The 57,183-nt window shown below is 74.1% G+C and carries 48 protein-coding genes and 1 pseudogene (1 of these 49 only partly in view); 27 read left to right on the top strand and 22 right to left on the bottom strand.

The features are described from left to right. The 7 genes and pseudogenes from ACFUVW_RS00710 to ACFUVW_RS00740 form a co-directional block, all read right to left on the bottom strand. A pseudogene (locus tag ACFUVW_RS00710) lies at positions 1-182 on the bottom strand (NAD-dependent succinate-semialdehyde dehydrogenase); the annotation flags it as partial. Continuing rightward, a complete protein-coding gene (locus tag ACFUVW_RS00715) occupies positions 179-1,006 on the bottom strand; it encodes an aldolase/citrate lyase family protein (protein ID WP_430569424.1) in 828 nt (275 codons plus the stop codon). The pseudogene ACFUVW_RS00710 and the gene ACFUVW_RS00715, both read right to left, overlap by 4 nt. Beyond that, a complete protein-coding gene (locus tag ACFUVW_RS00720; protein ID WP_430569425.1) occupies positions 991-1,803 on the bottom strand; it encodes a fumarylacetoacetate hydrolase family protein in 813 nt (270 codons plus the stop codon). Before ACFUVW_RS00720 ends, ACFUVW_RS00715 begins: the two co-directional genes overlap by 16 nt. Next, entirely contained in the window at positions 1,800-2,954 is a 1,155-nt protein-coding gene (hpaD, locus tag ACFUVW_RS00725) for a 3,4-dihydroxyphenylacetate 2,3-dioxygenase (protein ID WP_430569426.1), read from the bottom strand. Before hpaD ends, ACFUVW_RS00720 begins: the two co-directional genes overlap by 4 nt. A 15-nt stretch (positions 2,955-2,969) precedes the next feature. Further along, positions 2,970-4,475 (bottom strand): 5-carboxymethyl-2-hydroxymuconate semialdehyde dehydrogenase, encoded by a 1,506-nt coding sequence (gene hpaE, locus ACFUVW_RS00730; RefSeq protein WP_430569427.1) that lies wholly within the window; start codon positions 4,473-4,475, stop codon positions 2,970-2,972. Further along, positions 4,475-5,149: a GntR family transcriptional regulator gene (locus ACFUVW_RS00735; protein WP_430569477.1), complete on the bottom strand. Its 675-nt coding sequence runs from the start codon at positions 5,147-5,149 to the stop codon at positions 4,475-4,477. Before ACFUVW_RS00735 ends, hpaE begins: the two co-directional genes overlap by 1 nt. A gap of 41 nt (positions 5,150-5,190) precedes the next feature. Beyond that, positions 5,191-6,660, bottom strand: coding sequence for a fumarylacetoacetate hydrolase family protein (locus ACFUVW_RS00740; RefSeq protein ID WP_430569428.1), 1,470 nt, complete (start codon positions 6,658-6,660; stop codon positions 5,191-5,193). 102 nt (positions 6,661-6,762) lie between these two features. Between ACFUVW_RS00740 and ACFUVW_RS00745 the strand changes: the two genes are divergently transcribed. Beyond that, positions 6,763-8,145, top strand: a complete 1,383-nt coding sequence (locus ACFUVW_RS00745; protein WP_430569429.1) for an MFS transporter — start codon at positions 6,763-6,765, stop codon at positions 8,143-8,145. A gap of 3 nt (positions 8,146-8,148) precedes the next feature. Here the strand turns inward: ACFUVW_RS00745 and ACFUVW_RS00750 are convergent, their stop codons facing one another. After that, positions 8,149-8,568, bottom strand: a complete 420-nt coding sequence (locus tag ACFUVW_RS00750) for an HtaA domain-containing protein (protein WP_430569430.1) — start codon at positions 8,566-8,568, stop codon at positions 8,149-8,151. Beyond that, positions 8,565-9,491: a LysR family transcriptional regulator gene (locus ACFUVW_RS00755; protein WP_430569431.1), complete on the bottom strand. Its 927-nt coding sequence runs from the start codon at positions 9,489-9,491 to the stop codon at positions 8,565-8,567. The genes ACFUVW_RS00750 and ACFUVW_RS00755 overlap by 4 nt, the downstream gene beginning before the upstream one ends. Before the next feature lie 120 nt (positions 9,492-9,611). On the opposite strand from ACFUVW_RS00755, the gene ACFUVW_RS00760 reads away from it, so the two are divergent. Further along, on the top strand, positions 9,612-12,614 hold the full coding sequence (locus ACFUVW_RS00760) for a cytochrome P450 (protein ID WP_430569432.1): 3,003 nt from the start codon (positions 9,612-9,614) through the stop codon (positions 12,612-12,614). 36 nt (positions 12,615-12,650) lie between these two features. Here ACFUVW_RS00760 and ACFUVW_RS00765 read toward each other — a convergent pair whose 3' ends face one another. Beyond that, a complete protein-coding gene (locus ACFUVW_RS00765; RefSeq protein ID WP_430569433.1) occupies positions 12,651-13,520 on the bottom strand; it encodes a hypothetical protein in 870 nt (289 codons plus the stop codon). A 222-nt stretch (positions 13,521-13,742) separates the two neighbouring features. Between ACFUVW_RS00765 and ACFUVW_RS00770 the strand changes: the two genes are divergently transcribed. After that, positions 13,743-15,170 carry an aldehyde dehydrogenase family protein gene (locus ACFUVW_RS00770; RefSeq protein WP_430569434.1) on the top strand — a complete coding sequence of 476 codons (1,428 nt, stop codon included), beginning with the start codon at positions 13,743-13,745 and terminating at the stop codon, positions 15,168-15,170. A 111-nt stretch (positions 15,171-15,281) separates the two neighbouring features. Here the strand turns inward: ACFUVW_RS00770 and ACFUVW_RS00775 are convergent, their stop codons facing one another. Continuing rightward, the gene (locus tag ACFUVW_RS00775) at positions 15,282-16,736 is read right to left on the bottom strand and encodes an APC family permease (RefSeq protein ID WP_430569435.1); all 1,455 of its coding nucleotides are present in this window, start codon (positions 16,734-16,736) and stop codon (positions 15,282-15,284) included. A gap of 212 nt (positions 16,737-16,948) precedes the next feature. Between ACFUVW_RS00775 and ACFUVW_RS00780 the strand changes: the two genes are divergently transcribed. Together ACFUVW_RS00780 and ACFUVW_RS00785 are read left to right on the top strand one after the other, a co-directional pair. Continuing rightward, entirely contained in the window at positions 16,949-17,695 is a 747-nt protein-coding gene (locus tag ACFUVW_RS00780; RefSeq protein ID WP_430569436.1) for an SDR family NAD(P)-dependent oxidoreductase, read from the top strand. A 43-nt stretch (positions 17,696-17,738) separates the two neighbouring features. After that, positions 17,739-18,557, top strand: coding sequence for an SDR family NAD(P)-dependent oxidoreductase (locus tag ACFUVW_RS00785; RefSeq protein WP_430569437.1), 819 nt, complete (start codon positions 17,739-17,741; stop codon positions 18,555-18,557). 13 nt (positions 18,558-18,570) lie between these two features. On the opposite strand, the gene ACFUVW_RS00790 is transcribed toward ACFUVW_RS00785, so the two are convergent. Beyond that, entirely contained in the window at positions 18,571-19,275 is a 705-nt protein-coding gene (locus ACFUVW_RS00790) for an IclR family transcriptional regulator (RefSeq protein WP_430569438.1), read from the bottom strand. 130 nt (positions 19,276-19,405) lie between these two features. On the opposite strand from ACFUVW_RS00790, the gene ACFUVW_RS00795 reads away from it, so the two are divergent. The 4 genes from ACFUVW_RS00795 to ACFUVW_RS00810 all read left to right on the top strand — a co-directional run bounded on the left by ACFUVW_RS00795 (position 19,406) and on the right by ACFUVW_RS00810 (position 23,210). Then, positions 19,406-21,298, top strand: coding sequence for an FAD-dependent monooxygenase (locus ACFUVW_RS00795; protein ID WP_430569439.1), 1,893 nt, complete (start codon positions 19,406-19,408; stop codon positions 21,296-21,298). A gap of 26 nt (positions 21,299-21,324) precedes the next feature. Beyond that, the gene (locus ACFUVW_RS00800) at positions 21,325-21,828 is read left to right on the top strand and encodes a GNAT family N-acetyltransferase (RefSeq protein WP_430569440.1); all 504 of its coding nucleotides are present in this window, start codon (positions 21,325-21,327) and stop codon (positions 21,826-21,828) included. Further along, positions 21,825-22,553: an alpha/beta fold hydrolase gene (locus ACFUVW_RS00805; protein ID WP_430569441.1), complete on the top strand. Its 729-nt coding sequence runs from the start codon at positions 21,825-21,827 to the stop codon at positions 22,551-22,553. The genes ACFUVW_RS00800 and ACFUVW_RS00805 overlap by 4 nt, the downstream gene beginning before the upstream one ends. Positions 22,554-22,643: 90 nt before the next feature. Continuing rightward, positions 22,644-23,210 (top strand): dihydrofolate reductase family protein, encoded by a 567-nt coding sequence (locus ACFUVW_RS00810; protein ID WP_430569442.1) that lies wholly within the window; start codon positions 22,644-22,646, stop codon positions 23,208-23,210. Between the two features lie 16 nt (positions 23,211-23,226). Here ACFUVW_RS00810 and ACFUVW_RS00815 read toward each other — a convergent pair whose 3' ends face one another. The 4 genes from ACFUVW_RS00815 to ACFUVW_RS00830 form a co-directional block, all read right to left on the bottom strand. Further along, complete coding sequence (locus tag ACFUVW_RS00815) at positions 23,227-23,838, bottom strand: nitroreductase family protein (protein WP_430569443.1); 612 nt, start codon at positions 23,836-23,838, stop codon at positions 23,227-23,229. A 517-nt stretch (positions 23,839-24,355) separates the two neighbouring features. After that, positions 24,356-25,846 (bottom strand): DUF222 domain-containing protein, encoded by a 1,491-nt coding sequence (locus ACFUVW_RS00820; RefSeq protein WP_430569444.1) that lies wholly within the window; start codon positions 25,844-25,846, stop codon positions 24,356-24,358. 106 nt (positions 25,847-25,952) lie between these two features. Continuing rightward, entirely contained in the window at positions 25,953-26,177 is a 225-nt protein-coding gene (locus ACFUVW_RS00825; RefSeq protein ID WP_430569445.1) for a hypothetical protein, read from the bottom strand. 41 nt (positions 26,178-26,218) lie between these two features. After that, the gene (locus ACFUVW_RS00830) at positions 26,219-27,883 is read right to left on the bottom strand and encodes a thiamine pyrophosphate-binding protein (protein WP_430569446.1); all 1,665 of its coding nucleotides are present in this window, start codon (positions 27,881-27,883) and stop codon (positions 26,219-26,221) included. Between the two features lie 243 nt (positions 27,884-28,126). Between ACFUVW_RS00830 and ACFUVW_RS00835 the strand changes: the two genes are divergently transcribed. From ACFUVW_RS00835 to ACFUVW_RS00850, 4 genes are all read left to right on the top strand, one after another. Then, a complete protein-coding gene (locus tag ACFUVW_RS00835) occupies positions 28,127-28,477 on the top strand; it encodes an ArsR/SmtB family transcription factor (RefSeq protein WP_430569447.1) in 351 nt (116 codons plus the stop codon). Then, positions 28,431-28,961 carry an SRPBCC domain-containing protein gene (locus ACFUVW_RS00840; RefSeq protein WP_430569448.1) on the top strand — a complete coding sequence of 177 codons (531 nt, stop codon included), beginning with the start codon at positions 28,431-28,433 and terminating at the stop codon, positions 28,959-28,961. Before ACFUVW_RS00835 ends, ACFUVW_RS00840 begins: the two co-directional genes overlap by 47 nt. 99 nt (positions 28,962-29,060) lie before the next feature. Further along, positions 29,061-30,278, top strand: a complete 1,218-nt coding sequence (locus tag ACFUVW_RS00845) for an MFS transporter (RefSeq protein WP_430569449.1) — start codon at positions 29,061-29,063, stop codon at positions 30,276-30,278. A gap of 79 nt (positions 30,279-30,357) precedes the next feature. Further along, entirely contained in the window at positions 30,358-31,524 is a 1,167-nt protein-coding gene (locus ACFUVW_RS00850; RefSeq protein ID WP_430569450.1) for a hypothetical protein, read from the top strand. Between the two features lie 12 nt (positions 31,525-31,536). Here the strand turns inward: ACFUVW_RS00850 and ACFUVW_RS00855 are convergent, their stop codons facing one another. From ACFUVW_RS00855 to ACFUVW_RS00870, 4 genes are read right to left on the bottom strand one after another with little or no spacing between them, the layout of a single operon-like run. Continuing rightward, positions 31,537-33,213, bottom strand: a complete 1,677-nt coding sequence (locus ACFUVW_RS00855; RefSeq protein ID WP_430569451.1) for an amidohydrolase — start codon at positions 33,211-33,213, stop codon at positions 31,537-31,539. Then, positions 33,210-34,025 carry a MoaF C-terminal domain-containing protein gene (locus tag ACFUVW_RS00860; protein WP_430569452.1) on the bottom strand — a complete coding sequence of 272 codons (816 nt, stop codon included), beginning with the start codon at positions 34,023-34,025 and terminating at the stop codon, positions 33,210-33,212. The genes ACFUVW_RS00855 and ACFUVW_RS00860 overlap by 4 nt, the downstream gene beginning before the upstream one ends. 59 nt (positions 34,026-34,084) lie before the next feature. Then, entirely contained in the window at positions 34,085-34,648 is a 564-nt protein-coding gene (locus ACFUVW_RS00865) for a hypothetical protein (RefSeq protein WP_430569453.1), read from the bottom strand. A 2-nt stretch (positions 34,649-34,650) separates the two neighbouring features. Next, entirely contained in the window at positions 34,651-36,663 is a 2,013-nt protein-coding gene (locus ACFUVW_RS00870) for a primary-amine oxidase (RefSeq protein WP_430569454.1), read from the bottom strand. Positions 36,664-36,897: 234 nt separating this feature from the next. Between ACFUVW_RS00870 and ACFUVW_RS00875 the strand changes: the two genes are divergently transcribed. Then, on the top strand, positions 36,898-38,049 hold the full coding sequence (locus ACFUVW_RS00875; RefSeq protein WP_430569455.1) for an MBL fold metallo-hydrolase: 1,152 nt from the start codon (positions 36,898-36,900) through the stop codon (positions 38,047-38,049). A 30-nt stretch (positions 38,050-38,079) separates the two neighbouring features. Here the strand turns inward: ACFUVW_RS00875 and ACFUVW_RS00880 are convergent, their stop codons facing one another. Continuing rightward, a complete protein-coding gene (locus ACFUVW_RS00880; protein WP_430569456.1) occupies positions 38,080-39,012 on the bottom strand; it encodes a helix-turn-helix domain-containing protein in 933 nt (310 codons plus the stop codon). 134 nt (positions 39,013-39,146) lie between these two features. Continuing rightward, the gene (locus tag ACFUVW_RS00885; RefSeq protein ID WP_430569457.1) at positions 39,147-40,466 is read right to left on the bottom strand and encodes an alpha-L-fucosidase; all 1,320 of its coding nucleotides are present in this window, start codon (positions 40,464-40,466) and stop codon (positions 39,147-39,149) included. A gap of 161 nt (positions 40,467-40,627) precedes the next feature. Here ACFUVW_RS00885 and ACFUVW_RS00890 point away from each other — a divergent pair, with 161 nt between their 5' ends. The 13 genes from ACFUVW_RS00890 to ACFUVW_RS00950 all read left to right on the top strand — a co-directional run. Continuing rightward, positions 40,628-41,536, top strand: a complete 909-nt coding sequence (locus ACFUVW_RS00890; protein WP_430569458.1) for an amidohydrolase family protein — start codon at positions 40,628-40,630, stop codon at positions 41,534-41,536. Next, positions 41,533-42,315 carry an SDR family NAD(P)-dependent oxidoreductase gene (locus tag ACFUVW_RS00895; protein ID WP_430569459.1) on the top strand — a complete coding sequence of 261 codons (783 nt, stop codon included), beginning with the start codon at positions 41,533-41,535 and terminating at the stop codon, positions 42,313-42,315. The genes ACFUVW_RS00890 and ACFUVW_RS00895 overlap by 4 nt, the downstream gene beginning before the upstream one ends. Further along, entirely contained in the window at positions 42,312-43,331 is a 1,020-nt protein-coding gene (locus ACFUVW_RS00900) for an aldo/keto reductase (protein ID WP_430569460.1), read from the top strand. Before ACFUVW_RS00895 ends, ACFUVW_RS00900 begins: the two co-directional genes overlap by 4 nt. 86 nt (positions 43,332-43,417) lie before the next feature. Then, positions 43,418-44,296, top strand: a complete 879-nt coding sequence (locus ACFUVW_RS00905) for a fumarylacetoacetate hydrolase family protein (protein WP_430569461.1) — start codon at positions 43,418-43,420, stop codon at positions 44,294-44,296. A 1-nt stretch (position 44,297) separates the two neighbouring features. Then, positions 44,298-44,747 carry an RbsD/FucU domain-containing protein gene (locus ACFUVW_RS00910; RefSeq protein ID WP_430569462.1) on the top strand — a complete coding sequence of 150 codons (450 nt, stop codon included), beginning with the start codon at positions 44,298-44,300 and terminating at the stop codon, positions 44,745-44,747. A gap of 310 nt (positions 44,748-45,057) precedes the next feature. Then, positions 45,058-46,233, top strand: coding sequence for an ROK family protein (locus ACFUVW_RS00915; RefSeq protein WP_430569463.1), 1,176 nt, complete (start codon positions 45,058-45,060; stop codon positions 46,231-46,233). A gap of 179 nt (positions 46,234-46,412) precedes the next feature. Further along, on the top strand, positions 46,413-47,828 hold the full coding sequence (locus ACFUVW_RS00920) for an extracellular solute-binding protein (RefSeq protein WP_430569464.1): 1,416 nt from the start codon (positions 46,413-46,415) through the stop codon (positions 47,826-47,828). A gap of 3 nt (positions 47,829-47,831) precedes the next feature. Next, positions 47,832-48,821 carry a carbohydrate ABC transporter permease gene (locus ACFUVW_RS00925; RefSeq protein ID WP_430569465.1) on the top strand — a complete coding sequence of 330 codons (990 nt, stop codon included), beginning with the start codon at positions 47,832-47,834 and terminating at the stop codon, positions 48,819-48,821. Next, positions 48,821-49,663 carry a carbohydrate ABC transporter permease gene (locus ACFUVW_RS00930; protein ID WP_430569466.1) on the top strand — a complete coding sequence of 281 codons (843 nt, stop codon included), beginning with the start codon at positions 48,821-48,823 and terminating at the stop codon, positions 49,661-49,663. The genes ACFUVW_RS00925 and ACFUVW_RS00930 overlap by 1 nt, the downstream gene beginning before the upstream one ends. Further along, on the top strand, positions 49,660-50,970 hold the full coding sequence (locus tag ACFUVW_RS00935; RefSeq protein ID WP_430569467.1) for an alpha-L-fucosidase: 1,311 nt from the start codon (positions 49,660-49,662) through the stop codon (positions 50,968-50,970). The genes ACFUVW_RS00930 and ACFUVW_RS00935 overlap by 4 nt, the downstream gene beginning before the upstream one ends. Positions 50,971-50,974: 4 nt before the next feature. Beyond that, on the top strand, positions 50,975-53,494 hold the full coding sequence (locus ACFUVW_RS00940; protein ID WP_430569468.1) for a glycoside hydrolase family 2 protein: 2,520 nt from the start codon (positions 50,975-50,977) through the stop codon (positions 53,492-53,494). Further along, positions 53,491-55,812: a glycoside hydrolase family 3 protein gene (locus ACFUVW_RS00945; RefSeq protein WP_430569478.1), complete on the top strand. Its 2,322-nt coding sequence runs from the start codon at positions 53,491-53,493 to the stop codon at positions 55,810-55,812. Before ACFUVW_RS00940 ends, ACFUVW_RS00945 begins: the two co-directional genes overlap by 4 nt. Beyond that, on the top strand, positions 55,796-57,183 hold the 5' end (the start) of the coding sequence (locus tag ACFUVW_RS00950; protein WP_430569469.1) for an alpha-mannosidase. Its footprint extends 1,762 nt past the window's final position; 1,388 of the gene's 3,150 nt are visible here — the first part of the coding sequence; its start codon is at positions 55,796-55,798; the stop codon falls past the right edge of the window. The genes ACFUVW_RS00945 and ACFUVW_RS00950 overlap by 17 nt, the downstream gene beginning before the upstream one ends.

A 57,183-nucleotide genomic window follows, 5' to 3' on the forward strand; every position in this document is an offset into this window, starting at 1 on the left:
GACGCGACAAGCGTCAGGGTCTCGCCGCTGGCCGGGTTCTCGACGGCGAACGTGCCGCCGTCGGACGCGTCGCGCCAGGCGCCGCCGACCAGCAGGCCGGTGGGCGTGGTGCCCAGCAGCTCGGCCGCGCGTTCGCGAGGGCTCGTGGTGCTGGTCGGAGTGGCCGGAGTGGTCGTCGTCATCGGGTTCCACCGTCCTTCGGCTGTGCGGTCGTCGTGCGGGAGGCGACGCGCGCGGCGAGCTGCTCGGAGCCGCGCGCGATCAGGGTGACGTCGGCGCCGACGACGACGTAGGCCGCCCCGGCGTCGAGGTAGCGGTCGGCCATGGCCGGGTCGAACGCGTTGACACCGGCCGGAGTCCCCACGGAGCGGCACGCGGCGATCGCGCCGAGCACGGCGTCGACGACCTCGGGGTGGTCCTGCTGGCCGAGGTGGCCGAGCGACGCGGCGAGGTCCGCGGGGCCGATGAGCACGGCGCCGACGCCGTCCGTGCCGGCGATGGCGGCGGCGTCGTCGATCGCGGCGCGCGTCTCGAGCTGCACGACGAGCGTGATGCCGTCGTCCGCGCCGCCGAGGTAGCCGGGCACGCGCGCCCACCGTGACGAACGGGCGAGCGCGCTGCCCACGCCGCGCACGCCGGCGGGCGGGTACCGGACCGCGCGGACGGCGGCCTCGGCCTCGGCGGCGGAGTCGACCATGGGCACCAGGACGTTCGTGGCCCCCAGGTCGAGCACGCGCTTGAGGCCCACCGGGTCGCCGGATGGCACGCGCACGAGCGTCGCGACCGGGTACGCGGCGGTGGCCTGGAGCTGCGCGAGGACCGTGGTGAGGTCGTTCGGCCCGTGCTCGCCGTCGACCAGCACGACGTCGAGCCCGCTACCGGCGAGCAGCTCCGCCGCCACGGGGCTGCCCATCGACGACCAGGCGCCGACGAGGGGGCGGCCCTCGTCCGCGGCCTCGGTGAGCATCGCGGCCAGCGAGCGGTCGGTGGTCAGACGAAGCGGCATGTCACGGCCCCCAAGGTCCCGTAGTCGGCGTGCACGGTGTCGCCGGGGTGCACCCACGTGGGGCGGGTGAACGACCCGGACAGGACGGTCTCGCCGGCGGCGAGCGAGTCGCCGTGCGCGGCCAGCTTGTTCGCGAGCCAGGCGACGCCGGCGGCGGGGTGGCCCAGCACGCCCGCGGCCACGCCCGTCTCCTCGATCGTCTCGTTCCGGTACAGCAGGGCGGACACCCACCGCAGGTCGACGTCGTCGACCCGCACGGGCCGCCCGCCCACCACCATGGCACCCATGGCGGCGTTGTCGCTGATGGTGTCGACGATGGTGCGCCCGGGCATCTCGACGCGGGCGTCGAGGATCTCCAGCGCGGGCACCACGCGGTCGGTGGCGCGCAGCACGTCGGTCACGGTGATGCCGGGGCCCTTCAGCGGGGCGCCGAGGACGAACGCGAGCTCCACCTCCACCCGCACGTTGGAGTCAGCGGCGTGCTCCACGACGCTGCCGGACTCCAGCACCATGTCGTCGAAGATGACGCCGTAGTCCGGCTCGGTGATGCCGGTCGCGGCCTGCATGGCCTTGGACGTCAGCCCGATCTTGTGCCCGACGACGCGGCGCCCGGCCGCGACGCCGCGGTCACGCCACGTGCGCTGCACGGCGTACGCGTCCGCGACCGTCATCCCCTCGTGCCGCGCGGTGAGCAGCGGCACGGGGGTGCGGGTGCGGTCGGCCTCGGCGAGCTCGTCGGCGATGGCGACGACGGCCGCGTCGTCGAGCGTGCGCTCGCCGTCCGGCGTCGTGCTCACAGGGTCGCCCCCAGCTTGAAGCCCTGCACGCCACCGCCGTCGACGTCGTCCCGGCGGGTGTAGGAGAAGCCGTCGGCGCCGACGGTCACCTCCATCTCGGAGTCGTCCGTGCGGGCGACGACGGGCTGCGGGACGCCGTCGAGGTCCAGCACGAGGGACGCCTCGGTGTACCAGCTGGGGACGACGGGGTTGCCCCACCAGTCGCGGCGCTGGTTGTCGTGCACGTCCCACGTGACGACCGGGTTGTCCGGGTCACCGGTGTAGTAGTCCTGCGTGTAGATCTCGACGCGGTGCCCGTCGGGGTCGCGCAGGTACAGGTAGAACGCGTTGGAGACGCCGTGGCGGCCCGGGCCGCGCTCGATGGCGTCGGAGCGGCGCAGCGCGCCGAGCTTGTCGCAGATGGCGAGGATGTTGTGCTTCTCGTGCGTCGCGAACGCCACGTGGTGCATGCGCGGGCCGTCGCCGCCGGTCATGGCGGTGTCGTGCACGGTCGGCTTGCGGCGCATCCAGGCGGCGTAGACGGTGCCGGCGTCGTCCTGGATGTCCTCGGTGACGCGGAAGCCCAGGTCCTGCATGAACTTCACGGCCCGCGGCACGTCGGGTGTGACCTGGTTGAAGTGGTCCAGGCGCACCAGCTCGCCGGGGGTGTGCAGGTCGTAGCGCCACGACAGCCGCTCGACGTGCTCGGTCTGGTAGAAGAACTCGTACGGGAAGCCGAGCGGGTCGATCACCCGGACCGAGTCGCCGATGCCCTTGGTGAAGCCCTCCGGGGCGCGGCGCACCTCGCAGCCGAGCTCCGTGTAGAAGGCGACGGCCTTCTCGAGGTCCTCCGGCGTGCGCACGCGGTAGGAGAACGCGGCGACCGCGGCGACGTCGCCCTGGCGCAGCACCAGGTTGTGGTGGATGAACTCCTCGGTGGAGCGCAGGTAGATGCTCTTCTCGTCCTCCTCGGTGACGTACAGGCCGAGCACGTCCACGTAGAACTCGCGGGAGGCGGCGAGGTCCGTGACGACGAGCTCCATGTACGCGCAGCGCAGGATGTCGGGTGCGGGGCTCGACGGCGTGGCGATCGGGTTGTCCGAGTGGATCGGCGCCTCCTGGGAGACGTAGAAGCCCGAGGAGGTGAGGGTGCGGTCGTTCAGGTGGGTCATCTCTGGCGTCCTTGCTCAGTTCTTGCCGAACGTGGGGTTGTGGACCTTGCCGAGCGTGATGTGCACGGCCTGCTGGTCGGTGTAGAAGTCGATGGAGCGGTACCCGCCCTCGTGGCCCAGGCCGGACGCCTTGACGCCGCCGAACGGGGTGCGCAGGTCGCGCACGTTGTTCGAGTTCAGCCAGACCATCCCGGCCTCGACGGCCTGGGAGAAGTTGTGGGCGCGCTTGAGGTCGTTGGTCCAGATGTAGGCCGCGAGCCCGTACTTCACGCCGTTGGCGAGCTCGAGCGCCTCGGCCTCGGTGTCGAAGGGCGTGATCGCGACGACGGGGCCGAAGATCTCCTCCTGGAAGATCCGGGCGTCGGGCTTCACGTCCGCGAAGACGGTGGGGGCCACGAAGTTGCCCGTCTCGAAGCCCTCCGGGCGGCCGCCGCCGGCCACGAGGCGCCCCTCGGTCTTGCCGAGCTCGACGTAGCTCATGACCTTCTCGAAGTGCTCCGGGTGCACGAGGGCGCCCACCTCGGTGTCCTTCTCGTGCGGGTATCCGACGCGCACGCGCTTCGCCTGGGCGGCGTACCGCTCGACGAACTCGTCGTAGACGGCACGCTCCACGAGGATGCGCGAGCCGGCCGTGCAGCGCTCGCCGTTGAGGGAGAAGACGCCGAAGATCGTCGCGTCGATCGCGGCGTCGAGGTCGGCGTCGGCGAAGACGACGGCGGGCGACTTGCCGCCCAGCTCCATCGACAGGCCCTTGAGGTACGGGGCGGCGTTGCCGAAGATCAGCTGGCCGGTGCTGCTCTCGCCGGTGAAGGAGATGAGCGGCACGTCGGGGTGCTTGACCAGCGCGTCGCCGGCCTCCTCGCCCAGGCCGTTGACGAGGTTGAACACGCCCTGGGGCAGCCCGGCCTCCTCGAAGATCCCGGCCCACAGCGACGCGGACAGCGGCGTGAACTCGGCGGGCTTGAGCACCACGGTGTTGCCGGTGGCGAGCGCGGGGGCGAGCTTCCACGACTCGAGCATGAACGGCGTGTTCCACGGCGTGATGAGGCCGGCGACGCCGATCGGCTTGCGGTTGACGTAGTTGATCTGGCGGCCGGGCACCTTGTAGGTGTCGTCGGCCTGCGCCACGATCAGGTCCGCGAAGAAGCGGAAGTTCTCGGCCGCGCGGCGGGCCTGGCCCAGGGCCTGGGTGATCGGCAGGCCGGAGTCGAAGGACTCCAGCTCGGCGAGGCGCGCGTCGCGCGACTCCACGAGGTCGGCGATCTTGTGCAGCACCCGCGAGCGCTCGCGGGGCAGCATCTTCGGCCACGGGCCCTCCGTGAACGCGCGGCGCGCGGCGGCGACGGCGGCGTCGACATCGGCCTTCTTGCCCGCGGCGGCCTGGAGGTAGGTCTCGTTCGAGACCGGGTCCAGCACGTCGAAGGTGGCGCCGTCGAGGGAGTCGACGAAGCGGCCGTCGATGTAGTGCCGGATCGCGGCGGGCAGGTCGGCGGGGCGATGGGTCTGGGTCTGCTCGGTCATCACTTCTCCGAAGGGTGGGGACGGTGGGACGCCTGGCGGGCGAGGACGGCGTCGAGGGTGTTGGTGCGGTGGCGGCGGGCGGCGAGCTCGACGTCGAGCGCCTCCGTGCGCCCCGCCTGCAGCCCGCCGATCAGGTCGAGGATCCCGTCGTGCTCGGCGACGGACTCCCGCGCCCGGCCGGGCACGAACGAGAACGACGAGTCGCGCAGCACGGTCATGCGCCGCCAGCCGCGGTGGACGAGGTCGAGCACGTGCGGGTTGGGGCACGGCTCGAACAGCACCGCGTGGAACTCGAGGTTGAGCTCGGTGAAGCGGTGCGGGTCGAAGTCGGCGAGGCAGTCGCGCATCCGCTCGTTGACCGCCCGCGCGGCGTCGAGCTGCGTGGCGGACAGGTGCGGGGCCGACAGCGCGGTGGCGAAGCCCTCGACCAGCGCCAGCGTCTCCATCGTGTGCTGGTACTCGGTCTCCTTGAGCAGCGCGACCTGGGCGCCGACGTTGCGCTCGAACGTCACCAGCCCCTCCGCCTCGAGGCGGCGGATCGCCTCGCGCACGGGCACCACGGACATGTCGAGCTCGCCCGCGAGCTGCGCCAGCACGAGGCGGTAGCCGGGCACGAAGCGCCCGTCCTCGATCCGCTCGCGCAGGTACGCGTACGCGCGCTGGGACTTGCTCATGGTGCCGTCGGCCGAGCCGGTCGGGGCACCGGCGGTGACGCTCACGACGCGCCCCCGGCGGTCTCCCGCTCGTACCGCGCACGCCACTCGGCGTTCATGGGGAACAGCCCGTCGACGGGCGCGCCGGCGGCGACCTGCTGCGCGACCCACGCGTCGGCGGCCTCCTGGGCCTCGGCCTCGGCGAGCACCTCCTCGACGAGCGCGGGCGGGATGACGAGGACGCCGTCGCCGTCGCCCACGACGACGTCGCCCGGCTGCACCGCGGCGCCGCCGCAGGCGACCGTCACGTCGGTCTCCCACGGCACGTGCTTGCGGCCGAGGACGGACGGGTGCGGGCCCTGCGAGAAGACGGGGATGCCGATCTCGGCGACGGCGTCGGCGTCGCGCACGCCGCCGTCGGTGACGATCGCGGCCGCGCCGCGCACGTGGGCGCGCAGGGCGAGGACGTCGCCCACGGTGCCGGTGCCGCGCTCGCCGCGGGCCTCGACGACGATCACCTCGCCGGGCTCGACGGCGTCGAACGCGCGCTTCTGCGCGTTGAAGCCGCCGCCGTGGGAGGCGAACAGGTCGGGGCGGAAGGGGATGAGCCGCAGCGTGCGGGCGGTGCCGACGAACCGGTCGCCGGGGTGGTTGCCGTGCACGCCCTCGACGAAGACGTCGGTGTAGCCGCGCTTGCGCAGCGCCGCCGACAGGGTGGCCACGGCGACGCCGGCGAACCGCTCGCGCATCGCGTCCGTGAGCGTGAAGGCCGGCTCGGGCGCGGGGACCGGCGTGCCCCAGGCCTCGGCCCGCTGCTTCTCGTCCACCGCCGGCTTCGACCCGAAGTCGCCGAACGCGCGCGTGCCGGCGGTGACGGTGGTGACGAGCCGGCCGCTGGACAGCGGTTCCGAGGCACGCGCGCCGGGTGCCTCGGGGGCGTCCACCTCGACCTCGACGACCTGCCCCGGCCCGACGACCGACGACCCTGCCGGTGTCCCGGTGAGGATCACGTCGCCCGGCTCGAGCGTGAGGTGCTGGGACAGGTCCGCGACGAGGCGGCCGAAGTCGAACAGCAGCGTGCCGGTGGAGTCGTCCTGCACGAGCTCGCCGTCCACCCAGGTGCGCACGCGCAGGCCCGCGGGGTCGATTTCGGACGCGGGGATCCAGCGCGGACCGAGCGGCGTGTAGCCGTCGCCGCCCTTGTTGCGGAGGTTGGAGCCCTTGTCGGCGGCGCGCAGGTCGTAGAGGCCGAAGTCGTTGGCCGCGGTGACGGCGTCGACGTGCGACCAGCCGTCGGCGGGGGAGACCCAGCGCGCGGCGGTCCCGATGCGGATCGCGACCTCGCCCTCGAAGGCCAGGAGCTCGGTGCCGAGCGGGCGCTCGATGGTGCCGCCCGTCGCGGCGAGCGACGAGCCGGGCTTGAGGAAGTAGGACGGCTGGCTCGGCGTCCGGCCCCGCTGCGCTGCGCGGGACGGATAGTTCAGGTGGACGGCGATGATCTTGCCGGGCTTGGGCTGGTCGTCGGTGACCACGGGCACCCCACTGTCAGGTCGAGGGCTGTCATGTCGTATCTCGGATGATATACGATTCCTGCCACTGCACCACCCGCGGACTGACAGAGAGGTCTTCCGGACATGACCACCGGCACCGCCGCCGTCCCCAGCGACACCGAACGTCGCGAGCTCCGACGCGTCGCCTTCGCGACCGTCATCGGCACCACCATCGAGTGGTACGACTTCTTCCTCTACGCCAACGCCGCCGGCCTCGTGTTCGGCGCGCTGTTCTTCGAGCCGGCCGGCCCTGCCGCGGCGACGCTCCTGTCGTTCGCCACGGTGGGGATCAGCTTCCTCTTCCGCCCGCTCGGCGCGTTCCTCGCCGGCCACTACGGCGACAAGATCGGCCGCAAGGCGATGCTGGTCGTGACGCTGATCCTCATGGGCGTGGCGACCACCCTCATCGGCCTCCTGCCCACCTACGCGCAGATCGGTATCGCCGCGCCGATCCTGCTGGTCGTGCTGCGCGTGCTGCAGGGTCTGTCGACCGGCGGCGAGTGGGGCGGCGCGGTCCTCATGGCCGTCGAGCACGCCCCGGCCGGCCGGCGCGGGCGCATGGGCGCGTTCCCGCAGATGGGCGTGCCCCTGGGCATGCTGCTCGCCTCCGGCGTCCTCGCCCTCATGACCGGCGTCATCTCCCCGGGAGACGCGTTCGTCGAGTGGGGCTGGCGCATCCCGTTCCTGCTGAGCTTCGTGCTGGTCGTCGTCGGCATGGTGGTGCGCCGCAAGGTCGAGGAGAGCCCGGTCTTCACCGAGCTCGCGGTCAAGCGCGAGCGCAGCCGGATGCCGATCGTCGAGCTGTTCCGGAAGCACTGGCTGCTCGTGATCCTTGCCGCGCTCACCTTCGCGGGCAACAACGCGGCCGGGTACATGACGACCGGCGGGTTCCTGCAGAACTACGCCACGACGCCGATCGCCGAGGGCGGGCACGTGGGGATGGACCGCACGCCCGTGCTGCTGGCGGTAGCGGGCTCCGCGGCGGTGTGGCTGCTCTTCACCTGGCTGGGCGCGAGCCTGTCCGACCGGATCGGGCGGCGGAACACCTACATCGCGGGCTGGATCGTCTTCCTCATCACGGTGTGGTTCCTGTTCCCGCTGGTGGAGACCGGAAGCGCGTGGCTGTTCTTCGTCGGCATCGCGCTGTTCACCATCGGCAACGGCTTCACGTACGGCCCCCAGGCCGCGTACTTCACGGAGCTGTTCCCCGCGTCCATCCGGTACTCCGGCGTCTCCATCGCGTACGCGATCGGTGCCGTCCTCGGCGGGGCGTTCGCACCGCTGATCTCGGCGTGGCTCGTCCAGGCCACCGGTACGAGCCGGGCCGTCGCCTGGTACATGGCGGGCATCATGACGCTCGCGTTCGCGGCGACGCTCCTGCTGCGCGACCGCACGGACATCCCGCTCGGCCCGGACGCCGAGGAGGCACAGTCCGAGAGCCCGATCTACGGGGTCACGCGAGCCTGACCGTCAGGGCTCGACGCGCGGGTCGTCCAGCTGCGTGCCCTCGACGTACGGGCCGAAGAACAGGTCGGCGCCGTCGGCGGTCAGCCGGGTCCTCGTGGCCCGGCGGCCGCCGTCGGCGTCCGGCGCGAGCGCCTCGAGGGTGGCGAACCGCAGCCGCCCGCCGGGCACCCCGTCGTCGCGGACCGTGAGGTCCCAGCCGTCCGCAGTCTCCACGAGGCGCGGGTCGGCGAGCACGACGCGCATCATCCCGCCGTGCCCGGTGAAGGTCACCGACCCGCGGAAGGCCAGCGGCTCGTCGGCCGGGGGGAACCTGAAGCCCGCAGCGGTCGCCTCGACGCCGTCTGCCGTCTCGACGCGACCGTCGGGCATGGCCTGCGTGTACTGGACCAGGGAGGCCTTGACGCCCCAGACCATGGCGCTCATACGGTCTGCGGGGCGGGCCAGCGGATCGACCGTGCGAAGTCCACGAGCGCCCGGACCCGGGCGGGCGGCTGCTGCGTCGCGGACCAGATCACGTCGATGCCGACGGGCGGCACGGCCGGAGTGATCTCCTTCATCGCGACAGGGTAGCCCTCGTAGCTCGCGGGGTTCGCGGGCCGCTGGACGAGGATCCCGTAGCCCAGCCCGCGCCCGACGAGCGTGCGCACGGCCTCGTAGCTCGTCGTGCGGTGCCGGATGCGCGGCACCAGCCCGCGGGCCGTGAACAGCGACAACGTGTGCTCGCTGGACGGCGGGGCGTCCAGCAGGATCAGGTCGCGCTCGACGACGTCCTCGAGCCGGACGGCGGGCACCGCGGCGAGCGTGTCGTCGCCGGCGACGAGGACGTGCGCGGGCAGCTCGAACAACTTCTCCCGCCGCGGGTGCCCAGGAACGAGCGTGTCGTAGACGAACGCGACGTCGACCTCCCCGGTCTCGATGCGGCCCTCGAGCTGGTCGTGCGTGGCCTCGAGGATCTGGAGGTCGACGCGGGGGTGCGCCTCGCCGAAGTCGTGCAGCAGGGGCGGCAGCACGGTCGGGGCGAGCGTCGGGTAGCACCCGATGGTGATCGGGCCGACGAGCTCGTCGCCGTCGCCCCGCATCGACAGGGCGAGCTCACGCGCCGACGCCAGCAGCGGGCGGGCGCTTGCGACGACGTGCGCTCCGGTGCCGGTGAGCGTGAGCCCGTGCGCGCGCCGTCGCACGGTGAGCCGGCTGCCGAGCACGCGCTCGAGCTCGGTGATCGCGTCCGAGAGGGCGGACGGCGAGACGTGCAGCCGCGCCGCGGCAGCGGCAATGGTGCCCTCGTCGGCGGCCGTCACCAGGTACGACAGCTGGCGGAGCGTGAAGTCGGGGGAGTCGTCGACCATGCTTCCTCGGATCAATCGAAGTTGTTACGCTGATCAAACCGCTTTTCTCGGGGTGTGAGCCGCTCCTATGGTCGGCGAGGCGCCACCGCCGGCGCCACCCCTGACCACGAGGAAGTCGTCATGGCAGCTCCCGCCCCCGCGGCCCCCGGCCGCCCCGCCCCCGTCGCCGACTGGGTCACCATCCCCGACCTGTTCCGCGACCCGTTCCCGATCTTCGAGCGGCTGCGCGCCGAGGGCGGCGTGCACTGGGTGCCGCAGGTGGGTCGCTACCTCGTGTCGTCGTACGAGGCGGTGCACGCCACCGAGATGGACCAGGAGACCTTCTCGGCGAACGAGGAGGGTTCGCTGCAGATCCGCGCGATGGGGCACTCGATGCTCCGGCGCGACGACCCGGAGCACTACGCCGAGCGCAAGGCGTGGCAGCCGGTGCTGCGCCCGGGCGCCGTGAAGCGCACGTGGACCGGCGTGTTCGAGCGCAACGCCGCCCGATACCTCGACGAGATGGTCGCCAAGGGTCCCGGTGCCGACCTGATCTGGGACTTCGCCGCGCCGTACGCGGCGGAGAACCTGCGCGAGATCCTCGGCCTCTACAACGCCACCCAGGAGGACATGCAGCGCTGGTCGCAGACCCTCATCAACGCGACCGGCAACTACGCCGACGACCCCGAGGTGTGGACCGCGGGGGAGCGCTCCTTCGACGAGGTCGACGACGCGCTCGACGAGATGATGCGCTGGCACGCCGACCACCCCGACCACAGCCTGCTGTCGTCGCTGCTGCGCATCCCGGACTACGAGATGCCGTTGGAGCGGGTGCGCGCCAACATCAAGATGACCATCGGCGGCGGGCTCAACGAGCCGCGCGACGCCCTCGGCGTCGCGGCCTGGGCGCTGCTGACCCATCCCGAGCAGCGCGCCGCCGTCGAGGCCGACCCTGCCCTGTGGCCGGCCGTCTTCGACGAGACGCTGCGCTGGGTGGCACCCATCGGCCTGTACTCGCGCCAGACGACGCGCGACGTCGACCTCGCCGGCGTGAGCCTGCCCGCCGGTGCGCGTCTGGGCATCTGCCCGCTGTCCGCCAACCGGGACGAGACGGTCTGGGCCGACGCCGCGGCCTTCGACGTGCGCCGCGAGGTCAAGCCGCACCTGGCGTTCAGCAAGGGCGTGCACGTGTGCCTCGGCGCCTGGGTGGCGCGCGCCGAGGTGGCGGCCGTGGGCCTGCCGCGCCTCTTCGAGCGGCTGCGCGGCCTCGACCTGGTCCCCGAGGACCCGGCCGAGATCGGCGGCTGGGTGTTCCGCGGGATGACGCGCATGCCGGTGCGGTGGGACGCGCAGGCCCCGCCCGAGCGGACGGGACCGGCGGCGTCGGCGTCGTCGGAGCACGTGGCGGGCGCGCCCGAGCCGCGCGGCCGTATCGCGATCGTCGGGGCCGGACCGGCAGGGTGCTTCACCGCCCAGGCGCTGCGCCGCACGCTGCCCGGCTGCACCCTCGACGTGCTCGACGACCTGCCGGTGCCGTACGGGCTGGTGCGGTACGGGGTGGCCGCCGACCACCAGGGGACGAAGTCGGTCGCGCGCCAGTTCGACCGGCTGTTCGCCGACCCGGCCGTCTCGTTCCACGGCAACACGCGCCTCGGCACGCATGTGAGCCTGGACGAGCTGCGCGGCGCCTACGACGCCGTCGTCCTGGCCACGGGTGTGCACGGCGACGCTCCCCTCCCCGTCCCGGGCGCGGGCCACCCCCGCGTGCACGGCGCGGGCCGGATCACGCGGCTCCTCAACGGCCACCCCGACGAGTCGGGAGTGCCCGAGCTGGGCGAGGAGGTCGTCGTCGTCGGGCACGGCAACGTCGCGATGGACGTGGTGCGGCTGGTGGCCCGCCGCGCCGAGGACCTCGACGGGACGGATGTCGACGACGTGACCCGCGAACACCTCGTCGGGAACGTCCGCGTGGTGCACGTCGTGGGCCGCGGCACGCCGGAGGCCGCGCGGTTCGACCCGGTCATGGTGCGCGAGATCGCCGGGATGACGGGAGTGACGCACCGCGTGCACGGTGCGGACCTCGGCGCGGTCCCTCCGGGCAAGGACGCCCGCCTCGACGCGGTGCGCGACCTGGCCGCCGCGGGGGAGGACGACGGTGCGCGCGTGCGGGTCGAATGGTGGTTCGGCCTCGCGCCGGAACGCATCGAGGGGACCGCCGACGGCCGCCTCGCCGTCCGGTTCCGCAGCCCGGCGGACGCCGTGACCCTGCGCGCCGACGACGTCGTGACGGCGGTCGGGTTCGCGGCCGACGCGGGGAGTCCCGTGGCGCCCGGCGCCTACGAGGACGGGCGCGTCGAGACCGGGCTGTACGTCGCGGGGTGGCTGCGGACCGGCCCCCGCGGGACCATCCCGGACCAGCGGACCCATGCTCGTGCGCTCGCGGCCACGATCGCCGAGGACCTGCGGGTCGCCCGCCACGCGGGCACGCGCCCGGGCCTGGCGCGGCACGGTGACGCGACCGACTTCGACGGGTGGCGCCGCATCGACCTGCGCGAGCGGCTCGGCGCCGCCCCCGGGCGGGACCGGGCGAAGCTGCGCACGCGCGCGGAGCTGCTCGCCGCGGCGCGCGACGTCGACCTCGAGCTGCCCGCGCAGGAGGCTGCGGACGCAGCCCGCGTCGGCGCCGCCGGCCCTGTCACGGTGCTGTTCGGCACGGAGTCTGGCGGCGCGGAGATGGTCGCCGACGACCTGCGCCGTGCGCTGGCCGACGAGGCCGAGGTGCGCGACCTCGCGGACACGCGACCCGAGGACCTCGATCCCGCGCGGGTCCACGTCGTCGTGTGCGCCACCTACGGGGACGGGGAGGTGCCCACCTCGGCACGCCCCTTCCACCGGGCGCTCGTCGAGCGTCGCCCCGACCTGTCCGGGCTGCGCTACGCCGTCTTCGGGATGGGGGACCGCAGCTACACCCGGACGTACTCGCGTGGGAGCGAGCTGGTGGACGAGGCGCTGGCCGCGTGTGGTGGCCGACGGTTCGGCGAGTACGGCCGGCACGATGCCGGCGGACCGGTCGAGGCCGCCGACGCCGCGCTGGAGTGGCTCGAGGGCGTGCTCGCCCAGGTGCCCGTGCCCGTGCAGGCCTGACGCGGCGGCCGGCTCACGGCCTCGACACCGGCCCGGTCACCGCAGCTTCTTGCGCACGCTCAGGTAGGTGCGCTCGGTGACCGGGCCCCAGGTGCCGGTGGCGGACACGCCGACCACCCGCTGCAGGGCGGCGACGGCCTTGTCGTGCGCGGCGCGGGACTTCGGGCCCCACTTCCCGTCGGCGGTGACGCCGACCGCGCGCTGCGCCGTCTTCACGCCGTAGGGGAACTTCCCGCCGTGCATGCGGGAGGCGGCGCGGATCGCCTGCAGCCGCTGGTCCGTGTTGGTGCCCCACAGGTTGTCCCTCTGGGCCAGCGGGAAATGTGCCACCTGCTGCAGCCGCTGCGTGGTGCGCGAGCCCGCCGGTGCGCGCACGAGCCCCCTGCCGTAGTTCGACGTCGTCCCGACGTCCACGTGCATGTGGCTGCGGTGGCCCGCGGCCGAGCCGACCGTGCCGTCGCGCGCGTAGATCACGCCCAGGCCCATCGAGTCCGCGACCTTGATCGCGAACCGCACGCGGGTGCGCTCCGAGGCGGGCGCCCCCGCGGGGCCGTAGTTGAGGTCCGCCGCGAGCCCGTCGTAGTGCCAGGAGTTCCGCGAGTGCGCCCCGCGCGTCACGCCGCCGTACGACGGGTGCTCCGAGACCCGGAACCCGTACGCGCGCGCCCAGCTCAGGAACGCCCGGAGCGTCGCGGACGAGCTCTTCTGCGGGCCGATCCGCAGGGCCAGCGGCCCTTGGGCGGGCTGCGCGACCTGTCCCGAGCGCTCGGGAGCCTGCGGCGCGGCGGCCACGGGGGCGGCGCCGAGCGGGGCGAGCAGGACGGCGCAGACGCCGGCCGCCGCGAGGCGTCGGCGCGACCCGGCGGCGCGGCGGGCGCGGGCGGGGGCGATCGGTCGTGAGCTCACGGGACACCTCGCTGACGTGACGACGGCGGGCTCCGATGCTCCTGGTCGCCCTGAGCCACCATGCATGCGCATCGACGGTTCTGCCAGGCGACCGTGCCCCCTGCGACATCCACGGTGCGCTGCGCGACAAGTCCGCCGGGGGCGTGCGTCCCGAGAATGGCGGGACCGGTGCCGCGCGTGCGGCGCCGCCCGCACGACGCACCACTGCCGAGGGAGACGCTGATGTCCGGACCCACCCAGGCGCTCGACGAGCGCACGCTGCTCGACCGCGTCCAGCCGCCCGCGGGCGAGGGTCGCGAGATCCTCGACGCCGCCACGCGGGAGGTGATCGGCCGTGCCCCCGAGCACACCGTCGCCGACCTCGACGCCGCGCTCGCGGCGGCGGGCGCCGCCCAGCCGGCGTGGGCCGCCCTCGGGCACGAGCGGCGCAGCGCGCTGCTGCTGGAGGCCGCCGACGCGATCGACGCGCACGCCGAGCCGCTCGCGCGCCTGCTGTCGCGCGAGCAGGGCAAGCCGCTCAACGGACCGAACGCCCGCTTCGAGGTCGGTGCGTGCTCCGCCTGGCTGCGCGCCGCCGCGACCACGCCGCTGGAGCCCGAGGTGCTCGTCGACGACGAGTCGGCCCACGCCGAGCTCGTGTACCGGCCCGTGGGGGTCGTCGGTGCCATCGGCCCGTGGAACTGGCCGATGATGATCGGCGTCTGGCAGATCGCGCCGTCCCTGCGGATGGGGAACACCGTGGTGGCGAAGCCCAGCGAGCACACCCCGCTGAGCGTCCTCGCGATGGTCGCCGTGCTGAACGACGTCCTGCCCGACGGCGTGCTGACCGCCGTCTCCGGCGACCGCGAGGTCGGGGCGCGCCTGGCCGCCCACCCGGGGGTCGACAAGGTGATGTTCACCGGCTCCACCGCCACCGGCCGGCGGATCGTGGAGGCGTCGGCGGGCAACCTCGCCCGGCTCACCCTCGAGCTCGGCGGCAACGACGCCGGCATCGTGCTGCCCGGCACGGACCCGAAGGCCGTCGCGCAGGACCTGTTCTGGGGTGCGTTCATCAACACCGGCCAGACGTGCGCCGCGCTCAAGCGGCTCTACGTGCACGACTCGCTGTACGAGGACGTCGTCGCCGAGCTGGCGGCGCTCGCGGCCGCGACGCCGATGGGTGTCGGCCTCGACGAGGACAACGTGCTGGGCCCGCTGCAGAACGCGCAGCAGCTCGAGATCGTCTCCCGCCTGGTCGACGACGCGCGGGGTCGCGGCGCGCGCGTCGTCGTCGGCGGGGAGCCGGCGCCCGAGCTCGGCCCGCTGTTCTACCGCGCCACGATCGTCGCCGACGTCGCCGACGGCGTGCCGCTGGTCGACGAGGAGCAGTTCGGCCCCGCGCTGCCCGTCATCCGGTACACCGACGTGGACGACGCCGTCGCGTCGGCGAACCGGCTCGACGTCGGGCTGGGCGCGTCGGTGTGGTCGGCCGACCGGGACGAGGCGCGCGCCGTCGCCGCCCGCCTGCAGGCCGGCACGGTGTGGATCAACGGCCACGGCGGGCTGCACCCGATGGTGCCGTTCGGCGGCGTGAAGTCGTCGGGGTACGGCCTGGAGTTCGGCGTCGAGGGGCTGAAGTCCGTCGCCGTGCCGCAGGTCATCAGCGGCTGACCCCGGTCCGCACCACCCCGACGACCACCGACGACCACCGACGACGAAGCGGTTCCTCCCCGTCACCGAGCGTGACGGGGAGGAACCGCTTCGTCGTGCTGCCCGCGGCGCTCAGCGGGCGTGCACGTTGAACCGCTCGAGGTCGTCGGCGAGGCCCTGGTAGACGGCGGGTCGGTTCCTGCGCAGGTGGGCGGCGTAGGCGATGCCGCCGACCAGCGCCACCACGAGCAGCAGCGGCAGCATCCGGACGGCGGGCGCGTCGGAGCCGGCGACGATGTCGAAGTTCGCCACCGCCATCACGACGATCCCCAGCAGGCCGAGGAAGCCGATCCCCGGCGCGACGAGGGTGCTCCACGTGCGCGGGTCCTGGGTGCGGCGGAAGTGCACGACGATCGACAGCGCGGCGAGCCCCTGCAGCACGAGCACGCTGAGGGTGCCGAAGCCGAGCATGGCGGGCACGAGCGTGCCGATGGGGTCGGCACCCGCCAGGGCGAACAGCCCGGCGACGACGGCGGCGAACCCGGCCTGCACGACGCCGGCGAGCTGCGGGGCGCCGTTGGCGCGGGTGCGGGCCAGGGCCTGCGGCAGCACCTTCGCCCGGCCGAGCGAGTAGAGGTAGCGCGTCGCGGAGTTGTGGAACGCGAGCATCGCGGCGAACAGGCTGACCAGCAGCAGCACCTGCATGACCGTGGTGAGCGGGCCGCCCAGGTACGTCTGCGAGAGGGAGAAGATCAGGTCGCCGGCCTCGAGGTGGTCCAGGGCGGTCTGCTGCGCCTGCTCCACGCCGGTCGCGCTCACCACGGCCCAGGTCGTGACGCCGAGGATGACGCCGATCGCGACGATGGCCGTGTACGTGGCGCGGGGGATGGTGCGCAGCGGGTCGCGCGCCTCCTCGCTGAACAGGGCGGTGGCCTCGAAGCCGAGGAAGCCGGTGGCGGCGAGCAGCAGGCCGATGGGCAGCGAGCCGGACAGGATGGACTCGGCGCTGAAGGCGGAGACGTCGTAGCCGGTCTGCACCAGCACGGAGACGTCGAAGACGACGAGCATGAGCACCTCGAGCACCAGGGCCACGCCCAGCACCTTGGAGCTGAAGTCGACGCCCGTGCGCGCCATGAGGAAGCAGACGACGATCGACACCAGTCCCCACACGTACCAGTGCAGGTCGAACCCGGTGAGGTCGCCGATGATCGTCTGCATGAAGAAGCCGCTGGTGCCGATCGTGCCGACGACAAAGAAGTTGTAGCCGAGCGTAGCGACGAACCCCGCGACGAGGCCGCCCGTGCGGCCGAGGCCCTTGACGACGAACGCGTAGAAGCCGCCCGCGTTGACGAGCTGCTTGGACATCTGCGCGTACCCGACGGCGAACAGCAGCAGCACGGCGGCGACGAGGAAGAACGACATCGGCGTGCCGCCGCCGTTGCCGAGGGCGATCGCCAGGGAGGCGACCACGACGATGCCCGTCAGCGGCGCGACCGCGGCGAGCACGAGGAACACGATGCCGGCGACGCCGAGCGCGCCCTGGCGCAGCGCGGTGGTCGGGCCGGTGGTGGGGGCGGCAGTGCTCACGGGGGCTCCCTTGCCTGCGATGTGCCTGTGGACGGACGAACTGCTTCAGCCGCTGATTCTTCGCCCGGGCCCGCGGGGTGGGCTTGCCGCAGCGCGCACACCCCTGTTGTCCGGGCGCAGAGCGGCCCTCGCCGTCCTGACCGGGGCCGTCGTCGCGCCGCAGGATGGTCGGGCGGGGCGACGACGGGCGTCGCCGGGACGACGGAGGGCCGATGGACCTGGGGTTCGAGGGGCGCGTCGTGCTGGTCACCGGCGCGGCCGGCGGGATCGGGCGGGCGACGGCGCGGGCGCTGGCGGCGGAGGGGTGCCGGCTGGTGCTGGCCGACCTGCGACGGCCGGACGTGGACGGGCTCGACCCCGACCGGACGCTGGCCGTGGCCGCCGACGTCACGGACGAGACGGCGCTCGCGGCGGCAGTCGGGGCCGCGGAACGCAGGTTCGGCGGCCTGGACGCCGTGGTGGGCTGCCACGGGGTGTCGGGCCCGGTCGGCACGCCGCTGGACGCGGTGTCCGCCGACCAGTGGCGGCGCGTGCTGGACGTGAACGCGACGGGCACCTTCCTGCTGCTGCGCGCCGCGGCGCCGCTGCTGCGCCGCGGGCGGGACGCCGTCGTCGTGCTGGTGGCCAGCGACTCCGCGCTCGTCGCCGCGCCGGGGATGGCGCCGTACTGCGCCTCGAAGGCGGCGGTGCTGCAGCTCGCGCGGGCGGCGTCGGTCGACCTTGCGCCCGACGTGCGCGTGGTGGCGGTGTGCCCGTCGGTCGTGGACACCCCGATGAGCCGCGGGGACCTCGGCATCGACGCAGGGGCGGGGTTCGACGGCGCGGGGTTCCCGGTGCAGCGCCCGGAGGAGGTCGCGTCGGCGGTGGCGTACCTGTGCTCCCCGCGCGCCCGGGCGGTCAACGGCACGGCCCTGCTGAGCGACTTCGGCTACGGGGCGCGGTCGGGCTTCCCCGCCTGACGACGACGCAGAGGACGGCGCGTGGGCGCCGGGAAGGAGCGAGATGGCACACGCAGGGTCGACGGTGGAGGGCAAGGTCGTGGTGATCACCGGCGGTGGCACCGGCATCGGTGCCGCTGTGGCGGAGCGGTACGCCGCGGAGGGCGCGCGCGTCGCGGTGCTGGGCCGGCGGGAGGAGCCCCTGCGACGGGTGGCCGAGGCCGTCGGCGGCGTGGCCGTCGTGGCGGACGCGGCGGACTCCGCGTCCGCACGGGCGGCCGTGCGGACGGTGCTGGAGCGGTTCGGGCGGATCGACGTGCTCGTCGCGAACGCGGGCGGGCACGGCTACGCCACGGTGCTCGACACGGACGACGCCGCCTGGGACGCCGCGCTGCGCGCCAACCTCACGACGGCGTTCACGACCGCGCGCGAGTGCCTTCCCGCGCTGGTCGAGGCCCGCGGCCAGGTCGTCGTCGTGTCCTCGCTCGCGGGCCTGTTCGCCGGGCCGGGCGTGGCGGGGTACACGGTGGGCAAGCACGCCCTGATCGGCCTCACCCGCACGCTGGCCCGCGACTACGGGCGCCAGGGCGTGCGGGTCAACGCCGTGTGCCCGGGCTGGGTGCGCACGCCGATGGCGGACCAGGAGATGGACGAGCTCGCCGACCTGCGCGGGCTCGCCACCCGCGACGAGGGGTACGCGACCGTGACGCGCGACGTGCCCCTCGGCCGGCCCGCCGAGCCGGCGGAGATCGCGTCGGTGGTGCGGTTCCTCGGGTCGGACGAGTCGTCGTACGTGACGGGCTCGGTGCTCGTCGTCGACGGCGGGGCGCACGTCGTCGACCTGCCCACCGTCGCGTTCGCGCCGGAGACCGCCGCGCCGTAGCGCGCCGTAGCGCTCAGCCGCCGAGGGCCTCCCGCACGGCGGCGGCCGACGTCGTGAGGCGAGCGGCGATCTGCTCGTGGTCGATCGGGCTGGCGACGTGCACGACGGCGACGGCGGCGGGCCCGCGCCCGCGCAGCGCCAGCGGCACCGCTACCGACTCGAGGCTGGGGATGACCTCGTCGTGGCTGGTGGCGAAGCCGCGCTCCGCGGCCTCCGCGACGGTGGCGCGCAGCGCGTCCGGCGACCCGGCGGGCCACTGCGCCTGCGGGAGCAGCGTGAGGATCGCCTTGCCGGGCGCGCCCACCGTGACGGGGTGCCGGGTGCCCGGACGCTGGGCCACGGGGGCGACGGCGTGCCGCGGCTCGACGCTGACGAGCGTCACGCACTCGTCGTGGTCGAGGACGGCGAGGAAGCAGGTCATCCCCAGCTCGTTCGCGACGGCGGTGAGCTCGGGCAGCGCCTCCGCCTGCAGGTCGTGGGCGACGCCGGCGGCCAGCGCCGCCATGCGGGCGCCCAGCGCGACGCCGCCGTTCGCGTCGCGCGCCACGAGCCCGTGGTGCTCCAGCGTGCGCAGCAGCCGGTAGGCGATGGAGCGGTGCACGCCGAGCAGCCCGGCGACGTCGTCGATGGTCAGGGGCGCACGAGCGTCGGCGAGGACCTCCAGGATCCGGATGCCGCGGCTGAGGGTCTGTGACGGCGGGGGGCCGGCGTCGGGCATCGTCGTCCTTCCGGTGGGTTACGCTGCATTCAATAGTAGAACGATGTGTTCGAATATAGAACACGATCGCAGCGGACGCCACGCCCGACACGGAGGTCGGACGGCGCATCGACGACGATGAGGAGAGCTCGTGCAGTTCCACCACCACGGTTACGTCTCCGGCGACCCGCGGGTGCTGCCGCCCGCAGGCACCGGCGTGGACCGGCCCGACGAGCTGCCCGACGAGGTCGACGTCCTCGTCGTCGGGTCGGGGCCGGCGGGCATGCTGCTCGCCGCGCAGATGTCGCGGTACCCCGGCGTCACCACCCGCATCATCGAGAAGCGCGAGGGACGGCTGGTGCTCGGCCAGGCCGACGGCATCCAGCCCCGGAGCGTCGAGACGTTCGACGCGTTCGGCTTCGCGGAGCGCATCGTCGCCGAGGCGTACAACATCGGCTGGATGAACTTCTGGGGCCCGGACCCGGAGAACCCGAAGCACATCGTCCGGACCACGCGCACCGAGGACTACGGCCTCAAGATCAGCGAGTACCCGCACCTCATCGTCAACCAGGCGCGGGTGCTCGACTACTTCGCCGAGGCCGCCGCGCTCGGCCCCGCCCGCATCGTGCCCGACTACGGCGTCGAGTTCCTCGGCCTCACCGTGCACGACGGCGACGAGTACCCCGTCGAGGTGCGGGTGCGCCACGTCGCGGGGGACCGTGCGGGCGAGGAGCGCGTCGTGCGGGCCAAGTACGTCGCCGGGTGCGACGGCGCCCGCAGCGCGGTGCGCGAGGCCATCGGCCGCAGGCACGTCGGCCAGTTCGCGGCGCACGCCTGGGGCGTGATGGACGTGCTCGTCAACACCGACTTCCCCGACTGGCGCACCAAGTGCGCGATCAACTCCGAGGCCGGGAACATCCTGCTCATCCCGCGCGAGGGCGGGTACCTCTGCCGCGTGTACGTGGACCTCGGCGAGGTCGCCCCGGACGACCACCACCGCGTGCGCAAGACGCCGATCGAGGAGATCGTCCGCCGGGCCAACGAGATCCTCACGCCCTACGCGCTGGACGTCAGGGAGGTGGCCTGGCACAGCGTGTACGAGGTCGGCCACCGCGTGACCGACAAGTTCGACGACGTGCCCGACGGCGAGGAGCACCGCACCCCGCGCGTCTTCCTCACCGGCGACGCCTGCCACACCCACAGCGCCAAGGCGGGGCAGGGGATGAACGTGTCCATGCAGGACGGGTTCAACCTGGGCTGGAAGCTCGGGTCCGTGCTCACCGGGCTCAGCCCCGAGTCGCTGCTCGCCACCTACTCCGCCGAGCGGCAGCCCGTGGCGCAGCAGCTCATCGACTTCGACCGCGAGTGGTCGAGCCTGATGGCCCGCAAGCCCGAGGAGATCTCCGACCCCCAGGAGCTGGCCCACTACTACCTCGCGACGTCCGAGTTCCCCTCGGGGTTCATGACCCAGTACGGGCCCTCGGCGATCGTGGGGACCGACGCCCACCAGGAGCTGGCCACCGGGTTCCCGCTCGGCAAGCGGTTCAAGTCCGCCGAGGTCACGCGGGTGTGCGACGGCAACGCCGTGCACCTCGGCCACCACGCCAAGGCCGACGGCCGGTGGCGGGTCTACGCGTTCGCCGACGCCGCCGCACCCGGCGAGGGCTCCGCCCTGGACAGGTTCGCGGCGTGGCTCGCCTCGGACGAGTCCCCCGTGTCCCGGTTCACGCCCGCCGGAGCCGACGTCGACGCCGTCTTCGACGTCAAGGTCGTCTACCAGCAGGCCTTCCAGGACGTCGACCTCGCGGACGTGCCCGACGTGTTCCGACCCCGGACCGGCCCGCTCGGCCTCACGGACTGGGAGAAGGTGTACGCCGCCGGCCCCACCGTGTGGACCGCGGACGACATCTTCGCCGAGCGCGGGCTGTCCCGCGACGGCGTGGTCGTCGTCGTGCGCCCCGACCAGTACGTGGCCCACGTGCTGCCGCTCGACGCCACCGACGAGCTAGCCGAGTTCTTCGCGGGGGTGTTCGTCGGCCGCTGACGGTCGTCGATGGGATCATCGGCGGCATGCCGCTGACGCTCAGGCCGCCACGCCACGACGACGAGACCGCGCTGCGCCGCATGCACGACCAGCTCGCGGCGGACGGGTTCACGTTCCTGCAGCACGACGGCACCTGGGACGACATCCTCGCCGTGGTGGCGCGCGAGGCTCGCGGGGACGACCTGGCGCCCGGTCGCGTCCGGTGCGACTTCCTCGTGGCCGACGTCGACGGCGTCCTCGTGGGCCGGGTCTCCGTGCGCCACGAGCTCACCGAGTACCTGTGCGAGGTGGGCGGGCACGTGGGCTACGCCGTGGCGCCCGAGCATCGCCGTCACGGCTACGCGACGGCGATGCTCCGGCAGTCCGTCACGCTCTTGGCCGCCGGCGGGGTCGAGCGGGTGCTGGTCACGTGCGACGACGACAACGCCGGCTCGGCGGCCGTGATCGAGGCCTGCGGTGGCGTGCTGGAGGACGTGCGCACCTTCGGCACAGAGACGAAGCGGCGCTACTGGATCGACGCCACGGCATGACCGACGGCCTGCCGCCGCTGCACGTGCGCGAGTGGGGCCGCGGCGACCGCACGGTGGTGCTGCTGCACGGGTTCATGGGGTCCAGCGACAGCTGGCGGCGTGTCGGCGCCGCGCTCGCGGACGACGGGTGGCGCGTCCTGGCCCCCGACCTTCCGGGGCATGGTCGCTCCGCGCCTGATCCCGCCCTGACCGTCCCGAGGGCGGCCGCCTCCGTCGTCGCTGCCCTCCGTGCCCGGTCGGCCGGGACGCCCGCGGTCGCCGTCGGGCACTCGTACGGCGGCGTCGTGCTGGCTGCCGCGCGCGTGGAGCTCCGGCCCGCGCGCACGATCCTGGTGGACGCCGTCCCGCGGTTTCGCGGGGGCGTCGACCGGGCGGCCCTGCTCGCGGGTTACGCCCGCGACCGGCGCACCCGCACCGAGGACGAGCTCCGTCGCACCCGCCCGCACTACGGCGCCGAGGAGGTGCGCGTCGAGGCCGCGGCGGCGGAAGCGTTCGACCCCGAGACCGCGGCCGCCGTCGCCTCGTCCGCCGACGGCGCGTGGCCCCTCCCGGCGGGCGCCGTCGTGATCCGCGCGCGGCCGAGCGCGTACGTCGACGACGAGGACGCCGCCGCGCTGCGGCGGGCCGGCGTCGTGGTGCGCGACGTGCCGGGGGCCGCGCACTCCGTCTGGTACAGCCACTACGACGCGTTCATGACGGCGCTCCGTGCGTCCCTGCCGGGCTGACCGGGTCTGCCGCCCGCGCGCGACGCCGCAGCGTCGCGCCGATACTGGTGGGCGACCAGGAAGCGCCCAGCGGCCGAGGAGGGCCTCGCGATGGCCGACCTGATGATCGACTACATCACCTCGCTCGACGGATTCGGGTCCGCCGACGGGTGGCCGGGGCTGTGGGGGATGGGCGGGCCCGATTACTTCGCGTTCCTCGAGGAGGACGGCCGGCAGGAGTACACGATCCTGTTGGGCGCCACGACGTACCGCCTGTTCGCGGGCTTCGCCGAGACCGGCGAGGAAGAGATGGCCGAGGTCACCGCCCGCCGCAAGGTCGTGTTCTCCCGCACCCTCACCGAGCCGCTGGAGTGGGCGAACACCACGCTCGTCTCGGGCGACGCCGTCGAGGCCGTGCGCGCGATGAAGCAGGACGACGTCGCGCTGCGGACCATCGGCAGCCCCGGACTCGCGCGCTCGCTGCTGCGGGCGGGGCTGGTGGACCGTGTCCGCGTGGTCGTCTTCCCGGTCGTCAACGGCGCCACCGGTCACGACCGGCTGTACGACGGCTGGCCCGACGTCCGGCTCGAGCTCCTCGACAGTCGCACCCTCGACGGCCGGCTGACCTTGCTCGAGTACGCCCCGACCGTGCTGGACGGGCCGCCCGGCACGGACTGACGGGTCGTCAGTCAGGTCAGGTGAACTCGGCCGTCGGGCGACGCGGTGCCCGCCGCGGCCGTAGGCAGTAGCCGAAGCGCATGAGCATCTGCGGCGCGGCCTCGAGCGAGAGCGCCGCGCGCAGGCCATCACGGGTGACGGGGTTCTCCAGCGCCGTCGTCGCGAACGACGCGTGGACGAAGTACCCGGTCGCGACGAGCAGCAGGTGCTCCAGCGCGAGCCCCGCGCCGATCCAGTCCCGGACGGTGTCCCCGGGCGTCGTGAGCACCGCCATCGTGGAGCGCTGCTCGAACCGGGCGTGGCCCGTGCTGTGGCGGAACCGCCGCACCGGCGCGCGGTCGTCGGCGGGGGCGGGCCCCAACAGCTCGTACGGGATGCCGTCCCGCCGGGCGCCGTCGGCGGCTGTCCAGGCCGCCTCCTCGGCGCGCAGCCCGGCATCTGCGCCTGCCTGCCGCTCGGCGCGCCGGACGAGCTCGAGGACCTCCGCCCGTGCGGGGTCGGACGGGTGGACGAACCGCAGCTCGCCGCCCTCGGTGCGGGCGGCCGCGCGGATCGCCCGCAGGACGTCGGGAGCGACAGGCCGGTCGTCGAACGGCACGCGGGACGTCGCGCGGCGCTGGATCGCCACCGACAGGCCGAGCTCGTCAGTCGTCGGGCTCGCCCCGGCGGACAGCTCGAGCTCGGCGACGAGGCGCTGGTCCTCCGGGTCGGGCAGGACGACGTGCGGGCCGTCAGGGACTCGCGTCGCGCGGCCGTCACCGCGTTGAAGAGGAAGGCGCCGCAGCTGAGGTACATCTCCCGGCCGTGCGGGTCGGCGTGGTGCAGCTGTCGCGACGGGTCGGCCCGGACCCGGAGGCGGTTGCCCCGGACGTCCACATGCCACGGCTGGGTGTTGTGGACGCTGGGAGCGCGGCCCGCGGCGTCGAGGATTCTCTCGATCCGCGCGTCGACGACGGCGGTGTTCATCATCACGCCCCTCCTGTCCGGTCGGCCCGGGGTGGGTGCCGCCGCTGGTGGCGGCGTTCCGGGGGCCTGACGACGGAGCGGTCTGGCGACGCGCGACGGCCCCCGCTGGGCGAGAGCTTTCGGTGTTCCACTCTTGACGCTAGGAGGAGCGGAGCTTCCTCGCAACGACGCTCGTCGGCTCAGAACGGAGGGTCGCCGTCGTCGCTCATGGCTGGGGCCGACGACGCCGCGCCCCGGTCGTGCTCGCGGGGCGGTGCGCCGGTGAGAGGTTCAGGCCGCGGCTCGCGGACACGCGTGGCCTCGGTGGCCCACTCGTCGAGGCGGTCCATGGCGTGGTCGGCGGTGCCGGGGCTGGTGAGGTAGGTGCGGCCGCGGGGCGAGGTCCAGGCGAGGACGCCGTGGTCGAGCTGTTCGACCTGCCAGCGCGACTCGTGCTTCAGGGTGTGGTGCTTGCGGCACAGGTGGGCCAGGTTGCCCCCGTCGGTGGCCCCGCCCTCGGCCCAGGCCGTGGTGTGGTCGACGTCGCAGCGGCGTGCGGGCACGCGGCAGCCGGGGAACCGGCAGGTCAGGTCGCGCTGGGTCAGGAACGCGCGCAGGTCCGCGGGCACGACGTAGCTGCGCCGGTCCACGGTGAGCAACGCCCCGGTGACAGGGTCGGTCAGCACGCGCCGCAGCGTCGGGGCGCGCGCGACCAGGTGGCGGGCTGTCTCCGCGTCGATCGGGATGCTGCCGTCCAGCAGCCCGGAACTCTCACCGTGACCGGTGAGCGTGGTGACCGGGACGGTCACGTGCACCACCGGCCGGATGTTGCGTGCCAGCGTGGCCAGCGGGTCCGGCAGCGGATCGGGTGGGAGCGCGTCGGGCGGGGTGCTGCCTGGCATCGCCTGAGGATCGGGTGCCCGGCCGGGCGCGGCGGTCGTGGCGTGCGGAGGGCTGGCGTCGTCGAGCAGGAGCGCGGTCAGGGCGGCGGCGGCGCGCAGCTGCCCGATCCCGCGCGGATCCCCGGACGCCTTTGCTCTCGTGGCGGTGCGGGTCAGGCGGTCGTGCACCGCACGCGCGACCGGGGTAGGCAAGTGCGCGGTCAGCCAGGACATCCCGTTGGCGCCGTCGTCGACCCACACGTCCGCCCGCAGCTGCGCGGCCTCACGCCGGACCTCCGCCGGCACGGGGTGCAGCCGGTCCCGGGCCGCGCGGGCCAGGACACCGAACCGCGCCGCCGTCAGGCCGGATGCCCGGCCCAGCACCGCCTGTTCGACCTGCGCCGCGACCGAGCCGGGCAGGTCCGCGACCGCGTCAGCCAGCTTGGTCGCGTGCTGGTACGAGATCACCCCCGCGCACAGGGCGTCCAACGTGGCGGTCGCCTGCGTGGCCAGGACGTCCGCGTCCGCGAGCCACCCCTGCGCGACGTGCTCGCTCACCCCGAGCGCGCACGCCACCTCCGCCACCAACGCCCGGTGCGCCACCGAACCGCGGCGATCAGCCGTCGCCGGCCCGACACGCTCCACCGCGACGTCGAGCATCGCCTCCGGGGCCGCCGTCACCGCCGCGAGCGCCTCAGCCAGCGCGACCGTACGACGCCCCGCCGCCACGTTCACCGCGACCTGCGCATCCCCGGCAGCATCCAACGCAGCATCCAGCCGCGAGGCGGCGGTGCCCTGGCGCGTCGTCATGGACCAAGCCAACCAGCCGCCACCGACAAAGAGTCGAACAGACGTTCGATCTGGGGGAAACCCTGTGGAGGACTCTGTGGCCGGCTCGCGGCCGGCGTCCCGGCGGTCAGACCTCGGGATACACCTCGACGTCGGACTTGAGGTACACCGGCTGGCCGTTCGTCATCCCCACGCACTCGGGGAGGCCCGCTGCCGTGCGCCCGTGCCGCTCGACCTCGGCCAGCACGGCGTCGTCGCTGGGCCGGTGCCGGCCGCCGTCGCCGTAGGCGTGCACGATCCGCCGGGCCTCGGCCCGGTCCGCGGCGCGCAGCTCGATCCGCATCGTCGCCATGGCCGCACGCTAGCGACGGCGGTGGCGCCGGGCACGTCCTTTCAGCGGGTCCGGTTCACCCGCAGGATCTCCTCCTGGTACGGGGCGACGACCGTGGGCGACACCCGGCAGTCGAGCATGAGGAACCGGCGCTGGTCGACGGGCTCGGCGGCCCACGACCCGAGGCGGTCGAGGTCGTCCAGGGATCGCACGACGACGCCCTCGGCGCCGACGGCGGCGGCGAGGGCGGCGAAGTCGGTCTCGGGGATGCGCATGGGCTCCTCGGCGAGGCCCTGGCGCCCGTAGACGTGCACCTCGGCGCCGTAGACGGCGTCGTTCCACACGACGGCGACGCCGCGGCCGCCGGCGGTGCGCACCGCCGTCTCGAGGTCGGCCAGGGCCATGAGCCCGCCGCCGTCGCCGGTCGTGAGGACCACGGTGGCGTCGGGCTGGGCGGCGGCCGCGCCGGCGACGCTGGGGAAGCCGAGGCCGATGGACTGGTAGGCGGTGCCGACCATCATCATCCGGTCGGGCGAGGCCACGGGCCAGTACATGTTGGCCCAACCGATGAAGTGGCCGCCGTCGGACACGACCACCCGGTCGGCGGGCAGCAGCGCGCCGATGCGGCTCGCGACGCCGCGGGGGTCGAGACGCCCGTCGGCGGCGAGGCCGTCCGCGGGGCCGGTGTCGTAGGTGCGGGCGGCGGCGACGCCCACGGAGTCGCGCCAGCCCGACGGCGCGGCGCCGAGGGCGCGCAGCTCGTCGAGCAGCGCGCGGGTCACGAGCGTGGCGTCGCCGCGGACGAACGAGCCGACGTGGCGGTGCGTCGCGGCCTGGGCGACGTCCACCTGGACCACGCGGGTGCCGGGGGAGAAGAGCTCGCCGAACCGCATCGTGAACTGGTTGAGCGACGCGCCCACGACGACGGCGACGTCCGCCTCGCGCACCAGCGCCATCGCACCGTCCGCGCCGAACCCGCCGGCGACGCCGAGGTCGTACCGGCCGTCGGGGAAGACGCCGCGGCCGAGCGCCGTCGTCGCCGTCAGGGCGCCGGTCGCGGCGGCGAGCTCGCCCAGCGCCTCGCCCGCGCCGGCCAGCCAGGCGCCGCGGCCCGCGAGCAGCAGCGGCCGCTCGGCCTGGGCAAGGGCGCGCGCGAGTTCGGTGATCGCGGCGGCGTCGAACGGCCCGGCGGGCGCGAGCGGGCCGGGGAGGGCGGGCTCGGGGGCCTCGGGGACCGGGCCGGCCTCGAGCGCGGCGACGTCGTAGGGGATCGCCAGCACGACGGGCACGCGGTAGGTGAGGGAGTGCTCGATCGCGATCACGGTGGTCGCGGCGGCGTCCGCGCGCCCGACGGTATAGGTGCGTGCGCCGACGGCGGCGGCGAGCGCGATCTGGTCCACGTCCCAGGGGCGCGGGCCCGACGTCGGCTCGTCGCCCGCGAGCAGCACGAGCGGCACGCGGGCCTGCGCGGCCTCGGCCAGCGCGGTGAGGGTGTTGGTGAAGCCCGCGCCGTAGGTGACGGTCGCGGCGGCGATGCGGCCGGACGCGCGGAAGTAGGCGTCGGCGGCCACGACGCCGCCGGCCTCGTGGCGGACGGCGGTGAACCGGGCGGGGGTGGTGCGCTCGACGTCGTCGAGGAACCAGGCGTTGCCGTTGCCCATGACGCCGAACACGTGGTCGATGTGCTGGGCGAGGGTGCGGGCGACGTGGGCGGACACGGTGGGCACGGGGGCCTCCAGGGGAACAGTGACGGATGTGGCGTGCGTCCGTATGTGTCCCGTGCGGTCCCGACGCCGGGTCCGACGTGCTGGCTGAGCAGTGGAGACTGCCGGCGACCGGGCTGCCGTGCGCCCCTTTTTCGAGCGCAAGGCGGCGCGAGTCCGCCTCGACGCCGCGAGTATAGCCACGCGCGGTGCGCGATCTCGTGCGGGGCCTTGCGCGGCCCCAGTGTCAGGCGTAACTTACCGTAAGTGGCTACTGACATAGCAGGGTTCGCCGCGCTGGCGGACCCCACACGGCGCGAGATCTTCGAGCGTGTGGCTGCCCGGCCGTCGTCGGTCGGGGAGCTCGCCGCCGGGCTGCCCGTGAGCCGCCCGGCCGTCTCGCAGCACCTGCGGGTGCTCAAGGACGCCCGGCTGGTCGCCGACGAGGCCGTCGGCACCCGCCGCGTCTACCGCGCCGACCCCGAGGGGCTCGCGATGCTCCGCGAGTACCTGGACCTGTTCTGGCGTCGCTCGCTCGACTCGTTCGCCGCCGTCGCAGAGGAGACCTTCCATGACCACGCCGACCCGACCCCCGACCCGACCCCCGGCCCGACCTGAGCCCCGACCCGAGACGGACGCCGCCACGGTGTCCGTCGCCGTGGACGTCGCCGCCCCGGTCGAGCACGTATTCGACGTGTTCACGCTGCGGATGACCGACTGGTGGGAGCCCACCCACCACCTGCTCGACGACACGAGCGAGATGCTCGTGGAGCCCTGGGTGGGCGGTGCGCTCACCGACGTCAACCCCGCGGGCGAGCGGTGCACGTGGGGCCGGGTGCTCGTCTTCGACCGCCCGGCCGCGTTCGCGTTCAGCTGGAACATCACCGCCCGGTGGGAGCTCGAGACCGACCCGGCTCGGTGCAGCGAGGTGCACCTGGTGTTCACCGCCCTCGACGCCCGCCGCACCCGCGTGGTCCTCGAGCACCGTCACCTGGACCGGCACGGGGCCGGCTGGGAGGGGATGCGCGACGCCGTCGGCGGCACCGGCGGGTGGGGCCTCGACCTGCGCCGCCTCGCGGAGGTGGCCGCGGCATCGGCGTGATGCCGTCCTGCAGCGACAAGCACCGTGCACCGACGGGCAAGCCCCCGCGCGCCGCGCTCCCCGACCCTGGGGTGAGCCGTGCGACGCAAGGAGGCGCCCATGACCACGCACCCCGCCACGACCGACCCCACGACCGGTCCAGCGACCGACCCGCTGCACCCCCGCAGCCGGCAGATCTACCTGTTCGTCGGCGTCTTCTCCGCCGTGCTGTACACGGTGCTGCTGGTGGCGCCGGTGATCGCGGGCCCGCTGATCGAGAAGTACGGGATCGACCCCGCGCAGACGGGCCTGCTGTTCTCGGCCGAGCTCGGGGCGTTCAGCCTGGCGACGGTGCCCGCGTTCCTGTGGCTCACGCGCGTGCCGCTCACGGTCTCGGTGACCGTGTGCACCGTGGTCGCGGCCGCCGGCCAGGTCGCCTCCGGGTTCGTCACGGACTTCGGCACGCTGCTGGCGGTACGGGTCGTGACGTCGCTGGCGGCGGGCTCGATCACGGTGGTGCTGCTCTCGCTCAGCCCCCGGACGACGAACCCCGGGCGCGCGTTCGGCATCTTCGTCGTGGCCCAGCTCGCGATGGGCGCGCTGATCCTCGCGCTCTTCCCGTCGCTGTACGCGGGCACCGACGTCGCCGCGATCTACTGGACGCTCGGCGGGCTCACCGTGGCGTGCCTGCCGTTCGTGCCGCTGCTGCGGGGCATGTCGCTGGCGCGGCCCGCGGCCGACGCGGTCCGCGTCGGGGCGGGCTCGGCGGGCCGCTTCGCGGCCGGGCTGGCCGCCATCATGCTGTTCTACCTGGCCCTGAGCGGGGTGTGGTCCTTCATGGGGCAGATCTCGGCCGACGCCGGCAACGCGGCCGGCCCCACCAGCCTCGTCCTGTCCGTCGCGACGGCGGCGGGCATCGTCTCCGCGCTCGTCGCGACCGCGCTGGGGGAGAGCCGCTACCGGGCGCTGTTCCAGGTTCTCGGCCTCGGCGGGATGGCGGTCTCCGTGCTCCTGCTGCTGGGTGCCCCGGCCCTGCTGCGGTTCGCCGTCGCCGCCGTGCTGTTCAAGTTCGCGTGGACGTTCGTGCTGCCCTACCTGCTCGGCAGCGTCTCGAAGCTGGGCGGGCCGCAGGCGATGAACGCCACCAACCTCATGATCGGCGGCGGCTTCGCGCTCGGCCCCGTCCTGGCGGGCTGGATGACGCAGGCCACCGGCGGCTACGGGCTGATGATCGCCGTGTCCGCCGTGTGCCTGGTGGCCGCGCTCGGCTGCTCCGTGGTGCTCAACGGCGGGCGCCTCGTGGCGCGCGAGGGAGGCCGCGAGCCCGCCCGCGACTAGGATCGACGGATGCCCGCGCAGGTCCGGGCGCCGCGCGGGTCCGCGCGACCCCCACGTGACGTCCCGCGGAGGCACGCAGTTGGCCAGATCCCGGCAGCCCGAGCGCGCCGCCACCCCCGCCTCCCCGATCGAGCGCCACCTGACCGAACGCTCCGGCTACTACGTCGCCGAGGCCTGGGGAGTCGTCGTCGCCAAGCTGGTGACCCTGGCGCTCGCCGGCCTCGGCGTCTCGGCCCTCGTGTGGCTGGCGCGGGACGGCGGGTGGGGGTGGCTCGTCGCCGCGCCGTTCATCCTCGCCGCCGTCGCGCTCGCGCTGTGGGTCGCGCTCGTCCCCTTCAACGGTCTCGTCCTCGAGCGGCTGCGCCCGGAGGTCCGGTTCCGGCGCCTCCGCGGCGCCCCTCGCCGCCGCCGCGCACGCGCGGCGGACGAGCCGGCGGCCGTCGACGTCGCCGATCCTCCCGACCTCGCCGACCCGGACGCGCCCGTGCTGCGTTCCTCGCCGCGCGGCCAGGCCGACCTGATCTCCCGGGCCGCGCTGTACCTCGTGCTCGGGCTGCCGGTGGTGTTCCTCGTCGGGTACGTCCTGCTGGCGTACCTGGAGCAGCTGTGGCTGAGGTGGTCCAGCCCGTCCGTCGACACCTGGGCGTGGGACTACCCCGAGTGGTCCGGCGCCTTCGGCGACTGGTTCTTCACGGAGGTGGAGGGGCCCGTGCTCCGGGTCGTGGTGCCGACGCTCTCCGCCGTCCTCCTGGTGGCGGGGATCGTGCTGGCGATGCAGGCGGTCCCGGTGCTGCTGCGGCGCGGCGCCGACGCGATCGACCTGGCGGTCACCGAGAGCGGCGTCGTCACGCGCGGCGGGCTGGGGATCGGCTGGGACGAGGTCGCCGACGTCCTCGTCGTCGAGGACGTGCAGATCACGTCCTGGAAGAGCCGACGAGAGCGCACCGGCTTCCACCAGCCGCCGTTCGTCCTGCACCCGACGTACGTCCCCGGCCACTCGCGCACCCGGGTCGCGCTGGTGCTGCACGACCTGCCCGTCGTCGCCGCCCGGGCCACCCGCTCCCAGCGGCGCGGCCTGCACGCGGACGGCGACTTCGCCTCGGGGTATGCGCTCGCGGACCTGTGGACCCACCCGACCGACCGGGTGGAGGCGACCCTCACCGCGCTGGAGGCGGGGGCGCGTGCGGCACGCGTCCCGGTCCGGCACCTGGAGCGGGTCGCCGACCCCTCCAGGCACTGGCGCTGACCCGGCGACGCCCTACGACGCGTCCCGCTCGAAGACCTGCCGCCCGGCGAACCAGGTCTCCAGGACGGTGGTGTGCACGACGTCCTCGATGTCGGTCGCGAACGGGTCGCGGTCGAGCACCACGAAGTCGGCCGACTTGCCCGCCCGCAGCGACCCGGTCTCGTCGCCGAGCCCCATCGCCGTCGCACCGCCGAGCGTGAACGCCGTGACCGCCTCGTCGAGCCGCAGCGCCTGCTCCGGCCACAGGGTGCCGGGGAAGCGGCCGAGCGGGTCGGCGCGCGTCACCAGGCCCTGGATGCCCTCCCAGGCGTTCGGCGACTCCGACACCGGCCAGTCCGAGCCGCCCGCCACGAGCGCGCCCGTGTCGAGCAGGGCCCTGTTGGGCTGCATGCGGCTCGCCCGGTCGGCGGGGAGCACGTCGGCGATGGCGTCCGAGATGACCCCGGGGAACCACAGGAAGGGCGAGATGTCGGCGGCCACGCCCAGCGCGGCGAACCGGGCCAGGTCGTCCGGCGCCACGAACTGCCCGTGCGCCACCTGGTACCGGGGCTCCGTGAACCCCTCGCCCCGCAGCCGCTCGACGGTGTCGAGCACCAGGCGGACCGATGCGTCGCCGGAGCAGTGGACCTTGGCCGACAGGCCGTGCTCCGCGGTGCGGCGCAGCCAGCCGTAGAGTTCGTCGGGGTCGAGCGCCGTCGCGCCGCACACGTCGGCGCCGTGCTCGTCGTCGGGCAGGTAGGGCTCGAGGAACGCGCCCGTGCGCGCGGGCGGGACGCCGTCGAGGAAGATCTTGACGAAGTCCGGCCGGTGGTGCGCCGTGCGGTACTTCTCGCCGCCCCACACGAGCTCGTCGCCGACGGCGTCGAACCCGAAGATCGGGTCGTTCACCGTGAGGGACGAGACCACCCAGGCGTCCAGCTCGCCGGCCTCGTCGAGGGAGCGCAGCGCGGCGAGGATCTCGTGGGACGCCGCGGCGTCCTGGAACGCCGTGATGCCGTGGCTGCTGAGGATCTCGACGCCGCGCCGCGACGCGCGCCGGTGCTCGTCCGGGCCGAGCGGGTTGCTGCGCGCCCGCGCGGCCTCGACGGCGAGGCCGGCGGACTCCAGCAGCACGCCGGTGGGCGCCCCGCTCACCGGGTCGAGCTCGACGACGCCGCCCGGGCCCGGGTCGCTCGTCGCGGTGACGCCCGCGAGCTCGAGCGCCCGCGTGCTGGCCCACCGGTTGTGCCGCGAGTCCTCCATGAGCAGCACCGGCCGGCCGCCGGCCGCCTGGTCGAGCTTGAGCCGCACCGACTCCGAGGAGATCTCGCCACGCCGGTTGCTGCCCCAGGCGCCGCCCACCACCCACGCGTCCTCGGGCAGCCCCGCGGCGTGGGCGGCGACGGCGTCGAGGATCTCGCCGACGTCGGCGCCCGGCCGCAGCGACAGCTCGAAGAGGTCGCTGCGGCCCGCGAACGCGTGGTGGTTGTGCACGTCCACCAGGCCGGGCATGACGAACGCGCCACCGGCGTCGCGCACCTGCGTGCCGGGGCCGGCGTGCCCGCGGGCGGCCGCGTCGTCCCCGACGGCGAGCAGTCGGCCGCCCCGGACGGCGAACGCGGTGGCCCACGGCGCGGACGGCTCGCCCGTCCAGACGCGGGCGTTCTCGACGACGAGGTCGGCCGGGCCGCCGTCGCGCTCGCCCGTCATGCCTCCACCCGTGCGGAGTCGAGGGCGTGGTCGGTCACGTTGAGGACCTCGGCGCGCGCGCCGACGGGGAAGTTCACGAAGGTCGTGGTGTCGAAGCCGTCGTTGCCGAAGATCTTGCCGTCGGTCTTCATGCGCTCCAGGTCGACGAGGATCAGCCCGAGCGTCGGCACGATCTTCTCCCGCCACACGAACAGCGTGAGCCGGTCCCGGAGGGCGACGTGGTGGCAGCGGTCGGTGTCGGCCAGCCCCTTCTCGACGCCCTGCAGGCAGTGCCAGGTGTAGAGGTCGGGGGTGAGGTAGACGTGCTCGTACGCCTCGTTCGGCGAGTAGGTGTACCGGTTGCGGAGCCCCACCAGCTCGGTGGTCGGCGCGTGCAGGGGCGCCGTCGACCCCGCGACGCGACCGTGCCGGATCCGCACCGTGACGCCGGTCGGCTCGTCGCCGCGCTGCACCCGCGTGTACGCGGACTCGGCGCGCACGGCGTCGGACGGCAGCGCGCCCTCGACCAGCGTCACGAGGCCGGCGTCCGTGTCGAGCACCGCCGTCGTCGACGTCGTGCCGTCGGCGGTCGCGACGACGCCGTCGACCAGGTGGACGCCGTCGCGCACGGACGTCACGCGGACGGGGATCTCGGGCGTCTCGACGGCGCCCGAGTACCGGGCGACGCCGTCCCCGAGGGTGAGCGTGGCGTGCTCGCCCTCGAGCTCCAGCGCGAACGACCTGCCGTCCAGGTCGTGGGTGGGCTCGAGGATGTTCGCGTCGGCGGCGAAGCCGTCGCCGAGCGCGCCGACGGAGATGAACGATTCGGGCATGGGGTCCTCGATTCCGGGTTCGTGGATCTGGTCGTGGGTCGTGTCGTGGGTCTGGTGGGTCAGAGCACCGCCGCGCCGGCCATGGCGGCCACCGCGCCGGCCCCGGCGAGCGCCTCGGTGCGGTCGAGCCGCCGACGACGGCGCCCGAGCGTGACGCCGCAGCCGGCGGCGACGTGGACGGCCGCCGAGACCAGCGCGACGGCGGTGAGCGCGCCCCCGTGACCGTGGTGCCCGGCGGGGGCCGTGGCGTGCTGCGCCATCGCGGCGGTCAGTGCGGCCATCACCGGAAGGCACGTGACGTGCAGCAGGTGCAGCGGAGCCTCGGCGTTTGCGGCGGCGTCGTCGTGCGGGCCGTCCGGGGCGTGCGTGGCACGGCGACCCGCCCACGCGGCGGCGATGCCGGCGGCGAGCAGAACGCCGGTCCACGCGAGCGGGGTCCACGGGCCGAGCAGCATCGCCCCCGCGGCCGTGTCCGCCATCGCGGCGAGCATGACGACGCCGGTCACGGCGGCGACGCCCACGCCCGCGCGGTCACCGTGCCGGCGGCGCAGGCCGCAGGCCACCGCGGCCGCAGCCAGGGCGAACGAGGCCCAGTGCAGGGCGGACGCCGGGGTCGCGAGCACGGTCAGCCTCCGCAGCCGCACCCGCACCCGGCGCCGCCCTCCGCCGCGGCGGGCGCGCAGTGCGACGCCGCGCCGTCGGGCAGGTCGAGGGCGGGGTTGCGGTCGAGGAAGCCGTAGGGCTTGAGGGTGAAGCCGGAGTAGTCGACCGGCATGATCGGCCAGTCCTCGGGCCGCGGCACGTGGGTGGGGCCGAACACGTGCCAGAGCACGAGGTCGGTGCCGTCGAGGTCGCGGTCGGCGGCGGTCCAGGCGGGCAGGCCGGCGCCGCCGGCGTGCGCGTTGGGGTAGTCGCCGGCGGGGAAGCGCTCGGCGGGGTCGAACGCGGTGGCCCACAGGTGCTTCGTCGCGAACGTGGCACGACCGTGCACGGTCGACTCGGGCTGCGCCATGAGCACCGGGCCGCCCTGCGGCACCAGGTGGTAGGCGGTCGGCCTGCCCACGTGGTTGCAGCGGTGGGCGCTGGCGACCTCCCACACCCGGCCCGACGCCGGGGCGGCGAGGCGCGCGGCCTCCGACTCGCGCGTCAGGGGCGTGCTGCGCCACGTGAACGCGTTGCCGTACGGGTTGTCCTCGCCGGTGGGGATGCCGACGACGTCGACCTCGTGCAGCGTGTTGTCCTCGCCGTCGACGGCCATGTCGAGGCGCGCGCAGAACAGGTGCTGGTGCACGGGCGTGAAGACACCGGGCGCGATCTCCGGGGCGTGCGGGTTCGCCGTACCGGGCACGCCCGCGCCCGCGAAGACGATGCCGGTGGCCTTCGCCTCGACCTGGATCGTGCCGTCGAGGTACAGGTACCAGAAGAAGCCGTAGTCGTAGTTGCCGATCGTGGCGAAGTAGCTGATCACCAGGCGGCGGCTGCGGCGGACCTCCGCCTTCCCCGCGAGGTCGGTGTGCTTCCACAGGATCCCGTAGTCCTCCTCGTGCATGCACACGACCTGGGGGATCTTCACCGGGTGGCCGTGGTCGTCCGCCACGAACCCGTCGAAGTAGTGGATGACGCCGAGGCAGTCGCACCCGAGCGCGAGCGAGTTGGCGTTCTTGCCGAGCAGGTACTCGCCGGCGTCGAAGTAGCTGATCCAGAACCGGGTGGGCGTCGTGTCGCCGTAGGGCACGACCATCTCGGGCACGCTGCCGCGGTGCATGACGGGCCGGTCCTCGTCGCCGTCGCGGAAGGTCACGGTGTTGAGCACCAGGCCCTCGCGCGCGTTGAAGCCCACGCGGAAGCGCCAGTTCTCCCACGTCACCTCGCTGCCGTCGACGGCGAAGCTCGGCCCCTCCGGCTGCGTGATCTCGATCGGCTTGAGCGACGTGCGGGCCGGGCCCTGCGCGGCGAGCGAGTAGTCGCCCGACGCCGCGGGGACCGGCACGTCGCCGTCGTCCTCGACGCGGATCACCCGGCCCTCGGTGAGGTCGATGTGCACGATGAGGCCCTCGACCGGGTGCGCCCACGGGCTGTCGTCGGGGTGGTCGCGCAGGAACGTCAGGGAGCGGATGACGCGCCGGCCCACCTCGTCCTCGCGCCCGAAGAAGCCCGGGGCGAGCGGGGCGCAGAACGCATGCTCCACCCGGTCGTCGAGGCCCCGGCGGCGCATCGCGGCCCGCCACTCCGGCGACGCCTTGGCGATCTCGGCCGCCGCGTCGTACTCCTCGAACAGGTACTGCGGCTGGCCGTACGGGGGCCGGTCGGTGCCCAGCGGCTCGTGCCGGTCGACCTCGCGCCGGGTCACCGAGACGACGGCCTCGGCCGCGGCGCCCGTGGCGCGGTCCAGCAGGGTCGCGACCACCCTCCGGTCCAGCGACGCGCCGGGCTCCCACGCGGCGACCTCCTCCTTGGACGGCTCCACCGGCAGCAGCTGCGGCACCCGGACGGTCTCGCCGAGCAGCCCGGCGGCGGCGAGCACCTCCCGCGCGGCCGCGATCTCGTCCGCCGTCAGCGGGTCCAGCGGATGGGCGGCGTCCACGGGCGTGCTCACGCGGGCGCCGTGGGTGTGCGTGGTGTCGGGGAGGTGCGTCATCGGGGTCCTCGGTCTCGCGGTCGGTCCGCCCAGTGTGGCCGGGCGCGGGGCGCGGGTCATGACCGTGGGCGCTCAGGGGTTGACCGAGCGGGAACGGGTGGCGTGCGGGCCGCCGGGCGTGCCCGCGCGGTCAACGGGCGTGCGCGCGGGGACCAGCGTCCGGGGGCGCGCGCGGCGAGCATCGAGGGGGCGGCGCGACGACGCGCCGGACACGGACGACGTCGAAGGAGCACCATGACCCAGCACGACGACCGCGCCCCCGGCACCGCAGGGCTGTCCCGCCGTGGACTGTTCCGGGCGGGGGCGATCGGCACGGCCGCGGCCGCGGCCTCTTGGGGCACCGCGGGCGCCGCGGGCGCGACCACGGCGGGCGGCGGCCCGCACGACGACACGGGCGTGGCGCTCGTCGTCCTCGGGACCGCGGCCGGCCCGCCGGTGGAGAGCGGGCACGCCGGCATCTCGACCGTGCTGCGGGTGCACGGGCGCAACTACGTGGTCGACTGCGGCCGCGGCGCCGTGACCCAGTACAACCGGGCCGGGCTGGCCCTGCCCGACCTGGCCGGCATCTTCATCACCCACCTGCACGCCGACCACCTGGCCGACTACTACAACTTCTTCCTGCTCGGCGGGTGGGGCGACGGGGACGGCCGCGGCGACGCGGGCCTCACGACGACGGTGCCGGTGGTCGGCCCCGGGCCGGCCGGCGCCCTGCCGCCCGCGTTCGGGGGCGGCGAGGTGCCGACCGTCGCGCCCGACGACCCCACGCCCGGCCTCGCGACCCTCACGCGCAAGAGCATCGAGGCGCACGCGTACTCGACCAACGTGTTCCTGCGCGACTCCGGGATCCCCGACGTGCGCGACCTGATCGACGTGCGCGAGATCGACGTGCCCGACGTCGGCGCCGACCCGCTCGGCGACACCGCGCCCGCGATGGAGCCGTTCGCGGTGTACGAGGACGACCGCGTGCGCGTCAGCGCCGTGCTGGTGCCGCACGGGCCCGTCTTCCCGTCGTTCGCGTTCCGGTTCGACACCGACGGCGGCTCCGTCGTGTTCTCCGGCGACACCGCCCGGAGCGACAACGTGGTGCGCCTCGCCCGCGGCGCCGACGTCCTGGTGCACGAGGCGATCGACCTGGACCACTACCGCAGCGTCGGCACGCCCGAGGTGGTGCTCAGCCACCTCGAGCAGTCGCACACCACCACCGAGGACGTCGGCCGGGTCGCGCAGGCGGCGGGCGCGGGCCTGCTGGTGCTCAGCCACCTGGCGCCCGGGGCCGAGGGGACCGTGCCGGACGGGCGCTGGGTGTCCCGCGCGCGGCGGCACTTCGACGGGCGTGTGGTCCGCGCGCGCGAGCTGATGCGGCTGCCGGTACGGCCCCGACGCTAGGCGGGGTCGCGGGGCACGGCCGCCGCCGCGTCAGTGCGCCGCGCGGTACTCGCGCGGCGGCAGGCCGAACTCCGCCTTGAACGCCCGGCTGAAGTGGGCAGCGTCGGCGAAGCCCCACCGCCCGGCGATCGCGGACACCGGCACGTCGACGAGGCGGGGCGAGAGCAGGTCGCGGCGGCAGCGCTCCAGGCGGCGCCGCCGGATCCAGGCGGACACGGTGGACCCCGTCTCCTGGAAGAGCGCGTGCAGGTGCCGCGTGGAGATGAAGTGCGCGGCGGCGATCGACGCCGGGGTCAGGTCGGGCGAGCCCAGGTGCTCCTCGATGTGCGCGCGGATGCGCCCCAGCAGCTCCTCGTGCGGGTCCACGCGCGCGGAACGGCCGAGCTCGGCGGCGAACAGCGTCGAGACGAGGTCGAGCGTGCTGTGCGCGAGCCGGGTGCCCGACGCCTGCGCCAGCTGCTCGATGTGGTCGCACAGGTGGGTGAGGAACGGCGTCACGATCGCGCCCACCCCGGCGTCGCCGCCGAGCCGCACCGCCGTGAGCTGCTCGACCAGCGCCGCGGGCAGCTCGAGGCGGCTCTGCGGGAACATCACGACGAGCGAGCGGAACTCGTGCCCGAACTCCAGCGTGTACGGCCGCCGGGTGTCGTAGACGGCCAGGTCGCCGGGCCGCAGCACCGTCTCCCGGCCGTCCTGCACCAGCAGCCCGCTGCCCGCCAGCATGAGGCTCACCTTGAACGAGGGGTGCTCGTCGTGCGCCGCGAGCTGCGCGGTGCGCTCCACGACGTGCTGGCCGCCCTGCAGGTCGCTCACGTGCACGTCGTCCACGGTCACCGCGCGCAGCACCCCGCGGAACGAGTCGGGCGAGCTGCTGGTCAGGCGCAGCGGGAGGAAGACGCCGGCCACCGCGGCCCGGTAGGCCTCGAAGCTCGGCGTGACGTGCGTGGCGAGCGTGCCGGACATCCGCGTCCACCTCCTTGTCCCCGCGACCTCCCCGGAGCGACCACCGCGTCGGCGTCCGTGCGGGCGCCGACGCCCGCGCGGCCGACCGTAGCCCGCGCCCGAGGGCGTTTCAAGGCGCGGCGGCGGGCCGCAGGTCAGGCGGGGTCGAGGAACAGCTCCACCACCGGGACGGCGACGTCGGGCCGCGCCGTCGGCAGGTGCAGGGTGAGCGTGCCGGGCGGCTGCCCGCCGGGGTTGGTGTTCCACGCCTTCTGGTCCGGGTCGGAGACCGAGGTCCGCAGCTCGGAGCCGTCGTTCAGCAGCTGCGCGTACCGCACCCGGGGGGCCAGGCCCCGCAGGTGGACGTGCCCGAACGGCCACGCGAACAGGTGCAGGTACAGGCGGTCCGCGCGCTGGGTGAGCACGACGCCGGGCGGCAGCCCGGGCGCCACCGCGGCGGCGAGGTCGGCGTCGGCCGGCCCCGCACCCGTGATCGACCGGCCGTGCAGGCGCATCCACTCCCCGAGCACGGCCAGCGAGGCGGCGTCGCGCGCCGGCAGCGCGCCGCGCCCGTCCGGCCCGACGTTGAGCAGGAGGTTGCCGCCCTTGGAGACCGTGTCCACGAGCATCCGCACCAGCAGGTCCGGGTCCTTGAACCTCGTGTTGTCGCGGTCGTAGCCCCAGCTGCCGTTGAGCGTCTGGCACGCCTCCCAGACGACGAGCTCGCCGGCGTCGTCACGCATCGGCGCGTCCGGCTGGTACTGCTCGGGCGTCACCAGGTCGCCGGGGATGCCCAGGCGGTCGTTGACCACCGCCTGGGGCTGCAGCTCGCGGACCATGGCGAGGAGCGCCTCGGCGTCCCAGTCCTCCGGGTACTTGCCCCGCCAGCCGTCCTTGTCCTCGGCGAAGGTGAAGTCGAAGAAGACGTAGTCGACCGGGCCGTAGCCGGTGAGCAGCTCGCGCACCTGCGCGTGCAGGTACTCGCGGTAGCGCGCCATGTCCCGGCCCTCGTCGAGGGCGTGGGCGTCCGGGTCGTCGCGGCGCGGGTGCACGTGGTCCAGCGTGAAGTCGGGGTGGTGCCAGTCGATGAGCGAGTGGTAGAGCCCGAGGTGCAGGCCCTCGGCGCGCACGGCCTCGGCCAGCTCGGCCACCAGGTCGCGGCCGCGGGTCCGGGCGATGCTGTAGTCGCTCACGGCGGAGTCCCACAGCGCGAAGCCGTCGTGGTGCTTGGTGGTCAGCACGACGTACTTCATGCCGGCGTCCTTGGCGGCGCGCGCCAGGGCGCGCGCGTCGAAGAGGTCGGGGTCGAACACCTCGGCGTACCGTGCGTACTGCTCCACGGTCATGCGCTCGAAGCTCATCACCCACTCGTGCCGGGCGGCCGCGGAGTAGAGACCGAAGTGCACGAAGAGGCCGAAGCGGGCCTCGGTGAACCACGCCTGCTCGGGGCGCAGGGGCGGGGCGGCCGTGGTCATGCGGATCACTCCTCGTCGAGCGGGTGGACCCGGCTCGAGAGCCGGGAGAGATATGACGTCTGGGCGTGCAGTCCGAGGGTACTCAGGGAGACCGGGGCTGGCGCAAGCGATCTGAGGCCCTATACATTGGATGAATCAGTCCGCAGGTCGAGGGAGTCCGGATGTCCGACGTCGTCGTCGACGCGCACCACCACCTGTGGGTCCGCGCGCGGCACCCGCAGGACTGGATCGACCCCGCGACCATGGCCGCCATCGACGCCGACTTCACGCCCGCCGACCTGCCCGCCGCCGCGCACGGCGTCGACGCCACCGTCGTCGTGCAGAGCGTGAGCACCTGGGCCGAGACCGAGGACCTGCTCGACGTCGCCGCCTCGCCCGAGGGTCGTGCCGCGCGCGTCGCCGGTGTCGTCGGCTGGGCCGACCTGTTCGACCCGGCGCTCGAGGACCGCCTCGCCGCGTTGCGCGAGGCGCCGGGCGGCGACCGCCTCGTCGGGATCCGCACGATGGTGCAGGCGGAGCCGGGTCCCGACTACCTGGACCGCCCCGACGTGCACGCCGGCATCGCCGGCGTCGGCGCCGCGGGCCTGCCGTTCGACCTCGTCGTGCGGGCCGACCAGCTCGCGTCGTGCGCGCGGCTCGCCGCGGCCCTGCCCGACGTCCGGTTCGTGCTCGACCACCTGGCGAAGCCGCCGATCGCGGCGCTGCGCGACGATCCGACCGCCCTGGACGCCTGGCGCCGCGACCTGGCGGCGCTCGCCGCCCGGCCGAACGTCGTCGCGAAGCTGTCCGGGCTGGTCACCGAGGCGCGGTGGGACACGTGGACCACCGAGGACCTGCGGCCCGCCGCCGACCACGCGCTCGACGTCTTCGGCCCCGACCGCCTCCTGCTCGGCAGCGACTGGCCCGTCTGCCTGCTCGCGTCCGGCTACGGGCGCTGGCTCGCCGCCGCCGACGAGCTGCTCGCGCCCCTGTCCGGCGACGAGCGCGCCGCCGTGCGCGGCCGCACCGCCGTCGCCACGTACGGCCTCGACGTCGATCACCTCACCACCCGCACGAAGGAGCACCCGTGAGCACCGCCCCCCTCGAGAACCCGCCGGAGTTCGCCGGCGTCCGCGCGATCGTGACCGGGGGCGCGTCCGGCATCGGCGCGTCCGTCGTGCGCGCCCTGCTCGCGCGCGGCGCGCAGGTGGTCGCGATCGACCGCACGCGCGACGGCGTGCCCGACGGGGCCGGCTCCCAGGTCGCCGACGTCACCGACGACGCCGCCGTGCGCGCCGCCGTCGAGGGCGCCGCCGCCGAGATGGGCGGCATCGACGTCGTCGTGAACAACGCCGGGATCGGCGCGCAGGGCACCGTGGCGGACAACGACGACGCCGAGTGGCTGCGGGTGCTCGACGTCAACGTGCTCGGCATCGTGCGCGTGACGCGGGCGGCGCTGCCGCACCTGCGGGCGTCGGAGCACGCCGCCGTCGTGAACACCGCGTCGATCGCGTCCTGGTCCGGCCTGCCGCAGCGCGCCCTCTACTCCGCGAGCAAGGGCGCCGTGCAGGCGCTGACCCTCGCGATGGCGGCCGACCACGTGCGCGAGGGCATCCGCGTCACCTGCGTGAACCCCGGCACGGTGGACACCCCGTGGGTGGGCCGGCTGCTCGACGCCGCCCCCGACCCGGCGGCCGAGCGCGCCGCCCTCGAGGCGCGCCAGCCCACCGGCAAGCTGGTGAGCCCGGAGGCCGTGGCGCACGCCGTCTGCTACCTTGCGAGCCCGCTCGCCACCGCGACCACCGGCACCGCCCTCGCGGTCGACGGCGGCATGCACGAGCTGCGCGTGCGCCCGCCGGAGCAGGCATGACCGCGAGCGGGACCGTGCTGCCGACCCGGGAGGTCCGGGGGACCGGGGTGCGCCTCACGAGCCTCGGCTACGGGGCGGCGCAGGCCGGCAACCTCTACCGGGCGACGACGGACGCGGAGACGCAGGAGGCGTTCGACACCGCGTGGGAGGCCGGGGTTCGCTACTTCGACACGGCGCCCCACTACGGGCTGGGCCTGTCGGAACGTCGCCTCGGGGCGAGCCTGGCCGGCCGCCCGCGCGACGAGTACGCCGTGTCGACGAAGGTGGGGCGTCTGCTCGTGCCCTCCCCGGAGACGGCGCACGAGAAGGACCCGGACATGTTCGACGTGCCCGCCGCGACCCGGCGGGTGTGGGACTTCTCCCGCGACGGCGTGCTGCGGTCGCTCGAGGCGAGCCTGGAGCGCACCGGCCTGGACCGCGTCGACGTCGTGTACCTGCACGACCCGGACGACCACGAGGAGCAGGCGTTCGCCGAGGCCGTCCCGGCGCTGGTGGAGCTGCGCGAGCAGGGCGTCGTCGGCGCGATCGGGGCGGGGATGAACCAGTCCGCGATGCTCGCCCGGTTCGTCGCCGAGGCGGACGTGGACGTGGTGATGTGCGCGGGCCGGTTCACGCTGCTGGAGCAACCGGCGCTCGCGGACCTGCTGCCGACGGCCGCCGCGCGAGGCGCGTCCGTCGTCGTCGCCGGCGTGTACAACTCCGGGCTGCTGGCCCGCGACGTGGTGCCCGACGACGCGACCTACGACTACGCGCCTGCCCCCGCGGCCCTGCTCGACCGCACGCGGCGCATCGCCGCCGCGTGCGCCGAGCACGGCGTCACGCTGCCGCAGGCCGCGCTCGCCTACGTGCGCACGCACCCCGCGGTCGCGAGCACGGTCGTCGGGCTGCGCACCGCCGACCAGGTGCGCCATACCGCGGACCGGCACGCCGCCGTCGTCCCCGCCGACCTGTGGACCGACCTCGTGGGCCGGGGGCTGCTCGCCCCCGAGGCGCACCCCGACACCTTCGCCTCCTAGGCGATATCGCATGGCGGGACGGATGTGACCGGGACGCGACCCGGGCGCATGATCGAGTCGCCCCCCAGAGAGAACAGAGGACATCGATGCAGCTGCTCCGCCTGGGCCCGGTGGGCCAGGAGATCCCCGCCGTCACGCACGACGGCGCCACCTACGACCTGCGACCGCTGACCGCCGACGTCGACGGGGCCTTCCTCGCCGCCGACGGCATCGGGCGCACCCGGGCCGCGCTCGCCGCCGGCGAGCTGCCCGTGCTCGACGGCGCGGACGCCCTGCGCGTCGGAGCGCCGATCGCGCGACCCGCCGCCGTCGTCTGCGTGGGCCAGAACTACGCCGCGCACGCGCGGGAGTCGGGCGCGGAGCCGCCGCGCCTGCCCATCATCTTCTTCAAGCACCCCAACACGGTCGTCGGCCCCGACGACACCGTGCCGATCCCGCCCGGCGCGGAGAAGGTCGACTGGGAGGTCGAGCTCGCGATCGTCGTCGGGACGCAGGCGAGCTACCTGCCGTCGCCCGAGGCCGCGCTGGGGCACGTCGCCGGGTACACCGTGGTGGACGACGTGAGCGAGCGCGCCTGGCAGCTCGACGACTCGCTCGGCCAGTGGTCGAAGGGCAAGTGCGGCCCGGCGTTCCTGCCGACGGGCCCGGCGCTGGTGCCCGCCGACGAGGTGGACCCGGGCGCGCTGCGGCTGCGGTCGTCCGTCAACGGCGAGCCGCGCCAGGACTCGTCGACGACCGACATGATCTTCGGCGTCGCCGAGATCGTGCACCATCTGTCGCAGTACATGACGCTCGAGCCGGGCGACCTGATCTGCACCGGCACCCCCGAGGGCGTCGCGCTGTCCGGCCGCTTCCCGTACCTGGCCGACGGCGACGTCGTCGAGGTCGAGATCGACGGCCTCGGCCGCCAGCGGCACGCCTTCGCCTCCGCGCCGGTCCCGGCCACGACGTCGGCCCTCGCCTGACGTGCTCCGCTACGAGCTGTTGCACCCCGGCCTCGTCGCGGCGCTCGCCGCGGCGGGGCACGGGTCGCGGGTGCTGCTCGCCGACGCGAACTACCCGCACTCCACGGGCGCCCGCCCCGGCGCGGCGCGCGTGCATCTCAACCTGCGTCCCGGCCTGCTGACCGTGGACCAGGTGCTCGAGGTGCTCCTCGACGCCGTGCCCGTCGAGTCCGCCGCCGTCATGGTGCCCGGCGGCGTGGCGGGCGACGTCGTCGCCGCGGGCGAGGAGATCCCCGCCCACACCGGCTACCGCGCGATGCTCGGGCCCGACGTCGGCTGGGACGAGCTGGACCGGTTCGCGTTCTACGACGCCGCCCGGTCCGACGACGTCGCCGTCCTGGTCGCCACCGGCGACCAGCGCGTCTACGCCAACCTGCTGCTGACGATCGGCGTCCGCGCCCCCGCGACGTAGCGGCGGAAGACGCTTGTCAACCCCGCGGTGCCCCGATTCGTCAGAGGAATCGGGGCATCGCGTCGTCCTGCCCCGACGCTCGCCGCCCTCGGCCGCCCAGATCAAAGCCGGGACCTCGGCCTGCCGGGCCCGTGACCGTACGAGGCTTCTGACCTGCAGTCTCGCCGAGGCGCGGCATGCTGCGCACCGCCTGCCGACGGCGATCATCCGATCTTTCTGCCCCCGAGGGCTGTGCTGGCGATTAATCATCAGGTAGGCTGGCTAAAAGTAACCACCGCGGCCGTCCGGCCGCCCGGACGAGATGGTCGCGATGATGCGGAAGCCCCTGTCGGTGAACGAGCGGATGGTCGTCGACCTCCTGCTCGAGCACCAGTCGGCCTCCCGGGCCATGATCAGCAAGGCGACGGGCCTGTCGAAGCCGTCGACCGGCGAGCTCGTCGTCAGGCTCATCGAGGCCGGGCTGGTCACTCCCGTCGGCGAGGTGTCGTCGGCCCAGCGGGGGCCGAACGCGGTGCACTTCCGCGCGGTGACCGACCTCTGCCACGTCGCCGGCGTCGAGATGCAGCCGGGCCGGTTCGTGCACGCCGTCGTGTCCGACCTCTCCGGGGCCGCGCTGGCCGACGTCCGCGTGCCGCAGCACGGTGACGATCCTGTCGAGACCGTGGCGGAGGCGGTCGCGGCCGCGTGCGCGGAGGCAGGCATCGACCCGTCCGACCTGTGGCAGGTGCTCGCGGGCACGCCCGGTGTCGTGAACCCCCAGGGAGACATGGACTTCGTCTCCGGGCACCCGGCGTGGCGCGCGGGGCAGCGCGACCGGCTCGCCGCACGGCTCGGGTGCCCCGTCGCGCTCGAGAACGACGTCAACCTCGCCGCCCTCGCCGAGGCGGAGAGCGGCAACGCGACCGGCGTCGAGAGCTTCACCCTCCTGCGCCTCGACGAGGGCATCGGCGCCTCGACGGTCGTCAACCGCACGCTGCTGCGCGGCGCGCACGGGTACGCGGGCGAGATCGGCCTCGCGCCGACGGCGGGCGGCGGCCGGCTCGGCTCGTCGTCGGCCGGCTTCCAGAGCTTCGTCGGTTCGGCGGCGCTCCAGGACGTGCTCGACCGGTGGGGACTCGCCGGCACCACGCCGGAGCAGGCGCTCCACGACGACGACCCGGGCGAGGCCCTCCGCGCGTTCCGCGGCGAGGCGGCGCGACGTGTCGCCGTCGTCGTCACCACGATCGCCACCGTCGTCGACCCGCACCGCGTCGTCCTCGCCGGGACGGTCGGCACGGCGGGGGGAGAGCGCTTCGCCGCGGAGGTCGAGGAGCTGCTCCGCGCGGAGTCCCCGCTGCGGACCGAGGTGGTGCCGTCCTCGCTCGGCCCCGGCGGTGTGGTCCGCGGCGCACTGACCCTCCTGCGCGAGGCCGCGCGGGAGTCCGTCTACGGGATCGGCGCGGTCGCCGCCCCCGTCCGGACCTGGCCGGAGCTGCGCGGGCCCTGACGAGACACCACCACGCACGACTCATCACGCACGACTCATCACGCACGACCCACCACGGCACGTCGCCCGAGAACGACCTCGAGCGACGGCACCGACCGCCACACCTGTGGATCACCACGGACCGCCTCCAGGTCCGGCCCACCGTCGGGTAGACACCTCACGAGGAACGGCTGAAAAGAATGAGCACTCACACCCTCACGTCCCGATCGCGCCGCCGCGGTCGCACGCTCACGAGCGGCGTCGCCGGCGTCGTCGTCGCCTCCCTCGCCCTGTCGGCGTGCGGTATCGGCGGCGGTTCCGGCGAGGTCGCCGCCAACGGCAAGCCCACCATGGCGGGCAGGTGCGAGCTGTCGGACGAGGTGACCTCCGACGAGCGGCTGTCGGGGGAGCCGTCGGGCGAGATCACCTTCCAGACCACGGCGCTCAAGCAGGACTTCAGCCCGTACTTCGAGAAGCTCATCGCGGCCTTCGAGGAGAAGTACCCGGAGGTCACGGTGAAGTGGCAGGACGACCCGGGCGACGCCGAGTTCACCCAGCGCCTCGTGACCAACGCGCAGTCGTGCGACCTGCCCGACGTCGTCAACCTCAACCAGACGACGGCCTACGCGCTCTACCGCGAGAACTTCCTGCTCGACCTCACCACCAAGGGCCCGGAGGACATCGGTGAGCCCTTCATCCCGTCGGTGTGGGAGTCGCAGAAGTTCCCCGGCGACGACGACCACTACGTCCTCCCGTGGTACTGGGGCCTGAACGGCCTGCAGACGTTCAACAAGGACCTCATGAAGGACGCCGGCCTCGACCCGGAGGCCCCGCCGTCGACCGTCATGGAGCAGCTCGACATGGCGAGCCAGATCGCCGAGAAGTCGGGCGGCGAGTACTACGCGTTCCCGGCGAACCCGTACACGCACGTGCCGAACGACTGGCAGCTCATGAACGCCGAGATCACGAACGCGGACGAGACCGAGTTCACGTTCGCGGACGACCCGAAGATCCAGGAGTGGCTGACGAAGTACGCCGAGCTGTACGCGGAAGGGGCGCTGCCGAAGGACACGCTGTCGAGCGACGTGGACGTCACGCAGCTCTACTCCGCCGGCGACGTCGTGTGGGGCTCCACCAACGCCTCGTTCCTGCGCTACGTGAAGGACACCAACGAGGCCACCTACGACGTCACCGGTGTCGGCACGCTGTTCGACGCCCGCGGCCACGCGTTCCAGGACGGGCAGCTCATCGGTGTCCCGTCGACGTCGAAGAACCCCGTCGCGGCTGTCGCCTTCGCGCAGTTCCTGCTGAGCCCGGAGTGGCAGACGGAGTTCGTGTCCAGCCCGCTGGTCTCCAACTTCCCCTCGACCGAGGAGTCCCTGGACATCCCCAAGTTCACGGACATCACCGGCGACTCGCCGCTCGACGAGGCCAACCGCCTGTCGGTCGAGGCGGCGACCGACGCCGAGAACGCCTTCATCTTCGCGTGGTCCGACGCCGTGCAGACGGCGGTCGTCTCCGAGCTCCAGCTCGCGATCTCGGGCAAGAAGCCTGCCGACGAGGCGCTCCAGGCCGCCGAGGACGCCGCGAACCGGATCCTCGAGCAGCAGGGCTGACCGATGGCGACCGACGTCTACGCGGGAACCCTGGCCCCCGGTGAGCCGGCGGCCAGGGCTACCCGGCCCAGCCGGACGCGCACCCGCCGTCCTCGTCCGTCCTCGGGCGCAGCGCTCTACCGGCCCTGGTGGACCCCGTGGCTGTGGGTCGCGCCCGCGATCATCGTCATCGGGGTGTTCGGGGTCTTCCCGTTCCTCAACACCATCCTGCTGTCCTTCACGGACGCCCGGCCGCTCGGCGGCGGCGGCGACTGGGTGGGCATGGACAACTACTCGCGCATGGTCGCGGACCCGGCCTTCTGGCTCGCGGTGCGCAACTCGGTGCTCTACGCGGTCGTCGCGGTCCCGCTGCTCGTCGTCCTGCCGCTGATGCTCGCGCAGCTCGTGTACAAGAAGGTCCCGGCCATCGGGTTCTTCCGGACGGCGTTCTACGCGCCCGTGGTCGCGTCGATGGTCGCGGTCGCGCTGGTGTGGCAGAACCTCGTCTCCGAGAGCGGGCCGATCAACACGGCGCTCCAGCAGGTCGGGATCATCGACTCCCCGATCCCCTTCCTGTCGGACACGACGCTGCTGCTCCTCACGGCCGTCGCGCTGACCGTCTGGAAGGGCCTCGGGTGGTACATGATCTTCTACCTCTCCGCCCTCGCCAGCGTGCCCAAGGACCTGTACGAGGCCGCGTCGCTCGACGGCGCCGGCACGTTCCGCCAGTTCGTCCACGTCACCGTCCCGGGCGTCCGCCTCACGATGCTGCTCGTCGGCATCATGTCGGGCATCGGCTCCCTGCGGGTGTTCACCGAGATCTACATCCTCGGCGGTGCGACGGGCGGCGTCGGCGGCCAGGCACGGACCTTGCCGTTCTACATCCGGGACGTCGCGCTCGACCCGATCTCGGGGAACGTCGGCTACGGCGCGGCGATCTCCGTCGCCCTGTTCGTCCTCACGATCGGTCTCGCGGTCGCGTCGCACAAGCTCGGCTCCAAGGAGGAGGACTGATGACCTGGTGGCGCACGCACGGCCGCACCCGCGCCCTCGTGACGCGGTACGTCCTCCTGCTGGTCGTGCTCGCGATCTCCGTGGGCCCGCTCCTGTGGCAGTTCTTCTCGTCGCTCAAGGGACCGCAGGACGCCCTGTACGGGAGCAGCGCGACCTTCTTCCCGGCGAACCCGACCTTCGCGGCCTACCAGACCGTGTTCGAGCAGGTGCCGATGGGCACGTACATCCGCAACAGCCTCATGATGTGCCTGCTCACGGTCTTCTCGCAGGTCGTCTTCCCGACGCTCGCGGGCTACATGCTGTCGCGCCAGGGGTGGCGCGGACGCGGCGTCTTCTACTGGGTGCTCATCATCTCGATGATGTTCCCGTTCGAGTCGATCATGGTCTCGCTGTACACCCAGATCACCGACCTCGGCCTCGACGACTCGTTCATCGGCGTCTGGCTGCCCGGCGCGATCTCGGCGGTCAACGTGCTCATCACGCGGGCCGCGTTCAGCGCCGTGCCGAACGAGGTCGAGGACGCCGCGATGCTCGACGGCGCCGGCGAGCTCCGCCGGTTCTGGAAGATCTACCTCCCTGCCGCACGGGGCGCGATGGTCGTCGTGGTCATCAACTCGTTCATCGCCGCATGGGACGACTTCCTGTGGCCGTTCATCGTGCTGCGGTCGGAAGAGCTGTACACCCTCTCCCTCGGCCTGTCGCGCCTCGCGGCCTCGTCCCTCTCGTACGACCCGCGCGTCACCATGGCCGGGTCCATCATCGCCATCGTGCCGATCCTCGTGCTCTTCGTCGCACTGCAGCGGTACTTCTTCAAGGGTGTGGAATCAGGAGCAGTGAAGTGACCTCGAACCCGGGCGTCGTCCAGGACGTCGCATCGCAGGCGGCCAAGGACGTCATCGTGCCCACGGCGGAACAGCTGCGCTGGCAGCAGCTCGAGGTGGGCATGTTCTTCCACTTCGGCATCAACACGTTCCACGCCAAGGAGTGGAGCGACGGCTCCCTGCCTGCGTCGTCGTTCGACCCGACCGAGCTCGACGCCGACGAGTGGGTGGCGCTGGCCGTGGCCGCGGGCGCGACGTACGTGGTGCTCACCGCGAAGCACCACGACGGGTTCTGCCTGTGGCCGACCGCCACCACCGACTACTCCGTCGCCTCGTCGCCGTGGCGCGACGGGAAGGGCGACGTGGTGGCCGAGGTCGCCGCGGCGTGCCGCGCCGCGGGGATCGGCCTCGGCCTGTACCTGTCCCCCTGGGACCGGAACCATCCGGCCTACCAGGACCCGGAGGCGTACGCCGACGTCTACGTCGCCCAGCTCACCGAGCTCTGCACGCGGTACGGGCCGCTCGTCGAGCTGTGGTTCGACGGCGCGGGCTCCGAGGGGTACTCCTACGACTGGGCGCGCATCATGGAGGTCGCGCACGCGCACCAGCCGCAGGCGATGGTGTTCAACATGGGTGCCCCGACGATCCGGTGGGTCGGCAACGAGGACGGGCTCGCGAGCGACCCCGTCGAGTACGTGGTGCACCACACGCAGATGAGCAACTACACGGTCGTCACGACGCAGTTCGCGGAGGCGCTCTACCTGCCCCCGGAGTGCGACGTGTCCGTACGCCGCGGCTGGTTCTGGGCCGAGGACGACGAGCCCAAGTCGCTGGAGCACCTGCTGGCGATCTACTACCGGTCCGTCGGCCTGGGCGCGAACCTGCTGCTCAACGTCCCGCCGGACCGTCGCGGGCGCATCGACCCGGCGGACGCCGCGGTGGTCACGGCGTTCGGTGACGAGGTCCGTGCGCGCTTCGGGGACCCCGTCACGGCAGCCGTCACCCGGACCGGGGACTCCACCTGGCGCGCCGACCTCGGCGACGAGCCCGTCGAGCTCGACCACGTCCTGCTCCGGGAGGACCTCACGACCGGCCAGCGGGTCACGCGTCACGAGGTCCGACTCGGCGAGACCGTGGTGGCCGAGGGCGGCACGGTCGGCGCGGGACGGCTGCACGTCGTCGACGCCCCCGCGTCGCGCGAGCTCGAGATCGAGCTGGAGGGCCCGGACGCCCGCCTCGGGGAGGTGCTGGTGTACCGGACCGGCCACCGGACCGTGCCGGTGGTGCCCGAGGGTTACAGCGCGCCGACCGACTACCCGGAGGACTGAGCACGTGCACGACCGGAGCCCTCAGGGCTCGAACGCGGACGGGACGGTCAACCGCACGGACCTGGACGGTCCGGGGTGGACCGTGCGGCTGGGCGGAGATCTCCCCGCGGGCGCCGACGGACCCTCCGGCGACGTCGTCGCCCGTCTGCGCGACGGGATCCCGGCGTCGGTCCCGGGATGCGTCCACGACGACCTGCTCGCTGCGGGGGTCATCGCCGACCCGTACGTCGACGACAACGCCACCGCGGTGCGCTGGGTGGGCGAGAGCGACTGGGTCTACGAGGCCGAGGTGGAGCTGGCAGATGCCGTCACGGCGGGCCGGGTCGAGCTCGTCCTCGACGGCATCGCGACCGTCGCCACGGTCCGCGTCAACGGCCAGGTCGCCGCGGGCACGGCGAACATGCACCGCTCGTACTCCGTCGACGTGTCGGCGCTCGTCCACCCCGGCGTGAACCGGCTCGCCGTCGAGCTCACCTCGGCCGCGCGAGCGATGCTCGCCGCAGACGACGGCACCCTTCCGTACGACTGGGCATACCCGTACAACCGGTTGCGCGTCATGGCGTCGAGCGTGGGGTGGGACTGGGCGCCGCCGCTGGTCTCGGCCGGTCTGTGGCGCCCGGCTCGGCTCGAGGCGTGGACCGGCGCGCGGCTACGGTCGCACGCGCGCGGCGAGGTCTCGGCGGACCTCGCCGTGCGCCGGGTCGTGATCGCCGTCGAGCTCGACGGGGAGGACGGCGACGTCGCCACGGGAGAGGTCGAGATCGGCTTCGGCGAGCATCGGTCGCGGCACGTGGTGACCGGTCGCGACGAGATCGTCCTCGACGTGCCGGACGCCGGGCTGTGGTGGCCGCGCGGGTACGGCGACCCGACGCTCCACGACGTCACCGTCGCGCTCGTCGGGACGGGCCAGCAGCAGGTTCACAGGGTCGGGCTGCGGCACGTCGACCTCGACACGACGCCCGACGAGGCAGGGCGCCGGTTCGTCGTCGTGGTCAACGGGCGCGAGGTCTTCGCGCTCGGTGCGAACTGGATACCCGACGAGCTGCTGGTCTCGCGCATGACGGCCGGGCGCTACGCGGAGCGCGTGGAGCAGGCGGTCGCGGCGAACATGAACATGCTGCGGGTGTGGGGCGGCGGTGTCTACGAGGACGACGCGTTCTACGCGGCCTGCGACGCCGCGGGGATGCTGGTCTGGCAGGACTTCGCGTTCGCGTGCGCCGCGTACCCCGAGGAGGAGCCGCTGTACTCCGAGGTCGAGGCGGAGGCGCGCGAGCAGGTGCGCCGTCTGGCCTCGCACCCGAGCGTCGTCGTCTGGAACGGGTCCAACGAGAATCTCCAGGGATGGAGCGACTGGGGCTGGCCCGACCGCGTGGGGACCCGCACGTGGGGCGAGGGGTACTACCGCGAGCTCCTTCCGCGCGTCGTCGCGGCCGAGGCCCCGGGGACCCCGTACGTGCCGTCGAGCCCGTTCTCCTCGACCGACGGTGTCGGGCCGAACGTCGACGGGGAGGGCACGAGCCACCTCTGGGACCAGTGGAACCTGTACGACTACACGACGTACCGCCACCACGTCCCCCGCTTCGCCGCCGAGCTCGGCTTCCAGGCCCCGCCCACGTGGGCGACCCTCTCGGCCGCGCTCACGCAGCGCCCGGTCGACGTGCGGGGTGACTCCCTCGCGACCCGCCAGCGGCAGGTGTGCGGGATGCGGCACCTCGTGCGCCGGCTCGACGGGCACGTTCCCGACCCCGACCGCCTGCTCGACGACGTCGACGACTGGTCCTGGGCGACCCAGCTCAACCAGGCCGATGCCCTGCGCACCGCCGCCGACCACCTGCGCGGATCGTGGCCGCGCACCGCCGGCATGCTCGTGTGGCAACTCAACGACGCGTGGCCGGGGATCTCCTGGTCCGTCGTCGACCACGGTGGGCGGCCCAAGCCGGGCTGGCACGCGCTGCGCCGGGCGTACGCGCCGCGCACCCTCTCGATCCAGCCGCACGACGGCGCGCCCCAGGTCGTCCTCGTCAACGACACGGACGCGCCGTGGCAGGCGCGCGTCGTCGTGCGGCGGGTGCACGTCGTGGGCGGCCCGCTCGGCGCGCCGGCGGAGGTGGAGCAGACCGTCGAGGTCGCGCCCCGCTCGGTCGCGCGGTGGGACGTGCCGCCGCGGGCCGCGCTCGCCGGCGCGCGCCGCGACGAGGTGCTCGTGGCGGACTGCGACGGCCTGCGCGCGTGGTCTGCGCTGTGTCGCGAGGACGGCGTGCGCTGGGCCCGGCCGGCCCCGGCGGTCGAGGCCGAGAGGACCCCGCGCGGTTGGCGCGTACGGATCACGGCGGACGTCGTGACCTGCGACGTCGCCCTTCTCGTCGACCGGCTCGACCCGACGGCGCGGGTCGACGACCTGCTGACCCTTCTGCTTCCCGGCGAGACCGTCGAGCTCCACGTGACCGGCGCCGAGGCCGCCGACCCGGCGGCGTTCGGCGCACGCCCCGTACTGAGGACGAGGAACGACCTGTGGCACCGATGACGCACGAGGCGCCGGCACCCCGCGTGCACGGCGCCGGGACCGATCCCGCGCGACGACGCGCCGCCGAGGTGATGGCGGGCATGTCCCTGCACGAGCGGGTCGGCCAGCTCAACCAGCGTCTGCTCGGTTGGCAGGCCGTCGAGCGCACCGCCCAGGGGGCGTGGCGCACCACTGACGTGCTGCGCGAGGAGGTCGACCGCTGGGGCGGGCTCGGTGCGCTGTACGGGCTCTTCCGCGCCGACGCGTGGTCGGGGCGGGGCTGGGCCGACGGGATCCGGCCGGAGGAGCGGGCCGAGGTGGCCGCGCTCGTCGTGGACGAGGTGCGCGCCGCGTCCGGGCAGGACGTCGGGCCCCTGCTCGTCGAAGAGGCCCCGCACGGGCACCAGGCGCTCGGCGCCGAGCTGCTGCCCGTGAACCTGGCCGTGGGCGCCACGTGGGACGACGAGCTGTACCGGCAGGCATCCGCGTCCGTCGCCACGTCGCTGCGTGCCGACGGCGTGCATCTCGCGCTGCTGTCCACCTTGGACCTGCTCCAGGACCCCCGCTGGGGCCGCTCCGAGGAGTGCTACGGCGAGGTCCCTGCGCTGGCGGCACGGATGACCGAGGCCGCAGTCGTGGGGATGCAGGGGCGGGACCGCTCACGCCTGGCCGACGGCACCGGCGTCGGCGTCGTCCTCAAGCACTTCGCTGCGCAGGGGGCCGGCACCGGCGGCCGGAACGGGCACTCGGCAGCGCTGGGCCCGCGGGACCTCGCCGAGCTGCACCTGCCCGCCGCGCGAGCGGGCGTCGCGGCCGGGGCACTCGGGCTCATGGCCGCGTACAACGACGTCGACGGCGTCCCGTGCGTCGCGAACCGTGCCCTCCTGACGGACCTCCTCCGGGGGGAGTGGGGCTTCGACGGCCTGGTCATGGCCGACGGGCTCGCCGTCGACCGGATCGTCGAGCAGGTCGGGGACCCGGTGGCCGCGGCCGCCACGGCACTGCACGCGGGCGTCGACCTGTCGCTGTGGGACCGGTCGTTCACGATGCTCGAGGAGGCGGTGGCTCAGTCGCCCGACCTTCTGGCGCGCGCGGTGGACGAGGCCTGCCTGCGCGTGCTCACGGTCAAGGCGCGGGCGGGCCTCCTGGGCCCCGTCGACGACGTGCGACCGGCTCCGGCGGAACCTCCGGAGGGGCGGCCGACCGACCGTCCGGCCACCGGCGACCTCTCCCTCGCGATCGCCGCCCGCTCCGTCGTCCTGCTGCGCAACGAGCCTGCCGCGGGCGCGGACCGTCCGGCGCTGCCCGTCGCCCCCGGGGGGCGGTGGGTCGTCACGGGTCCGCGCGCCGACGACGTCGACGCCATGCTCGGCGACTACGTCGCCCCGCTCGCCCCGGACCGCCGGGTGTCGGTCGCGGACGCCCTGGTGGCGTCGGCCGGGGCGCGCGGCGCGGTGGTCGAGCGCGCGGATGCCGACGACACCGCCGCGGTCGCCGCGGCGGACGGGGTCGTCGTCGTGCTTGGTGGTTCGAGCCATCGCGCCTACACCGACGAGTTCGCGGACAACGGCGCGAACGCCGGCCAGACCGCCGCGGACTGCGGGGAGGGTGTCGACATCGCGTCCCCGGTACTGCCCGCCGGGCAGGTCGAGACGCTCGTCGCGGTGCGCGCGGCGGCGCGCGGCCCCGTCGTCGCCGTCGTCCTGGCAGGCCGCCCGTACGTGCTCACGGACGTCGTCGCGCACGCCGACGCCGTCCTGCTCGCCTTCTACCCGGGCCCGGGCGGGGGGCGCGTGATCGCCGACCTGCTGCTCGGCGTGCGCCAGCCCGTCGGCCACCTGCCGGTGATGCTGCCCTCGCACCCGGGCGCCATCCCGGTACGCGACGACGAGCGGATGCCCGCCGAGGGCGTCTACCGCGACGTCCCGCAGCCGGTGCTGGCGCGCGTCGGGGACGGGACCGGCTACGGCGGTCTCGACGTCCGCGGGGTCCGGCTCAGGGTGGACGGCGAGGACCTGGTGGTCGAGGCCGACGTCCGTGCCGCCGCGGGGGACTGGGACGGCGAGGGGCTGTTGCTCGTCCGGTCACGGCGGGTGGGCGGCCTGGACTGGGCACGCACCGTCGTCGTGGGGTGGGAGCGCGTGAGCGTCGCGTCAGGTGACGGGTCGCGGGCCTGTGTGCGCGTCCCGTGCGACGACATCCTCCGCCCTGACCTGCCCCTGGCGGTCCTCGGGGCCCGGCGGGCGCGCGTCGAGGTGGCTCTCGCCGGGCGGCGGTGGTCGTTCGACCTCGTGCAGGACGGCGCCGGGGAGGTGACCGTCGATGGGGCTCGAGCCTGACGACGTCACCCTCGGTCGCGTCCGGCGCTTCGTCGACGAGCGGCTCACCCCGGCGCTGGACGCCGCGAGCGCGCCGATCACCGTGACGGCCTGGTCGCAGCCAGGTGAGCCCGTGCGCCCCGACGTCGTCCTGGCCCTGCCGGACGACGCGTTCCACCCCGTGTCCCCGGGCGATCCCTGGGGCGAGCCGTGGTCGACGACGTGGCTGCGGCTGCGCGGCGAGGTGCCCGCCGCGTGGGCGGGCGAGGAGGCGCGCGTCGACCTGGAGGTCGACCTCGGGTTCACCCGCGACACCCCCGGCTTCCAGGCCGAGGGCACGGCGCGCGCGCACGACGGCCGGGTGCTCAAGGGCATCTCGCCGTACAACCGGCGCGTGCCCCTCTCGCTCCTCCTGCGCGTGGACCGCACCGGTGGGGAGGCGTGGGCCGCCGGCGAGGCGGCGCTGCCCGTGGACGTGTGGGTGGAGGCCGCGGCCAACCCGGTCATGGACCCGGACTTCACCTTCGCTCCCACGCCGCTCGGCGACCCCGCGACGCTGCCCGCCGTCCCCCAGTACGCGTGGGGCGAGATCGGCCTGCGACTGCGGGACGAGGCCACGTGGGGTCTGTGGCGGGACGTCCGCATCCTGCGCGAGCAGCTCGAGGTGCTGCCCGGTCCCGGGCTGCGTCGCGGCCGGGTCCTGCGGGCGCTGGCGCGCATGCTCGACGTCGCCCAGATCGCCACGCCCGAGGCGCTCCGTGCGTCGGCCCCCGCGGCGCGCGCGGAGCTCGCCGGAGTGCTGGCGGAGGGCAACGGGGACGGTGGGCACGAGGTGGTGGCCGTCGGTCACGCGCACATCGACTCCGCGTGGCTGTGGCCCTTCCGGGAGACGCGCCGGAAGGTCGTGCGGACGTACTCCAACGCCCTCGCGCTGCTGGAGGAGTACCCCGAGACGACGTTCGTGACCTCCTCCGCTCAGCACCTCGCGTGGGTGCAGGAGAGCGAGCCGGAGCTGTTCGAGCGGATCCGGTCGGCCGTCGACGCGGGCCGGTTCGTCCCGGTCGGCGGGATGTGGGTCGAGTCCGACACCATGCTGCTGTCGGGGGAGTCCATGGCGCGCCAGCTCCTGGAGGGGACCACCTGGTTCTCCGACGAGCTCGGGGTGCGTTGCCGCGAGGTGTGGCTGCCTGACTCGTTCGGCTACTCCGCCGCGCTGCCGCAGATCTTCCGCGCTGCGGGCATGCGCCGATTCCTGTCGCAGAAGATGTCGTGGAACGACACCAACCGGATGCCGCACCACACGTTCGCCTGGGAGGGGATCGACGGCTCGCGCGTGCTCGCGCACTTCCCGCCGGTCGACAACTACAACAGCGATCTCACCCCGCGCCAGCT

It is taken from the genome of Isoptericola sp. NPDC057391, assembly GCF_042668085.1.
Lineage (GTDB): Bacteria > Actinomycetota > Actinomycetes > Actinomycetales > Cellulomonadaceae > Isoptericola.

What these genes read in the sequence shown, in the direction of transcription:
- ACFUVW_RS00715 (WP_430569424.1), bottom strand. Translation starts at nt 1,006, where the DNA reads ATGCCGCTTCGTCTGACCACCGACCGCTCGCTGGCCGCGATGCTCACC.
- hpaD (WP_430569426.1), bottom strand. Translation starts at nt 2,954, where the DNA reads ATGACCCACCTGAACGACCGCACCCTCACCTCCTCGGGCTTCTACGTC.
- hpaE (WP_430569427.1), bottom strand. Translation starts at nt 4,475, where the DNA reads ATGACCGAGCAGACCCAGACCCATCGCCCCGCCGACCTGCCCGCCGCG.
- ACFUVW_RS00735 (WP_430569477.1), bottom strand. Translation starts at nt 5,149, where the DNA reads ATGAGCAAGTCCCAGCGCGCGTACGCGTACCTGCGCGAGCGGATCGAG.
- ACFUVW_RS00745 (WP_430569429.1), top strand. Translation starts at nt 6,763, where the DNA reads ATGACCACCGGCACCGCCGCCGTCCCCAGCGACACCGAACGTCGCGAG.
- ACFUVW_RS00750 (WP_430569430.1), bottom strand. Translation starts at nt 8,568, where the DNA reads ATGAGCGCCATGGTCTGGGGCGTCAAGGCCTCCCTGGTCCAGTACACG.
- ACFUVW_RS00755 (WP_430569431.1), bottom strand. Translation starts at nt 9,491, where the DNA reads ATGGTCGACGACTCCCCCGACTTCACGCTCCGCCAGCTGTCGTACCTG.
- ACFUVW_RS00760 (WP_430569432.1), top strand. Translation starts at nt 9,612, where the DNA reads ATGGCAGCTCCCGCCCCCGCGGCCCCCGGCCGCCCCGCCCCCGTCGCC.
- ACFUVW_RS00770 (WP_430569434.1), top strand. Translation starts at nt 13,743, where the DNA reads ATGTCCGGACCCACCCAGGCGCTCGACGAGCGCACGCTGCTCGACCGC.
- ACFUVW_RS00780 (WP_430569436.1), top strand. Translation starts at nt 16,949, where the DNA reads ATGGACCTGGGGTTCGAGGGGCGCGTCGTGCTGGTCACCGGCGCGGCC.
- ACFUVW_RS00785 (WP_430569437.1), top strand. Translation starts at nt 17,739, where the DNA reads ATGGCACACGCAGGGTCGACGGTGGAGGGCAAGGTCGTGGTGATCACC.
- ACFUVW_RS00790 (WP_430569438.1), bottom strand. Translation starts at nt 19,275, where the DNA reads ATGCCCGACGCCGGCCCCCCGCCGTCACAGACCCTCAGCCGCGGCATC.
- ACFUVW_RS00800 (WP_430569440.1), top strand. Translation starts at nt 21,325, where the DNA reads ATGCCGCTGACGCTCAGGCCGCCACGCCACGACGACGAGACCGCGCTG.
- ACFUVW_RS00805 (WP_430569441.1), top strand. Translation starts at nt 21,825, where the DNA reads ATGACCGACGGCCTGCCGCCGCTGCACGTGCGCGAGTGGGGCCGCGGC.
- ACFUVW_RS00810 (WP_430569442.1), top strand. Translation starts at nt 22,644, where the DNA reads ATGGCCGACCTGATGATCGACTACATCACCTCGCTCGACGGATTCGGG.
- ACFUVW_RS00820 (WP_430569444.1), bottom strand. Translation starts at nt 25,846, where the DNA reads ATGACGACGCGCCAGGGCACCGCCGCCTCGCGGCTGGATGCTGCGTTG.
- ACFUVW_RS00825 (WP_430569445.1), bottom strand. Translation starts at nt 26,177, where the DNA reads ATGGCGACGATGCGGATCGAGCTGCGCGCCGCGGACCGGGCCGAGGCC.
- ACFUVW_RS00840 (WP_430569448.1), top strand. Translation starts at nt 28,431, where the DNA reads ATGACCACGCCGACCCGACCCCCGACCCGACCCCCGGCCCGACCTGAG.
- ACFUVW_RS00845 (WP_430569449.1), top strand. Translation starts at nt 29,061, where the DNA reads ATGACCACGCACCCCGCCACGACCGACCCCACGACCGGTCCAGCGACC.
- ACFUVW_RS00855 (WP_430569451.1), bottom strand. Translation starts at nt 33,213, where the DNA reads ATGACGGGCGAGCGCGACGGCGGCCCGGCCGACCTCGTCGTCGAGAAC.
- ACFUVW_RS00860 (WP_430569452.1), bottom strand. Translation starts at nt 34,025, where the DNA reads ATGCCCGAATCGTTCATCTCCGTCGGCGCGCTCGGCGACGGCTTCGCC.
- ACFUVW_RS00870 (WP_430569454.1), bottom strand. Translation starts at nt 36,663, where the DNA reads ATGACGCACCTCCCCGACACCACGCACACCCACGGCGCCCGCGTGAGC.
- ACFUVW_RS00875 (WP_430569455.1), top strand. Translation starts at nt 36,898, where the DNA reads ATGACCCAGCACGACGACCGCGCCCCCGGCACCGCAGGGCTGTCCCGC.
- ACFUVW_RS00880 (WP_430569456.1), bottom strand. Translation starts at nt 39,012, where the DNA reads ATGTCCGGCACGCTCGCCACGCACGTCACGCCGAGCTTCGAGGCCTAC.
- ACFUVW_RS00885 (WP_430569457.1), bottom strand. Translation starts at nt 40,466, where the DNA reads ATGACCACGGCCGCCCCGCCCCTGCGCCCCGAGCAGGCGTGGTTCACC.
- ACFUVW_RS00890 (WP_430569458.1), top strand. Translation starts at nt 40,628, where the DNA reads ATGTCCGACGTCGTCGTCGACGCGCACCACCACCTGTGGGTCCGCGCG.
- ACFUVW_RS00900 (WP_430569460.1), top strand. Translation starts at nt 42,312, where the DNA reads ATGACCGCGAGCGGGACCGTGCTGCCGACCCGGGAGGTCCGGGGGACC.
- ACFUVW_RS00905 (WP_430569461.1), top strand. Translation starts at nt 43,418, where the DNA reads ATGCAGCTGCTCCGCCTGGGCCCGGTGGGCCAGGAGATCCCCGCCGTC.
- ACFUVW_RS00915 (WP_430569463.1), top strand. Translation starts at nt 45,058, where the DNA reads ATGATGCGGAAGCCCCTGTCGGTGAACGAGCGGATGGTCGTCGACCTC.
- ACFUVW_RS00920 (WP_430569464.1), top strand. Translation starts at nt 46,413, where the DNA reads ATGAGCACTCACACCCTCACGTCCCGATCGCGCCGCCGCGGTCGCACG.
- ACFUVW_RS00925 (WP_430569465.1), top strand. Translation starts at nt 47,832, where the DNA reads ATGGCGACCGACGTCTACGCGGGAACCCTGGCCCCCGGTGAGCCGGCG.
- ACFUVW_RS00930 (WP_430569466.1), top strand. Translation starts at nt 48,821, where the DNA reads ATGACCTGGTGGCGCACGCACGGCCGCACCCGCGCCCTCGTGACGCGG.
- ACFUVW_RS00945 (WP_430569478.1), top strand. Translation starts at nt 53,491, where the DNA reads ATGACGCACGAGGCGCCGGCACCCCGCGTGCACGGCGCCGGGACCGAT.